Annotated in this window: 58 protein-coding genes, 2 tRNA genes and 2 pseudogenes (2 of these 62 only partly in view); 39 read left to right on the forward strand and 23 right to left on the reverse strand. The window is 67.5% G+C overall.

Annotated elements, in window-relative coordinates:
* Window positions 1-56: the end of a hypothetical protein gene (locus tag CHB84_RS00485; protein ID WP_141134536.1), read on the forward strand. The gene continues 373 nt to the left of window position 1, outside the view; 56 of the gene's 429 nt are visible here — the last part of the coding sequence; the start codon falls outside the window, past its left edge; its stop codon occupies window positions 54-56.
* 69 nt (window positions 57-125) lie between these two features.
* On the opposite strand, the gene CHB84_RS00490 is transcribed toward CHB84_RS00485, so the two are convergent.
* Window positions 126-1,571: a CCA tRNA nucleotidyltransferase gene (locus tag CHB84_RS00490; RefSeq protein WP_089299453.1), complete on the reverse strand. Its 1,446-nt coding sequence runs from the start codon at window positions 1,569-1,571 to the stop codon at window positions 126-128.
* A gap of 214 nt (window positions 1,572-1,785) precedes the next feature.
* Between CHB84_RS00490 and CHB84_RS00495 the strand changes: the two genes are divergently transcribed.
* From CHB84_RS00495 to CHB84_RS00535, 9 genes are all read left to right on the forward strand, one after another.
* Window positions 1,786-2,286, forward strand: a complete 501-nt coding sequence (locus tag CHB84_RS00495; protein WP_089299454.1) for an NUDIX hydrolase — start codon at window positions 1,786-1,788, stop codon at window positions 2,284-2,286.
* Window positions 2,287-2,410: 124 nt separating this feature from the next.
* A complete protein-coding gene (locus CHB84_RS00500) occupies window positions 2,411-4,648 on the forward strand; it encodes a DUF6049 family protein (protein WP_089299455.1) in 2,238 nt (745 codons plus the stop codon).
* A gap of 222 nt (window positions 4,649-4,870) precedes the next feature.
* A complete protein-coding gene (gene murJ, locus CHB84_RS00505; RefSeq protein ID WP_089299456.1) occupies window positions 4,871-6,604 on the forward strand; it encodes a murein biosynthesis integral membrane protein MurJ in 1,734 nt (577 codons plus the stop codon).
* A gap of 138 nt (window positions 6,605-6,742) precedes the next feature.
* Complete coding sequence (locus tag CHB84_RS00510; protein WP_245818468.1) at window positions 6,743-8,323, forward strand: protein kinase family protein; 1,581 nt, start codon at window positions 6,743-6,745, stop codon at window positions 8,321-8,323.
* Window positions 8,324-8,380: 57 nt separating this feature from the next.
* On the forward strand, window positions 8,381-9,040 hold the full coding sequence (gene sigM, locus CHB84_RS00515; protein ID WP_089299458.1) for an RNA polymerase sigma factor SigM: 660 nt from the start codon (window positions 8,381-8,383) through the stop codon (window positions 9,038-9,040).
* Window positions 9,037-9,789, forward strand: a complete 753-nt coding sequence (locus tag CHB84_RS00520; protein WP_089299459.1) for a hypothetical protein — start codon at window positions 9,037-9,039, stop codon at window positions 9,787-9,789. Before sigM ends, CHB84_RS00520 begins: the two co-directional genes overlap by 4 nt.
* 217 nt (window positions 9,790-10,006) lie before the next feature.
* A complete protein-coding gene (gene trxB, locus CHB84_RS00525; RefSeq protein ID WP_089299460.1) occupies window positions 10,007-11,038 on the forward strand; it encodes a thioredoxin-disulfide reductase in 1,032 nt (343 codons plus the stop codon).
* A 68-nt stretch (window positions 11,039-11,106) separates the two neighbouring features.
* Window positions 11,107-11,436: a thioredoxin gene (gene trxA / locus CHB84_RS00530; protein WP_089299461.1), complete on the forward strand. Its 330-nt coding sequence runs from the start codon at window positions 11,107-11,109 to the stop codon at window positions 11,434-11,436.
* A 289-nt stretch (window positions 11,437-11,725) separates the two neighbouring features.
* Window positions 11,726-12,892: an N-acetylmuramoyl-L-alanine amidase gene (locus CHB84_RS00535; RefSeq protein WP_089299645.1), complete on the forward strand. Its 1,167-nt coding sequence runs from the start codon at window positions 11,726-11,728 to the stop codon at window positions 12,890-12,892.
* 21 nt (window positions 12,893-12,913) lie between these two features.
* On the opposite strand, the gene CHB84_RS00540 is transcribed toward CHB84_RS00535, so the two are convergent.
* Entirely contained in the window at window positions 12,914-13,570 is a 657-nt protein-coding gene (locus CHB84_RS00540; RefSeq protein WP_089299462.1) for a GNAT family N-acetyltransferase, read from the reverse strand.
* A 243-nt stretch (window positions 13,571-13,813) separates the two neighbouring features.
* Here CHB84_RS00540 and CHB84_RS00545 point away from each other — a divergent pair, with 243 nt between their 5' ends.
* Both CHB84_RS00545 and CHB84_RS00550 read left to right on the forward strand, forming a co-directional pair.
* Window positions 13,814-15,145 (forward strand): aminotransferase-like domain-containing protein, encoded by a 1,332-nt coding sequence (locus CHB84_RS00545; RefSeq protein WP_089299463.1) that lies wholly within the window; start codon window positions 13,814-13,816, stop codon window positions 15,143-15,145.
* Window positions 15,146-15,286: 141 nt separating this feature from the next.
* Window positions 15,287-16,252 (forward strand): D-alanine--D-alanine ligase family protein, encoded by a 966-nt coding sequence (locus CHB84_RS00550; protein WP_089299464.1) that lies wholly within the window; start codon window positions 15,287-15,289, stop codon window positions 16,250-16,252.
* An 88-nt stretch (window positions 16,253-16,340) separates the two neighbouring features.
* On the opposite strand, the gene CHB84_RS00555 is transcribed toward CHB84_RS00550, so the two are convergent.
* From CHB84_RS00555 to rsmG, 3 genes are all read right to left on the reverse strand, one after another.
* Entirely contained in the window at window positions 16,341-17,381 is a 1,041-nt protein-coding gene (locus tag CHB84_RS00555) for a ParB/RepB/Spo0J family partition protein (protein WP_089299465.1), read from the reverse strand.
* A 109-nt stretch (window positions 17,382-17,490) separates the two neighbouring features.
* The gene (locus CHB84_RS00560; RefSeq protein ID WP_245818469.1) at window positions 17,491-18,402 is read right to left on the reverse strand and encodes a ParA family protein; all 912 of its coding nucleotides are present in this window, start codon (window positions 18,400-18,402) and stop codon (window positions 17,491-17,493) included.
* Window positions 18,403-18,788: 386 nt separating this feature from the next.
* Complete coding sequence (rsmG, locus tag CHB84_RS00565; protein WP_425432250.1) at window positions 18,789-19,484, reverse strand: 16S rRNA (guanine(527)-N(7))-methyltransferase RsmG; 696 nt, start codon at window positions 19,482-19,484, stop codon at window positions 18,789-18,791.
* A gap of 588 nt (window positions 19,485-20,072) precedes the next feature.
* On the opposite strand from rsmG, the gene CHB84_RS00570 reads away from it, so the two are divergent.
* Window positions 20,073-20,360 carry a hypothetical protein gene (locus tag CHB84_RS00570; protein WP_089299468.1) on the forward strand — a complete coding sequence of 96 codons (288 nt, stop codon included), beginning with the start codon at window positions 20,073-20,075 and terminating at the stop codon, window positions 20,358-20,360.
* Window positions 20,361-20,466: 106 nt separating this feature from the next.
* Here CHB84_RS00570 and CHB84_RS00575 read toward each other — a convergent pair whose 3' ends face one another.
* The 5 genes and pseudogenes from CHB84_RS00575 to rpmH form a co-directional block, all read right to left on the reverse strand.
* Entirely contained in the window at window positions 20,467-21,027 is a 561-nt protein-coding gene (locus CHB84_RS00575; protein WP_089299469.1) for a Jag family protein, read from the reverse strand.
* A gap of 387 nt (window positions 21,028-21,414) precedes the next feature.
* Window positions 21,415-22,464 (reverse strand): annotated as a pseudogene (gene yidC / locus CHB84_RS00580) (membrane protein insertase YidC); the annotation flags it as partial.
* A gap of 4 nt (window positions 22,465-22,468) precedes the next feature.
* Window positions 22,469-22,840 (reverse strand): membrane protein insertion efficiency factor YidD, encoded by a 372-nt coding sequence (gene yidD / locus CHB84_RS00585; protein WP_245818470.1) that lies wholly within the window; start codon window positions 22,838-22,840, stop codon window positions 22,469-22,471.
* Between the two features lie 5 nt (window positions 22,841-22,845).
* Window positions 22,846-23,223: a ribonuclease P protein component gene (gene rnpA, locus CHB84_RS00590; protein WP_089299471.1), complete on the reverse strand. Its 378-nt coding sequence runs from the start codon at window positions 23,221-23,223 to the stop codon at window positions 22,846-22,848.
* A gap of 116 nt (window positions 23,224-23,339) precedes the next feature.
* The gene (rpmH, locus tag CHB84_RS00595) at window positions 23,340-23,483 is read right to left on the reverse strand and encodes a 50S ribosomal protein L34 (protein ID WP_089299472.1); all 144 of its coding nucleotides are present in this window, start codon (window positions 23,481-23,483) and stop codon (window positions 23,340-23,342) included.
* A gap of 661 nt (window positions 23,484-24,144) precedes the next feature.
* On the opposite strand from rpmH, the gene dnaA reads away from it, so the two are divergent.
* The 4 genes from dnaA to recF all read left to right on the forward strand — a co-directional run bounded on the left by dnaA (window position 24,145) and on the right by recF (window position 29,896).
* On the forward strand, window positions 24,145-25,827 hold the full coding sequence (dnaA, locus tag CHB84_RS00600) for a chromosomal replication initiator protein DnaA (RefSeq protein WP_089299473.1): 1,683 nt from the start codon (window positions 24,145-24,147) through the stop codon (window positions 25,825-25,827).
* 829 nt (window positions 25,828-26,656) lie between these two features.
* Entirely contained in the window at window positions 26,657-27,796 is a 1,140-nt protein-coding gene (gene dnaN / locus CHB84_RS00605) for a DNA polymerase III subunit beta (RefSeq protein WP_089299474.1), read from the forward strand.
* Between the two features lie 23 nt (window positions 27,797-27,819).
* Window positions 27,820-28,749, forward strand: coding sequence for a phosphogluconate dehydrogenase (NAD(+)-dependent, decarboxylating) (gene gnd, locus CHB84_RS00610; protein ID WP_089299475.1), 930 nt, complete (start codon window positions 27,820-27,822; stop codon window positions 28,747-28,749).
* A complete protein-coding gene (gene recF / locus CHB84_RS00615) occupies window positions 28,721-29,896 on the forward strand; it encodes a DNA replication/repair protein RecF (protein WP_089299476.1) in 1,176 nt (391 codons plus the stop codon). Before gnd ends, recF begins: the two co-directional genes overlap by 29 nt.
* Before the next feature lie 154 nt (window positions 29,897-30,050).
* Here the strand turns inward: recF and CHB84_RS22645 are convergent, their stop codons facing one another.
* Window positions 30,051-30,194: a hypothetical protein gene (locus CHB84_RS22645; RefSeq protein WP_176439714.1), complete on the reverse strand. Its 144-nt coding sequence runs from the start codon at window positions 30,192-30,194 to the stop codon at window positions 30,051-30,053.
* Between the two features lie 159 nt (window positions 30,195-30,353).
* Between CHB84_RS22645 and CHB84_RS00620 the strand changes: the two genes are divergently transcribed.
* The 6 genes from CHB84_RS00620 to CHB84_RS00645 all read left to right on the forward strand — a co-directional run bounded on the left by CHB84_RS00620 (window position 30,354) and on the right by CHB84_RS00645 (window position 37,607).
* Window positions 30,354-30,683, forward strand: coding sequence for a DciA family protein (locus CHB84_RS00620; protein WP_425432251.1), 330 nt, complete (start codon window positions 30,354-30,356; stop codon window positions 30,681-30,683).
* Between the two features lie 161 nt (window positions 30,684-30,844).
* On the forward strand, window positions 30,845-32,812 hold the full coding sequence (gyrB, locus tag CHB84_RS00625) for a DNA topoisomerase (ATP-hydrolyzing) subunit B (RefSeq protein ID WP_089299477.1): 1,968 nt from the start codon (window positions 30,845-30,847) through the stop codon (window positions 32,810-32,812).
* Between the two features lie 115 nt (window positions 32,813-32,927).
* Window positions 32,928-33,917 carry an esterase/lipase family protein gene (locus CHB84_RS00630; RefSeq protein WP_141134537.1) on the forward strand — a complete coding sequence of 330 codons (990 nt, stop codon included), beginning with the start codon at window positions 32,928-32,930 and terminating at the stop codon, window positions 33,915-33,917.
* Between the two features lie 259 nt (window positions 33,918-34,176).
* Window positions 34,177-36,648, forward strand: coding sequence for a DNA gyrase subunit A (gyrA, locus tag CHB84_RS00635; RefSeq protein WP_089299479.1), 2,472 nt, complete (start codon window positions 34,177-34,179; stop codon window positions 36,646-36,648).
* Window positions 36,649-36,732: 84 nt separating this feature from the next.
* Complete coding sequence (locus CHB84_RS00640) at window positions 36,733-37,467, forward strand: DUF3566 domain-containing protein (protein ID WP_245818471.1); 735 nt, start codon at window positions 36,733-36,735, stop codon at window positions 37,465-37,467.
* Window positions 37,468-37,533: 66 nt separating this feature from the next.
* Window positions 37,534-37,607, forward strand: a tRNA-Ile gene (locus tag CHB84_RS00645).
* A gap of 190 nt (window positions 37,608-37,797) precedes the next feature.
* On the opposite strand, the gene CHB84_RS00650 is transcribed toward CHB84_RS00645, so the two are convergent.
* Window positions 37,798-39,132 carry a serine hydrolase domain-containing protein gene (locus CHB84_RS00650; RefSeq protein WP_176439725.1) on the reverse strand — a complete coding sequence of 445 codons (1,335 nt, stop codon included), beginning with the start codon at window positions 39,130-39,132 and terminating at the stop codon, window positions 37,798-37,800.
* A gap of 104 nt (window positions 39,133-39,236) precedes the next feature.
* Window positions 39,237-39,779, reverse strand: coding sequence for a GNAT family N-acetyltransferase (locus tag CHB84_RS00655; protein WP_089299481.1), 543 nt, complete (start codon window positions 39,777-39,779; stop codon window positions 39,237-39,239).
* A 143-nt stretch (window positions 39,780-39,922) separates the two neighbouring features.
* Here CHB84_RS00655 and CHB84_RS00660 point away from each other — a divergent pair, with 143 nt between their 5' ends.
* The 5 genes and pseudogenes from CHB84_RS00660 to ssb form a co-directional block, all read left to right on the forward strand.
* Window positions 39,923-40,396, forward strand: a complete 474-nt coding sequence (locus CHB84_RS00660) for an SRPBCC family protein (protein WP_089299482.1) — start codon at window positions 39,923-39,925, stop codon at window positions 40,394-40,396.
* Window positions 40,397-40,491: 95 nt separating this feature from the next.
* Entirely contained in the window at window positions 40,492-40,686 is a 195-nt protein-coding gene (locus CHB84_RS00665) for a DLW-39 family protein (RefSeq protein ID WP_089299483.1), read from the forward strand.
* 31 nt (window positions 40,687-40,717) lie between these two features.
* A tRNA-Ala gene (locus CHB84_RS00670) sits at window positions 40,718-40,790 on the forward strand.
* 86 nt (window positions 40,791-40,876) lie between these two features.
* Window positions 40,877-41,035, forward strand: a complete 159-nt coding sequence (locus CHB84_RS22650; RefSeq protein WP_176439726.1) for a hypothetical protein — start codon at window positions 40,877-40,879, stop codon at window positions 41,033-41,035.
* 83 nt (window positions 41,036-41,118) lie between these two features.
* Window positions 41,119-41,413 (forward strand): annotated as a pseudogene (gene ssb / locus CHB84_RS00675) (single-stranded DNA-binding protein); the annotation flags it as partial.
* Window positions 41,414-41,416: 3 nt separating this feature from the next.
* Here the strand turns inward: ssb and CHB84_RS00680 are convergent.
* The 8 genes from CHB84_RS00680 to CHB84_RS00715 form a co-directional block, all read right to left on the reverse strand.
* Window positions 41,417-41,671, reverse strand: a complete 255-nt coding sequence (locus CHB84_RS00680; RefSeq protein WP_089299484.1) for a hypothetical protein — start codon at window positions 41,669-41,671, stop codon at window positions 41,417-41,419.
* The gene (locus CHB84_RS00685; protein ID WP_089299485.1) at window positions 41,672-42,007 is read right to left on the reverse strand and encodes a DUF6247 family protein; all 336 of its coding nucleotides are present in this window, start codon (window positions 42,005-42,007) and stop codon (window positions 41,672-41,674) included. It lies immediately after the preceding gene.
* 543 nt (window positions 42,008-42,550) lie between these two features.
* A complete protein-coding gene (locus CHB84_RS00690) occupies window positions 42,551-43,342 on the reverse strand; it encodes an ABC transporter permease (protein ID WP_089299486.1) in 792 nt (263 codons plus the stop codon).
* Window positions 43,339-44,301 carry an ATP-binding cassette domain-containing protein gene (locus CHB84_RS00695; protein ID WP_089299487.1) on the reverse strand — a complete coding sequence of 321 codons (963 nt, stop codon included), beginning with the start codon at window positions 44,299-44,301 and terminating at the stop codon, window positions 43,339-43,341. The genes CHB84_RS00690 and CHB84_RS00695 overlap by 4 nt, the downstream gene beginning before the upstream one ends.
* A 30-nt stretch (window positions 44,302-44,331) precedes the next feature.
* Window positions 44,332-45,177 carry a DUF4097 family beta strand repeat-containing protein gene (locus CHB84_RS00700; protein WP_089299488.1) on the reverse strand — a complete coding sequence of 282 codons (846 nt, stop codon included), beginning with the start codon at window positions 45,175-45,177 and terminating at the stop codon, window positions 44,332-44,334.
* A gap of 77 nt (window positions 45,178-45,254) precedes the next feature.
* Window positions 45,255-45,773, reverse strand: a complete 519-nt coding sequence (locus CHB84_RS00705; protein ID WP_089299489.1) for a type II toxin-antitoxin system HicB family antitoxin — start codon at window positions 45,771-45,773, stop codon at window positions 45,255-45,257.
* A gap of 786 nt (window positions 45,774-46,559) precedes the next feature.
* On the reverse strand, window positions 46,560-47,021 hold the full coding sequence (locus CHB84_RS00710) for an alpha/beta fold hydrolase (protein WP_089299490.1): 462 nt from the start codon (window positions 47,019-47,021) through the stop codon (window positions 46,560-46,562).
* Between the two features lie 342 nt (window positions 47,022-47,363).
* The gene (locus CHB84_RS00715) at window positions 47,364-47,855 is read right to left on the reverse strand and encodes a DUF6789 family protein (protein WP_089299491.1); all 492 of its coding nucleotides are present in this window, start codon (window positions 47,853-47,855) and stop codon (window positions 47,364-47,366) included.
* Between the two features lie 89 nt (window positions 47,856-47,944).
* Between CHB84_RS00715 and CHB84_RS00720 the strand changes: the two genes are divergently transcribed.
* The 8 genes from CHB84_RS00720 (at window position 47,945) to CHB84_RS00760 (ending at window position 53,339) form a co-directional block, all read left to right on the forward strand.
* Complete coding sequence (locus CHB84_RS00720) at window positions 47,945-48,361, forward strand: ArsR/SmtB family transcription factor (protein WP_089299492.1); 417 nt, start codon at window positions 47,945-47,947, stop codon at window positions 48,359-48,361.
* A 58-nt stretch (window positions 48,362-48,419) separates the two neighbouring features.
* Complete coding sequence (locus tag CHB84_RS00725) at window positions 48,420-48,761, forward strand: hypothetical protein (RefSeq protein ID WP_089299493.1); 342 nt, start codon at window positions 48,420-48,422, stop codon at window positions 48,759-48,761.
* A gap of 109 nt (window positions 48,762-48,870) precedes the next feature.
* Entirely contained in the window at window positions 48,871-49,125 is a 255-nt protein-coding gene (locus CHB84_RS00730; protein ID WP_089299649.1) for a SelT/SelW/SelH family protein, read from the forward strand.
* Between the two features lie 59 nt (window positions 49,126-49,184).
* On the forward strand, window positions 49,185-49,739 hold the full coding sequence (locus CHB84_RS00735; RefSeq protein ID WP_089299494.1) for a hypothetical protein: 555 nt from the start codon (window positions 49,185-49,187) through the stop codon (window positions 49,737-49,739).
* A gap of 170 nt (window positions 49,740-49,909) precedes the next feature.
* Window positions 49,910-51,409, forward strand: a complete 1,500-nt coding sequence (locus CHB84_RS00740) for a flavin-containing monooxygenase (protein WP_089299495.1) — start codon at window positions 49,910-49,912, stop codon at window positions 51,407-51,409.
* A gap of 381 nt (window positions 51,410-51,790) precedes the next feature.
* Window positions 51,791-52,510, forward strand: a complete 720-nt coding sequence (locus tag CHB84_RS00750) for a TetR/AcrR family transcriptional regulator (protein WP_089299497.1) — start codon at window positions 51,791-51,793, stop codon at window positions 52,508-52,510.
* 182 nt (window positions 52,511-52,692) lie between these two features.
* On the forward strand, window positions 52,693-52,893 hold the full coding sequence (locus tag CHB84_RS00755) for a hypothetical protein (protein ID WP_089299498.1): 201 nt from the start codon (window positions 52,693-52,695) through the stop codon (window positions 52,891-52,893).
* 236 nt (window positions 52,894-53,129) lie between these two features.
* Window positions 53,130-53,339 (forward strand): hypothetical protein, encoded by a 210-nt coding sequence (locus tag CHB84_RS00760; protein ID WP_089299650.1) that lies wholly within the window; start codon window positions 53,130-53,132, stop codon window positions 53,337-53,339.
* 59 nt (window positions 53,340-53,398) lie between these two features.
* Here the strand turns inward: CHB84_RS00760 and CHB84_RS00765 are convergent, their stop codons facing one another.
* Window positions 53,399-54,223 (reverse strand): thioesterase family protein, encoded by an 825-nt coding sequence (locus CHB84_RS00765; RefSeq protein WP_089299651.1) that lies wholly within the window; start codon window positions 54,221-54,223, stop codon window positions 53,399-53,401.
* 119 nt (window positions 54,224-54,342) lie between these two features.
* Here CHB84_RS00765 and CHB84_RS00770 point away from each other — a divergent pair, with 119 nt between their 5' ends.
* The gene (locus tag CHB84_RS00770) at window positions 54,343-55,191 is read left to right on the forward strand and encodes a helix-turn-helix domain-containing protein (RefSeq protein WP_089299499.1); all 849 of its coding nucleotides are present in this window, start codon (window positions 54,343-54,345) and stop codon (window positions 55,189-55,191) included.
* A gap of 149 nt (window positions 55,192-55,340) precedes the next feature.
* Window positions 55,341-55,790 (forward strand): DUF6918 family protein, encoded by a 450-nt coding sequence (locus CHB84_RS00775; protein WP_089299500.1) that lies wholly within the window; start codon window positions 55,341-55,343, stop codon window positions 55,788-55,790.
* 80 nt (window positions 55,791-55,870) lie between these two features.
* Here the strand turns inward: CHB84_RS00775 and CHB84_RS00780 are convergent, their stop codons facing one another.
* Entirely contained in the window at window positions 55,871-56,749 is an 879-nt protein-coding gene (locus CHB84_RS00780; RefSeq protein WP_141134538.1) for a hypothetical protein, read from the reverse strand.
* Between the two features lie 170 nt (window positions 56,750-56,919).
* Between CHB84_RS00780 and CHB84_RS00785 the strand changes: the two genes are divergently transcribed.
* Window positions 56,920-57,142, forward strand: partial view of a peptidylprolyl isomerase gene (locus CHB84_RS00785; RefSeq protein ID WP_089299502.1) — the 5' end (the start) only. Its footprint extends 326 nt past the window's final position; the window shows 223 of its 549 coding nt (coding positions 1-223); it begins with the start codon at window positions 56,920-56,922; its stop codon lies off the right edge, out of view.

Raw genomic sequence — 57,142 nt, forward strand, 5'->3', positions numbered from 1 at the left:
GGCTACTGCACCGCATCGGCCACCACCTCGACACCGGCGCCCTGGCCGTGTGCTGAATGACGCTTTCACTCCATATGGAGGGTTGAATGACGCTTTCACTCCACAAGCGGGAGTGAAAGCGTCATTCAGCGTAACCCCTGGTCGGCGGCCCAGCGGTAGAGTTCGGCAATGGCCTCGTCCCGGTCGAGGGGACCGCGGTCGAGCCGCACGTCCTTGAGGTGCTTCCAGGCCTTACCCACCATCGGGCCCGGCTCGATCCCCAGGAGCTCGATGATCTCGTTGCCGTCGAGGTCGGGCCGGACCTTCGCGAGATCCTCCTCCGCGCGGATACGCGCGATCCGTTCCTCGAGGTCGTCGTAGCTGCGCTGCAGCGCTGCGGCCTTGCGCTTGTTCCGCGTCGTGCAGTCGGCACGGACGAGCTTGTGCAGCCGCGGCAGCAGCTCTCCGGCGTCGGTGACGTACCGGCGCACCGCCGAGTCGGTCCACTCACCCTTGCCGTAGCCGTGGAACCTCAGGTGCAGGAACACCAGCTGGGAGACATCGGAGATGATCTCCTTGGAGTAGCGCAGCTTGCGCAGTCGCTTACGCGCCATCCGCGCGCCGACAACCTCGTGGTGATGGAAACTCACCCCACCGCCCGGTTCGAACCTGCGGGTGGCCGGTTTGCCGATGTCGTGCAACAGCGCGGCCAGCCGCAGCACCAGGTCCGGCTCGCTCACGGGCTCGTGCTTGCGCTCCAGCTCGACAGCTTGGTCGAGCACGGTCAGCGAATGCTGGTAGACGTCCTTGTGCTGGTGGTGTTCGTCGATCGCCAGACGCATACCGGGGACCTCCGGCAGCACGTACTCGGCGATCCCGGTGTCCACCATCAGCTCGACACCCCGGCGGGGATGCTCGCCCGTCATCAGCTTGGACAGCTCCGCCTGCACGCGCTCGGCGCTGATCCGGTCGATCTGCCCGGCCATCTGGGTCATGGCATCCACGACGCGCTGCTGGGCGGCGAACCCCAGCTGCGCGGTGAAGCGCGCGGCACGCAGCATCCGCAGCGGGTCGTCCGCGAACGACTCGTCGGGCGCCGCCGGAGTGTCCAGCACCCCCTGAGACAGCGCTTGGAGCCCGCCGTGCGGATCCACGAACGACTTGCTCACCAGGTCGATCGCCATCGCGTTCACGGTGAAGTCCCTGCGCAGCAGGTCGTCGGAGATACTCTCGCCGAACACCACCTCCGGGTGCCGCCCGATCCTGTCGTAGCGGTCGGCACGGAACGTGGTGATCTCCATCTGGGTGCCGCGCCTGGTCAGCGCCACGGTGCCGAACTCGACGCCGGTCTCCCAGATGGCATCGGCCCACCCTCGAACCAGCCGCAGCACCTGCTCCGGGCGGGCATCCGTGGTGAAGTCCAGGTCGCCTACCTCGTCGGAGAGCCTGCCCAGCATCGCGTCCCGGACGCTGCCACCGACCAGGTACAAGCGGTGGCCCGCCTCGCTGAACATCCTGGCGAGCTCGTCGGCGACGGGGGAGATCCGCAGTAACTCGATCACCGCGTTGCGCTTGGCGGAAGATTCGGACACAACTCATCAGAGTACCGGCGCGCTGCGCGCGGGCGAGCGGTGGCCTGATCCGTGAGCCAGGCCATGCACCGCTGTTCGAGCGACCGGAATACCGCGTGACCTGCGATTTCCCGGCCGGCGACCGGACCGGAGCCCGGACGGGGGGTCCCCGCGGACGTCGCCGATCCCGGACTTCTTCACAAGACGAGCAGGGTACGTGCTCTAACATCGCATCATGCCTTCGTCTGCCGGTCACTCCGGCGCCGCCAGTCCAGGGCGCCGCCCCCGACGTCACCGGCGCCGTCGTATGACCACGGTGAACGAGACTTCGGCCGGTGGCCTCGTGGTGGACGGCGCACGCACGCACGCCGTGCTGATCGGCAGACTGGACCGTAACGGCTCGCTGCTGTGGTCACTACCGAAGGGCCACATCGAGGAAGGCGAGTCGCGGGAACAAACCGCCGTGCGCGAGGTGAAGGAGGAGACCGGTATTTCGGCACGTGTGCTGGATTCGCTCGGTACGATCGACTACTGGTTCGTCGCCGACGGCAGGCGCGTGCACAAGACGGTGCACCACTTCCTCCTCGAGGCCACCGGCGGGGAGTTGTCCACAGCCGATACCGAGGTGACCGAGGTCGCCTGGGTACCGTTTGCCGAACTCGCCGATGTGCTGGCCTACGCCGACGAGCGCAAGCTCGCGGCCAAAGCCCGGGAGGCATTGGTGGGCAGAGACTAGAGGTACCCGCCCGGAGGGCTACGCACGCCTCGGCGCGCGCGGCCGTCTGGGGGCGGCTCGCGACCGGCGAGAAACAGGTGACAGGCCACGTCCGGTGACCTGACTGAGGTGAACAGCCCGATTGATGAACAAGCCCGCAGGCAACGAGGTCTACCCCGTGCGTTCAACCGGCAGGCACCGTGCGGCAGCGCTACTGCTGGCGGCAGGTTTCCTGCTCGCCCAGGCCCTGCTCGGACAGGCAGCCTCCACGGCTCAGCCACTGCACGTCGAGCAGGAACGCCTTGCGCTGGACGTCGAGCACGTCGCTCCTCGTGTCGTCACAGCCGGCAGCGAGACGCTGACGGTCACCGCCACGTTGACCAATATCGGGGACCGGACGATCAACGACCTGCGGGTGCGCGTCCAGCTGGGAGTCCAGCAGCGCGGGGTCGAGGACGTGCGCACGGCGATCACGGGCGCGGCCCGTACCGACGCGCAGGCCAGCCCGTTCGAAGAGGTCGTCGGACTGCTCGAACCGGGGGAGAGCACACCGGTGACGGTGTCCGTGCCGATCGGCTCGCAGGGCACGGCCGAGCCGGACGCGCTCGAGCTGGTCGAGGAGGGTCTGTACCCGCTGCTGGTCAACGTCAACGGGCAACCGGAGTACGGCGGGCCTGCCCGGCTGGCGGCCTTCAGCATGGTGCTTCCGGTGCTGGACCCCCCTGGCGGCGAGACGACCGAACGCGCGGGCCGGGCACGGCCGGTGTCCATGCTGTGGCCGATCGCTGCCCCCTCCTCGGTCGTTGACGAGTCGCTCGACAACGAGCTGGTCCTGGCCGATGAGGAGCTCGCGGAATCCATGAGCCCCGGAGGGCGATTGCACGACCTGGTCAGTGCCGCTCCCGGCGCCGAGGACGATCCCGGGCTCGCCCGCTCGGTGTGCTTCGCCATCGACCCAGAACTCGTGGCCGTGGCCGACGCGATGACGGAGGGTTACCGGGTCGGTGACGACGGCGGCTCAGGCAGCACCGTCGCCGGGGACGGCGCCGAGGATGCCGATCAGTGGCTGCAGCGCCTGCGCGACATGGTCGAGGACCGCTGCGTGCTCCCCATGCCGTACGGCAACTCCGACCCGACCGTGCTCGCGGGCCCGCTTCCCGAGCTGGCGCAGGCGGCTGTCGACAACACCGACATGCTCGAGGAGCATCTCGGCACTCCCGTCCAGGCGGAGGCCTTCTGGCCGCACGGCGCGGTCACCGGGGACACCCTCCGTGCTCTCGACGAAGCAGGCGCCACGACCGTCTTCGCAGGCCAATCGGATGTGAACGCCTCAGGCGATTTCGACAGCCCCACCGAGCTGAGTGCCTCCGAGGGCGTGGACCCCCGGATGCGCGCCATCCCCACCGACGAGCTGACCGCGCTCGGCTTCACCGAGCAGGAGCCGGCGAACCAGGGCCCGTTCACGGTCAGGACCGCTCAGGGGCGGCCCGCGACGGCCGCGCAGAACGCCCTGGCCGCGCTGGTGTTCCGCACCCTCCCCGGAGAGCGCGGCGGCGCCGAGCCGCTCGTACTCGCGCCTCCGCGGACCTGGCAGCCGAGTGCCGCCGAGCTGGGCAGGTTGGGGGACGTGCTCGACCTCCTCGTCGAGCGGGGGATGGTCGCCCTCGAACCGATGTCGGACGTGCTCGATGCGGACACGAGCGGGCACGCCCGTCCCGCGGCCGCCACATCCGGCCTGGCCACCTACCTGCCGGTCGGGCTCGTGCAGGAGATCAACAACCTCGCCTCGGTGATCAACGACCTGGACGCAGCCATGTCCATGGACACCCCGACACAGGTGGCACCGAGCGAGCTGCTCCGCCCGCTACGCAGCGGCCTGCTCCGCGCCACCTCGGCTCGTGCGCAGGAGGACCCGGCCGAGGCCGAGCGTGCCGTCGCGAAGGTCTCCTCCGAGCTCGACCGGCTCCGCGACATGGTCCGGGTGGAGAACCCAGGGCGGACGATCTCCATGGCTTCGGAGACCTCGCCGCTGCCGGTGGTGGTACGCAACGAGCTACCGGTCGAGGTGACTGTGCGTATCGGCCTACACAACACCATCGGGGTACAGCCGGAGCCGGTGTCCGACCTCACCATGCCCGCGAACACGTCCTACACCCAGCAGATTCCCGCGACGGCGCTGCGGGCCGGACGGTTCAGCGTGGATGTCACCCTGAGCACACCCGGCGGCACGGACCTGGGTGAACCCGCGCGACTGGAGCTGGCATCCACTCAGTACGGCGCGATCACCGTTATCGTGACTGCATCCGCGGCCGGTGCACTGCTACTGCTGGCCGGGCATCGCATCTACCGCAGGGTGCGGTCCGGCGACACCAACAGCGACTGAGCCGAGACGCTCCGGCCCGCGCGACGACGTTGCACGGTATTGCAGGGGATTGGGCACGCGTTGAGCAACCAGACGCCGGGGCGAGGTAGAGGGCACCGTGGTGCGGGCCGGCCACGGTCCGAGCGAGGCGGCGGGCCGGCTCCGTACGGACGTCCCACCCAGGCTCCCCTGTGGCCGACGGCCGACCCGGACTCCCTGCGGCCCTACGACGAGCTCACCCGGATGTTGCCACGGGTCGCCCCACCCGGCCCACCGGGTCGGGACGATGCCGCCGCGGGACATCCGTCCCCGGGCGCAGACGACGTACCCGCAGGCGCGCCGGAACACGACGCGGACCGCTGGGCGGCCCCCGACCAGGCCGAGTCACCGTCCCTCGCGCGTTCCGCCGGAACGATCGCGATCGCATCGCTGATCAGCAGGATCACCGGGTTCGCATGGAAGGTCATGCTGGTCTGGGTACTCGGCATCGGCGTGGCCAACGACTCCTTCAACGTCGCGAACACGCTGCCCAACATCGTCTACGAGCTGCTGCTGGGTGGGGTGCTGGCCAGCATCGTGGTTCCGCTGCTCGTGCGCTCCCAGGACGACCCGGATGGCGGCCTTGCCTACACGCAGCGGCTGCTCACCGTGGCGCTGACCACGCTCGCCGCCGCCACGGTGATCGCGGTGGTCGCCGCACCGGCGTTCACCGCCATCTACGTCGACTCCTCCACCGACCGGGCCAACTCCGAGCTGACCACCGCGTTCGCCTACCTGCTGCTGCCACAGGTCTTCTTCTACGGTGTCTTCGCCCTGCTGATGGCGATCCTCAACGCGCGGAACATCTTCGGCCCACCCGCGTGGGCACCCGTGGTCAACAACCTCGTCATCATGACCACCATCGGCGTGTACGCCCTGGTCCCGGGCCAGATCTCGCTGGATCCCGTGAGCATGGGCGACGCCAAGATCCTCACCCTCGGTGTCGGAGTCACGATCGGCATCGTCGCCCAGGCCGCTATGCTGCTGCCCCCTCTGCTGCGCAGCGGCTTCCGGTTCCGCTGGCGGTGGGGCATCGACGAGCGGATGAAGGAGTTCGGCGCGCTCGCCGCCTGGATCGTCGGCTACGTGCTGGTCAGCCAGCTCGGATACATCGTGACCACCCGTGTGCTCACCGCGGGTGCGCCGGGCGGGATGACGGCGTACTACAACGCCTGGCTGCTGTTCCAGCTGCCGTACGGCGTTCTCGGCGTCTCGCTCCTGACCGCGATCATGCCGCGGATGAGCCGGGCCGCGGCCGACGGGGACGATCACGGCCTGATCGGGCACCTCTCGTACGCCTCCCGCATCTCAACCGTCACGCTGCTGCCCATCGCAGCGGTCATGACCGTGGTCGGCTCCTCGGCGGGGATCGCGCTGTACTCGATCGGCCAGGGCGCGGAGGGCGCCGGTGCCGAGCGGCTCGGCCAGGCGCTGGCGATCTCGGCGTTCGGGCTACTGCCCTACGCGCTGGTGATGCTGCAGCTTCGGGTGTTCTACGCGCTCAAGGACGCACGCACGCCCACGCTGATCATGCTGGTGATGACGGCCGTGAAGGTCCCGCTGCTGTACCTGTGCCCCATCCTGCTGGCACCGCACCAGATCGTGCTCGGGGCGATGCTGGTCAACTCGCTGACCTTCGTCGTCGGGGCGTTCCTCGGCCAGGTGTGGCTGTGGGCCAGGCTGGGCAACCTGCGCAGCAAACGGGTACTCGGAGTGATCATCTTTACGGTGGCGGCCTGCGCTCTCGGGGTCGCCACAGCGGTGGGGGCAGGCATGCTCGTGCCGGGCACGTTGCCGGAGATCGTCGAGGCATGGATCACGCTGCTCGTCCAGGCGACAGTCGGGCTCGGGGTGTCCTTCGGCGCGCTGGCCGCTCTCGGCCTCGAGGAGCTCAAGCCGGTCACGTCCCGAGTCAGCAGGCTCGTCCGGCGCAGTTGACCGCCACACGGAACGTGACCTCGAACTCGGGTATCGCGTTTGAGCCGGAACTCACGGTATGACTGACGTACGCTCGGAAGGGGACACGTTGGAGGTCGCGAGATTGCGGTGAACGACTGGCGAAGCGAGCACGGTGGCGTGCCGAGATCAAGTATCAGGGCGAGCCGGGGCGCCCTCGCCCCGGGCGGTGTCGTCGGTGACGGTCGTTATCGCCTGCTTGCCCAACTGGGTGTGGACGAGCGCGCGGGTGCGCACCTGTGGAGGGCTCGGGACGGCCAGCTCCGCAGGGACGTCGCACTCACCGTTCTCGTCGGTGACCCGGCCGATGTAACGGCCGCGCGCGGGGCACAACGCACCCTCGAACGCGCCGCGCACGCCTCGCAGTTCGGTCACAGGAACGTGGCACGAGTCCTCGACGTGCTCAGCATCGGCGACGGGATCGCCTCCACCGAAGGGCTGCTCGGGATCGTGGTCGCCGAGTGGACCAAGGGAACCGATCTTGTCGATATGATCGGCGACGGTCCGGTCGCGCCCGCCACGGCCTGCCGCATGCTCGAACCGCTCGCCGAGGCCGTGGACCGCGCACACAACCAGGGACTCGTTCTGGGGATAGACCACCCGCAGCGAGTCAGGCGGTCGCCGGACGGCACCGTCCGGCTGGTGTTCCCCGGGCCGCTGCCGAACGGGACGCTGCGCGACGACGTCAAGGCACTCGGCGCCTACCTCTACCTGCTGCTGACCGGGTACTGGCCGCTCGAGCAGGGTCCCGCAGCCATACCGGCCGCGCCGACCGGCAAGGATGGCGCGCTACGGCACCCGCAGAACCTCCGGCCGGAGGTTCCGAAGGAGCTGTCCGCGCTCGCGGCCCGCACCATCGAGGACAGCGGGGGTGGGGGCGTGCGCACCAGCGCGGCCTTCCTGCGTGTGCTCAGCCAGATCGCGCAGGACGAGGAGCACAAGGCATACCTGCGACGGACAGGTGCCGAGACGGAGCAGCCCGGCTACACCGAAGCCGACGGCACCGTCTGGACCACCCGCCGCCCCGTGACCGACGCGGGCCAGCGTAAGAAGCTGGCATTCGGCGCGACCGTGCTCGTGGTAGCCGCGGTCGGGATCATCGCGTGGATCGGGCTGTCGTTGATCAGCTTCTTCAGCGACGAGGACGCCGCCATCGGCCCCGACTTCAACGTGGCCGAGACAACGCAGCAGGACGACGAGGACTCCGACGAGCAGGGAGAGGGCAACGCGGGCAGTGGTCAGGAAGGGCCCGAGCCCTCGCTCGCGGAGGTCGAGCCCGGTCACGTCCAGGGATACAACCCGAAGGGGACGGGGGACCACCCGGACCGCGCACCGAACGCCATCGACGGCAACCCGGACACGTCCTGGGTGACGTCGCAGTACAAGCAGCAGCTGCCCGCGTTGAAACCGGGAACGGGTCTGTCACTGACCTTCGAGGAACCGATCGAGCTGCACAAGGTCGACGTGCTCAGCGAGAGCACCGGCACGGAGATCGAGATCCGCACCGCACAGCACCCGAACTCGTACCTGGACAGCACGGAGATTCTCGGGTCGGGACAGGTCACCGAACGCGAGACGGGTATCGAGCTCGACGAGCCCACCACCGTGACCTACGTGATGATCTGGATCACCGAACTCGGCGGTCCCGACGGCGCGTTCGAGTCCGAGATCAACGAGCTCACCTTCTACACCTCCGAGTAGGCGGCGAACCGCTGACGCGGCCATGCCGGCTGGCATGACGCTAGTAGGCTCCGTCGGGTGACCGCCGCAGCAACTGACGCAGATCTGATCGCTGCCCACGCACGGGGAGACCCGAACGCATTCAGCGAGATCGTCCTCAGGCACCGGGACCGGATGTGGGCGGTCGCGCTGCGCACGATGCGCAACCACGAGGACGCCGCGGACGCGCTGCAGGAGGCCTTCGTCTCCGCGTACAGGGCAGCGGCGAACTTCCGCGCGGAGTCGCAGGTCAGCACCTGGCTGCACCGGATCGTGGTGAACGCGTGCCTGGATCGCATCCGCAAGCAGCAGGCGCGCCCGACCGTGCCGCTTCCCGAGACCGACGAGTACCGCGAGCCCGCCGCTCCCGGCGACTCCATGGCGCAGCGCGAGACAAACCTGATCATCGCCGACGCGCTCCGCGAGCTCCCCGAGGATCAACGCGTGCCGATCGTGCTCGTGGATGTCGAGGGCTACTCGGTCGCCGAGACAGCCGAGATGCTCGGCATCGCCGGTGGCACGGTGAAGAGCCGCTGTGCGCGGGGACGGGCGAAGCTGGCACAGCTTCTCGGGCATCTACGGAACCCGGATGCGAATGCAAACGTCCCAGCTTCAGGCGGCACGGCGGATGCCGCACGACCTTCGCACCCGAGCGAGCAGGTGCACCCGACGCCGCCACGCCGAACGGAGGGACGATGACTGACACGCGGAGGGGGGCGGACAGTGCGTCGGGAAGGCCGTGGTCTGTCGACCTGCTCGCCGACCTGCATGCCGGCGTACTCGGCGAGGGCGACGCCGCCAGGCTGTGGGAGCGGGTACGTCACGACAGCGAGGCGATGGACATCCTCCGGTCGCTGGATGCCACCACGGAGGACCTCGCGCATTTCGGAGCGCAGCGGCCGGAGCCGGTACCACCCGAGGTCGCCGCACGCATCGACGCGGCGCTCGCGCACGAGAGAACGGTGACGCCCCCGGCTCACGTCGCGGACCTGTCCGCTGCCCGCGCCAAGCGAAACAAGCTGCTCGGCTGGGCAGGCGGACTGGCCACGACAGCGGCTGCGGCGATCGCCGCGCTGGCCATCCTCATGCCAGAGGAGACCACGCCCGGCACCCCCGTCGCCTCCGAGGTCGGGCAGGGCACGGACCTTCCCCCGGTCACGCTGCACGCGCAGCGGCCGGAGCTCACACTGGACAACACCTTCGGCATGTGGGACTACGGGCCGCTGGAGGATCGTGGCACGCTCGACGCGTGCCTCAAGGAGAGCGGCATCGACCCCGATGTCCGACCGGCAGGCGTACGGCAAGGCACCGTCGACGGCGAGCAGGCCGTTCTCGTGGTCCTGACCACAGGCAACGTCGCGGAGTACCGGCTGCTGGCGCTCGCGCCGACGTGCGGCCAGGACGGCGGAGGGCTGCTCTACGACGAGGTGATCGGCGGCACCGGCTGAGCCGGTACGGTCGCGGCAGCCGGGCATGACGCACGCCACGGAACAACTCGCGTGCGTGTTCGTGTTGACGACAGTAGCGGCGATGGCAGAGTGATTCTCGGGCCACACCCGGTCGGGCCGCGGTCCGACGCGGTGCTCTGTGACACTGGAGTGCCTGGCCGTCGAGAACGAGACAGTCATTGCCCATACGCGAGGGGAACGTTAGCGGAGGTACCGGGTGTCAGCGGAAGGCATACGTAACCTGATCATCGTGGGCTCCGGGCCCGCAGGCTATACCGCGGCCGTGTACGCGGCCCGTGCGGACCTGCAGCCACTGGTGTTCGAGGGTGCGCAGTTCGGCGGCGCGCTCATGACCACGACCGAGGTGGAGAACTACCCCGGTTTCCGGGACGGTATCCAGGGCCCCGAGCTGATGGACGAGATGCGCAAGCAGGCCGAACGTTTCGGCGCCGAGCTGCGCGCGGAGGACGTGGAGGAAGCCGACCTCACCGGCGATATCAAGTACGTCACGGCCAACGGCACGCGCTACGCGGCACACGCGGTGGTACTGGCCATGGGCGCCGCCCCGCGCTACCTCAACGTTCCCGGCGAGCAGGAGTTGCTGGGCAGGGGAGTTTCCTCCTGCGCGACCTGCGACGGCTTCTTCTTCCGCGACCACGACATCGCCATCGTCGGCGGCGGTGACTCCGCGATGGAGGAAGCCACCTTCCTGACCAAGTTCGCGCGCAGTGTCACGATCATCCACCGCCGCGAGGAGTTCCGCGCCTCCAAGATCATGCTCGACCGCGCCAAGGCGAACGAGAAGATCCACTGGAAGCTCAACTCGCAGGTCACCGAGGTGAAGGGCGAGGGGACCGTAAGTGGGCTCACGCTCACCGACACCGTGACCGGCGAGCGGTCCGAGCTCGCCGTGACCGGGTTCTTCGTCGCCATCGGCCACGACCCGCACAGCGCGCTGGTCCGTGGCCAGGTGGACACCGACGAGGACGGCTACGTACTCGTCAAGGGGCGCAGCTCCTACACCAATCTCGATGGGGTGTTCGCGTGCGGGGACCTCGTCGACAGCACCTACCGGCAGGCCGTCACCGCTGCCGGTACCGGTTGCACGGCCGCCATCGACGCGGAACGGTGGCTCGCCACCCGCGGCGAGTCCGAGGCCGCGCACCAGGCCGCTGATCTGGTCGGCGGCGGTTACGGCGCACCAGTCACGGCTGGCGCCGGTAGCACCAACCAGGGGTCGGGCGCGTGAAGTACGACCAGTCCACCGTACCTACCTGGTGACAGACCCGACCTTCGAACACGATGCAGGGAGACAAGATGGCCGATACGCCAGTCAACGTGACCGATGCCAGCTTCGGCGACGACGTACTCAAGCACGACAAGCCCGTGCTCGTCGACTTCTGGGCAACCTGGTGCGGACCGTGCAAGATGGTGGCGCCGGTGCTGGAAGAGATCGCGGCCGAGCACGGTGACAAGATCACCATCGCCAAGCTCGACATCGACCAGAACCCGGGGACGGCGCGGGACTACCAGGTCATGTCGATCCCTACCCTGATCCTGTTCTCCGGTGGCGAGCCGGTGAAGCAGATCGTCGGTGCCAAGCCCAAGGCTTCGCTGCTGTCCGAGCTCTCCGACGTCATCGGCTGACGCACCCGAGGGCAGCGCTCGCTCGTGCCCGCTCGTGCCCGCTCGTGCTCACCCGTTCCCGGAACCGAGCCGGGCCCCGTACCCTGGCCATGGCGGGCGAGCGCTGCCGTACCTTCCTACACCCACCGGTGAGCCGGATAGCGTACCCTGAACGCGCATCTCGGCGCACCCGGACTCCCTGCGCAACCACCGTCCGCTCACAAGGCACAATAGGACTCCCCGGACCCCTCCCCGGGGTCGCCCGTCGAGACCGGGTGAAATGTGGTCGGCGAGGAAGAGCGAGGAGTGCATGCGGGTACTCCGCCGCGGTGACGTCGGCGCTGATGTCGCCGAGATCAGATCACTACTCACCGCTGTGAACATGCTGCCCCCAGCGAGCGACACTACAGCGAACGACACGACACACACGCCAGGGGACCAGCAGTTCGATGCCGTCGTCGAGGAAGCCGTGCGCACCTTCCAGCAGCACCGTGGCCTGATGACGGACGGCGTGGTGGGCCCTGCTACCTATCGTGCGCTGCGTGGCGCCAGCTTCCACCTGGGTAGCAGGCCGCTGGCATACATGATGTCCGCGCAGGTGCACGGCGACGACGTGTTCGCCCTCCAGGAGCGGTTGACGGAGCTCGGTTACGACGCGGGACGGCCCGACGGGGTCTTCGGCCCCCGTACCGAGGCGGCGTTGCGGAACTTTCAGCGGGACTACGGCCTGGTGATCGACGGGATCTGCGGCCCGGGCACGGTCCGCGCGCTCCGCCAGCTCTCCCCGCGCGCGAGCGGCGGTCGCCCCGTGCTGCTCAGGGAGCAGGAAGAGGTCCGCAAGGCAGGACCCCGGTTGCGCGGCAAGCGGATCGTCATCGACCCGGGGCACGGCGGCGAGGATCCCGGCATCGAAGTCCACGGTGTCCGCGAGGCCGATATCGCATGGGACCTCGCGCGCAGGCTCGAGGGTCGCATGGCGGCCACCGGGATGGATGCGCTGATCTCCCGCGGTCCCGACCAGACCCCGTCCGAGGCGGACCGGGCCGCGTTCGCCAACGAGGCGAGCGCCGACATGCTGCTGTCCCTGCACTGCGACTACAACACCTCGCCACGCGCGCAGGGCGTCGCCAGTTTCCACTTCGGTACCGGCAACGGGACCACGTCCACCGTCGGGGAGCTGCTCGCCGGTTTCATCCAGCGCGAGCTCGTCGCACGGACCGACCTGATCGACTGCCGCACGCACCCGCGCACCTGGGAGCTCCTGCGCCTGACCCGGTGCCCGGCCGTGCGGGTGGAGATCGGATACCTCACCAATCAGGAGGACCGCAGCCGCATGGCGGATCCGCACTTCCGGGATGTGGTAGCGGAGGGTCTACTGGTCGCGGTCAAGCGCCTGTACCTGCTCGGCGAGAACGACCAGCCGACCGGTACCTTCACCTTCGCGGACGTGCTGCGCCACGAGCTGACCAAGCAGTAGGCCCGCGCAGGCCTGCACTGCTCACACCCTGCCCAGGCTGCGCTCCCGGCTTCCCACGGTGGACACCGAGACCTGCCCGAGCAGCTGCTCGAGCGCGGCCTCCACATCCTCCTTCCACGACATGCCGGCACGCAGCTCCAGGCGCATTCGTGGCCACCGCACATCCGCGGCCACGGTCTTGAACCCCACGCTGCGCAGGAAGTCCGCGGGGACGACGCAGTTGTGGTCGATCGCGTTCTGCGCGGCCTCGGCGGCCTCCTCGTCACCGAACGCCTCGATGGCCTTCACGCCTCGCCGTGTCAGATCCTGCACCGCGGCCTGCACCAGCATCCTGCCCAGCCCGCAGGAACGGAACTCGGGCAGCACGAAGAAGCTGGTCAGCATGATCGCGTCGGCGCTGACCGGGGCCGTGGGAAACGCCGAAGCACGCGGCACGGCATTCGGCGGCGCGTAGAGCACGAACCCGACAGGGAGATCCTCGCTGTAGGCGATGCGACCGCAGGACCCCCACTCCAGCAGCACAGCCGAGATCCAGGCCTCCTTCTCCACCTCGGTCTCGCCGTACTCCTCCACCTGCTCGCGCATGTGCGGGGCGAGCTCCCAGTAGACGCACCGGCGGCAGCGCAGCGGCAGGCGTTCGAGGTTGTCCAGCGTGACACCGACGACGTGTCGTGACACGGGACCTCCCAAGGGTCGGCGCATCGGACTGGTCAGGCGCGCTGTCGCGGCGCCGCGATCAAGCAGCTCACCACCGAGGATATGTCCTCGGCACAGGCGACGTAAGCGGGTGCCCCGTTGGGGACGGGTGAGGTGTGACCCACGCCCGCGCGCTGGCCGTGGCCGTACCCCACCTGGTTACACTCAGATGATGTGCCGCACACGGCGGTAGCCCATGAAGCCATCTCTTGCGAAAAGTGCCACATGAACCCCTCCGGACCCACGCAGCCCAGTGACGAGCACGACCCGAGCCGTCACAACCTCGATCCTCACCTGGACCGCTACGCCGCGCGGACAGCGGGGATGACCGCATCGGAGATCCGTGCCCTCTTCGCGGTCGCGAGCAGGCCCGAGGTCGTCTCGCTGGCCGGAGGGATGCCGAACCTCACGGCACTGCCGCTGGAGTCGCTTGCCGCACAGATGTCCGACCTCATCCGCGAGGAGGGGCTCACCGGACTGCAGTACGGCTCGGCGCAGGGCGTCCCGGCTCTGCGTGAGCAGATCTGCGAGATCATGGCGCTCGAGGGGATCTCCGCGCACCCCGACGACGTCGTGGTCACCGTCGGCTCCCAGATGGGCCTGGACATGGTCACCCGGCTGTTCTGTGACCCGGGAGACGTCGTGCTCGCCGAAGGGCCCTCCTACGTCGGCGCCATCGGCTCGTTCACCGCCTACCAGGCCGAGATCGAGCATGTCGCGATGGATGACGACGGGCTCGTCCCGGAACACCTCCGCGAGGCCCTCGCCCGCACCGAGCGCGAGGGCAAACGGGTCAAGTTCCTCTACACGATCCCGAACTTCCACAACCCTGCAGGCGTGACACTTGCCGTGAACCGGCGCAGCGAGATCCTGGAGATCTGCCGCCAGCACGGCGTTCTGGTGATCGAGGACAACCCGTACGGGTTGCTCGACTTCAACGGAAACATCTACCCGGCGCTACGGGCATCCGACCCGGACAACGTGGTCTACCTGGGGTCGTTCTCCAAGACCTTCGCCTCCGGCCTGCGGGTCGGCTGGGTGCTGGCCCCGCACGCCGTGCGGGAGAAGCTCGTGCTGGCCTCCGAGTCCGCGACACTGTGCCCGCCGACTCTCAACCAGCTCGTGGTATCACGCTACCTCTCCAGCCACGACTGGATGGGCCAGATCAAGACGTTCCGGGAGAACTACCGGGAACGCAGGGACGCGATCCTCGGCGCGCTCGAGCAGCACATGCCTCCAGGCTGCAGCTGGACACACCCCTCCGGCGGTTTCTACGTGTGGCTCACCGTCCCGGAAGGCGTGGACGCCAAGGCAATGCTCCCCCGTGCGGTGACGGCACGGGTCGCCTACGCTTCCGGAACGGGCTTCTACGCCAACGCCGGGGGCAGCAGCCAGATGCGGCTATCGTACTGCTACCCGACACCCGAGCGCCTCCGGGAAGGGGTCCGCAGGCTGGCGGGCGTACTCGAGTCCGAAATAGAACTCGTGCACACCTTCGGTACGGTGCATGCACGCACGAGCTCCGGACCCGATACGCCGTCGCCGGACACCGCGTGACAGGTGTCGGCCCTGCTACCGGTCGCCCGGCACGGCGAAGCTCCGACGCACTGTCCACTACCGATACCGAGGAGGGACTGTTGCAGAATCACGCGGCAGCTCACCCGGTGACAGCAGAGCAACCGATACAGGAGTAGTCCCGTGGGAGACAGCACCAAGGCCGAACGAACCGTAGCCGTGCTCGCCGGCGGGCTCTCACACGAGCGCGACGTCTCGTTGCGTTCCGGACGCAGGCTCTCCGCCGCGCTGCGCCCGGAAGGGTTGCACGTCGAGGAATGGGACACCGACGCCTCGTTGATCACCAGGCTGCGCGACCAGCGCCCGCACGCGGCGATCGTGGCGCTGCACGGGGGAGAGGGGGAGAACGGGTCCATCCAGGCCGTGCTCGAGATGCTCGACGTGCCGTATGTCGGTACGAGCGCGCACGCGTGCCGGCGTGCGTGGGACAAGCCGACGGCCAAGGCGGAGATCGCCGAGGCCGGGTATCCCACGCCCGGGTGGGTCGTGCTCCCGCACAGCACGTTCCGGGAGCTGGGCGCACAGGCCATGCTCGAAGCCATGGTGGACTGCCTGGGGCTGCCGCTGATCCTCAAGCCCGACCAGGGAGGGTCCGCACTCGGCACGCAGGTCGTGCGCGACAAGGCCGAGCTGTCCACCGCGATGGTCGGCTGCTTCGCCTACGCCGACGCCGTGCTCGCCGAGCGGTTCATCGAAGGGGTCGAGGTAGCGGTGACCGTCGTGGAGCGGGACGGCGAACTGGAGGCGCTGCCACCGGTGGAGATCGTTCCGGAAAGCGGTGTCTACGACTACACCAGCAGGTACACGGCAGGGCTGACCGACTTCTTCGCCCCTGCCCGGCTGACCGACGATGTCGCAGCCGGAGTCGCCGAGCTCGGGATCTCGGCGCACAGGCTGCTCGGCCTGCGCGACATCTCGCGCACCGACGCCATGATCGACGCAGCGGGAACGGTGCACTTCCTCGAGGTCAACATCTCGCCGGGCCTCACCGAGACCTCCACGGTCCCGATGGCCATCGAGGCATCCGGACGCACGCTCGGCACGATCTACTCCGACCTTGTCGACCAAGCGACAAAGCGCTCCGCGTAACGATGGTGGCGAGCCGGGGGACTCCTTCGATACCAGATATGTACCGACGGGGCCCTTCGGCTCGCCACCATCACCGTGACGAAACGAATTAGTCCGATGGGCCGTGGATGTTACGCGCCTGGCGGGCGCTCTCCGGGTCCATGATCCCCACGATCCGCTCCAGGTCGTCCACCGAGCCGAACTCCACGACGATGCGACCCTTGCGACGGCCCAGATCCACCTTCACCTTCGTGTCGAAGGTGTCCGACAGGCGATCGGTCAGGTCCTTCAGGCCGGGAGCCTGCATCGGCTTGCGCCCCGGGGCCTGCTCCTTCGACTCTTGTTCCGGCTCGGACCGGGTGAGCGTGACAGCCTCCTCGGTAGCCCGCACCGACAGGCCCTCGGCCACGATCCGGGCAGCGAGCTCCTCCTGACGTTCCGGATCCTCGAGCGCCATCAACGCCCGGGCATGGCCCGCGGACAGGACACCGGCCGCGACCCGGCGCTGCACGGGGAGGGGCAGCCGCAGCAACCTGATGGTATTGGTGATCACGGGCCGGCTACGGCCGATTCGGCTCGCGAGCTCCTCGTGCGTCACCTCGAACTCTTCGAGGAGCTGTTCGTAGGCTGCGGCCTCCTCGAGCGGGTTGAGCTGCACGCGGTGAATGTTCTCCAGCAGCGCGTCACGCAGCATCGCGTCGTCGGTAGTCTGCCGGACGATGGCGGGCAAGGTAGTCAGCTCGGCGCGTTGTGCCGCGCGGAGCCTCCGCTCACCCATGACGAGCTCGAACTCGTCATCGGGTAGTTGCCGCACCACGATGGGTTGCATGAGCCCGAACTCGCGGATCGAGTGCTCGAGCTCACCCAACGCCTCCTCGTCGAAGACCTGGCGCGGCTGGCGCGGGTTGGACCTGATGGACGCGACCGGGATCTCCCGGTAGACGGCCCCGGCGACTTCCTTTCCCGGTGCGCCTCCCGCCGCAGCGTCCTCGGCCGGCCCATCGATGGACCCGTTCGCTGCGAACCAGTCAGTGCCGATCGAACCGGTACCGGGTACTGGATCCTGACCGTTCTGCGCTTCCTCCTCGACAGGTCCGGTGGGGATCAACGCGGCAAGCCCTCGTCCGAGTCCGCCTTTGCGATCTGTCATGCCGTCTCCTTCAGTATCCCAAACTGCCCTTCAGCGCCCCGTGGTTCACGTGTCTCATCGCCGGCACTCGCTGTGCCCCGAATACGGCCGCCCGGTTCGGCCACGCTCATCAAGCCGCCACACCCGCACCTCGTTCAGCCAGCTCCCGCGCGGCATCCACGTAGCTCATCGAGCCACGCGAGCCGGGGTCGTAGGCGAGGACGGTCTGGCCGTATCCCGGCGCCTCGGAGACCTTCACGCTTCTCGGGATGACCGTACGAAGCACGATCTCGCCGAAGTGCTGCCGGACCTCGTCGGCGACCTGATCCGCCAGCTTGGTTCGCCCGTCGTACATCGTGAGCACGATGGTGGAGATCTCCAGCTGCGGGTTGAGATGCGACTGCACCAGCTCGATATTGCTGAGCAGCTGGCCCAGCCCTTCGAGCGCGTAGTACTCGCACTGGATCGGGATCAGGACCTCGTGCGCGGCGACCAGCGCGTTCACGGTCAGCAACCCGAGCGATGGCGGGCAGTCGATAAAGACGTAGTCGACATCGACCTCGTCCAGCGCCTCATTCGTCAGCGCCTCCTTCAATCGCGCCTCCCGGGAGGCCATCGACACGAGCTCGATCTCGGAGCCGGCCAGGTCGATCGTTGCGGGAACGCAGAGCAGGTTGGGGGACTGGTGGCTGGCGACCACGGCGTCCGCCAGAGCGACCTCACCGATCAGCAGCTCGTAGACCGACGGTGTACCGGAACGGTGGTCGACCGTCAGCGCGGTACTGGCATTTCCCTGCGGATCCAGATCGATCACGAGAACCCGGAGACCGTGCAGGGCCAGCCCGGCGGCGAGGTTGACGGCGCTCGTCGTCTTGCCGACGCCGCCTTTCTGATTCGCCACCGTGACCACACGACGTCGCCGGGGCCTCGGGAAGCTGTACTCCTCGGGATGCAGCACCCGCGCCGCGCGCTCGGCCTCTTCGCCGATCGGCGTCCAGTCCGGCCTGTTCTCGGAGTCGTCCGAAAGCGTTGACGGATTCACTTCGGTATCGCACCTTCCCGACGTCTCAAGACGTCGCTCTCTCACGAGTTCGCGCTGTTTCACGTGGAACATGCCAGTGCCCCGCCGGCACCGCGCGCTCCATACCTTGGTCGGATCATCTGCGTCGGCCCACCGTCGCTCCCGGTACCGGCGCAGTGCGCCCGTACCGGGTTGGTCGCCCAATCGTCGTTGCCGCCCCAGCGGTCCCCCGTCCGCTGGATTGCCAACAACCTGCCACCCTGCACGTACCTACCGCCCGCTCACGCCCGGTACGTCCCTCTCGCTGGCTCGCGACCACGGACGGCCCCGGCTCGAACGTACGTGTCTTATCATTCCATGCCTGCCCGCGTCCGCGTCGACACCTGTGCCCTTCCTCCCACGGCGTGTCATGAGGCTCGGCCGCGTCGTGCCGATCGCGCCCGAGCGGAGGTGCGCTTCTTCGTCCTGCCCGGAGTGCTGACCTTCTGCACCACGACCACCGTCGCCGGGTCGTCAAGGAGACCGGAACCGCACGCGACGATCGCGGGCTCGCCGCCTCCCAGCCGGTACAGCTCTGCCCGGTCCCGCTCGACCTCCTCCGCCGCGCCTGCTCCCTTCATCGCGAGCAGCCGCCCCTCTGGCCGTAGTAGCGGCAGGCACCAACCGCCCAGCTTCGCCATCGGGGCCACGGCTCGCGCGATCACCACGTCGGCGCCGCCGACGCCGCACGACTCCGCGCGGGCACGCACGATCTCGACGTTGCCGAGCTCCAACGCGGCCGCGACCTCCTCCAGCCACCGCACCCGGCGCGCCATGGACTCCATCAGAACGACACGCAGGTCCGGGCGCGTCAGCGCCAGGGGGATGCCGGGTAGGCCCGCCCCGGAGCCCACGTCCACCACCGTCGACCCTGACGCGACGAGCTCGGCGACCACTGCCGAGTTGAGCACGTGGCGATCCCACAACCGCTCGACCTCGCGCGGCCCGATCAAGCCGCGGGTAACCCCCTGCTCGGCGAGTAGATCGACGAAGCGGCGCGCTCCATCCAACCCAGGTCCCAGTATGGTGGTCGCGACTTCCGGCGCCTCTCGCACGGTCCGCACTCTCCTGACTCCATCGATGCCCGCGTGCCCATGGTGGCGTGACGGGGCAGGGAACCGGTTCAGTATCTCGCGGGGAAGGCGCCCCGGAGACGGCGCATCCGTTTCACGTGAAACCGGGCACCCGAAGCCCCGCTCGACCGACGGCCGCCGCGTTTCACGTGAAACGCGACAAGCAGCCCGGTGCGCTGTCTCCTGACCGCCGCTCCGCCGCAACGTCGATCCCATTCGCGGCCCAGCGGCGTGCCGCTCGACCGGCCACCGCGCCCGCACCGCCCCGCACGCCGCACGGGCCGCACATCACCGTCACTCGACCCGGCGCGCACATCGCATCGCATTCGGTAACCAATCGCCCGGTGGTGTCCGCCGGCACCCCGCCGGACACCATCCCCGTGATACCGAACAACGAGCCCCGCCAACGACCCACAGCGCCCGACGCGGCCTGGGCGCACCCGCTCCCGCGCACGGTGGCGGTGGCGTCGACGCGGGGAGAGCCCCCCGGGGGGGGCGTGAAGTATCGCGTGTCGATGGCCGCACCACCAAGCGGCCGCTGTCGGCCGGCCCGTCCTGCGAGCCCGCGCGACGAGAACGGTGCCGCCCAACGCGGCGTTCCCGGCCAGCGTGATCGGTCACCTCACAAGCCACGGCATCACGCGGATCGGGCGGCTGACGGCCGACAGCGCGTCGGCCTACCGGATGGTCCTCACCCGCGGCGCCTCACGAACGGCTGCCCGCGCGCCCCGGTTGGAGCACGACAACACCCACCAACCGCCGGCGACCAACCTTCTGGCCAAGTACATCCCGGGCCGCACCTGGGACAGCGGGACCGGCGCGATCCGGCTACGGGTGCCGGCGGCTGACGTCCCCGGTTTCACATGAAACACGGCGCCGAGCACTACCCGTCGCGCCGCGAGCCTCCCGCGGTCAAACAAAAGGCGGCCCGCCCCCGACAGGGGTGGACCGCCTCAGGCTCCTACGGGCTCGGTCAACCATCTCCGGCCGGGACCACGACCACCCGGCGCTTGGGTTCCTCACCTTCGCTCTCACTCGTCACGCCGTCCATCTCCGCCACCGCGTCATGCACGACCTTGCGCTCGAAGGGGCTCATCGGCTGGAGTCGCTCCCGATCGCCGCTCTCCAGTGCCTTACGGCCCGCGGACCTACCCAGCTCCATCAGCTCGGCACGCCGGTCCGCGCGCCAGCCCGCGATGTCGAGCATCAGCCTGCTCCGCACACCGGTCTGCTGCTGCACCGCCAGCCGCGTCAGCTCTTGCAGCGCCTCGAGTACCGATCCCCGCGAACCGACGAGCTTCTCCAGATCATCGCCGCCATCGATGCTGACCATCGCTCGCCCGCGCTCGACGTCCAAGTCGATGTCGCCGTCGAAGTCGAGCAGGTCAAGCAACCGCTCCAGGTAGTCTCCCGCGATGTCGCCTTCTCGAACAAGCGCGTCCTCGTTCGTCGCCGGGGGACCCACGTCGCTCTCCTCCGCGGACGCGTCGGGTTCCTCGGCCTCGGCATCAACCGGCTGGATGGTCTCGGACATCATCTCTCCTTCCACAGCGTGCGGAACGCATCGCCGTTCGATGCTTCAGCCGCGCTTGCGGCCCGACTTCTTCTTGGCCGCACCCGTCCCGGCTCGGCCGGTCCCGCTCGCATTCGCTCCGTTCTTCTTGGCTTGCCCACCCGTCGACTTCGCGCCGCTCGCGGACTGGCCAGTTCCGGAGGAGCCCGTCTTGGACCCGGATGACTTCGCCTTGCCGTTCGTCGACGGGGCTCCGCCCTTGCTCGCCTTGGCACCGCCTGCCGAGGAACCCCCAGAGGTCTTACCCGAGCCGGACGCACCCTGCTTCCCGGTCGACGACTTGGCCTGCTTTCCGGGTTGCTTCCCGGACTGGTTCCGCTGCTTGTTTCCTTGACCGGATCCCGATCGGTTCTGCTTCGCTCCCGATGTGCCCGCCTTCTTCGGGGCCTGCTTCTGGGGCGCCTGCTTCTGGGGCGCCTGCTGCTCGGTCGTTTCCTGTGTGCCGTCGGCCTCGCCCTGGCTCTCGTGCACGCCGTCATCCGACTCGGAGTCGCCGTCCTCGCTTGCCTCGCCCGCGGTGCCCTTCTTCTTGTCGGGCCGTTGACCCGGCTTCGGCGCCAGGTCCGTGCGCTTCTGCGAGGCCTGTTCCTTCTTCTGCTCCTCTTCCCGGTCGATCCAGCGGTAGACCAGACGCTGCTGCATCAGCGTCCACGTGTTGTTCGCCAGGAAGTAGATCAGTAGCCCGAGCGGCATGAACGCACCGAACACCAGCAGACCGATCGGGAACATGTACTGGGTCAGCTTGTTCATGATCGCGGTCTGCTGCGTGGCCGTAGCGGGATTCTGCCGCTGTACGGAGTGCCGCGCCGTCAGGTGCGTCAGGATGGAAGCCAGGATCATCATGGGCACGCCGACCGGCAGCGCCGCACTGTGGAAACCGGCGTTCACCGCCTCGGCACCGGTACCGACGGTGGCCATCTGGGTGTTGTAGATCGCCTGGCCGAGGTTCGACCCGAAGATGTCCGCCTCGATGTACTGGCTGACGCCTTCCGGGCTGAAGAAGTAGTTGCCCGATCCCTCTTCATTGCTGCTCGCGAAGAGGCGGAGCACGTGTACCAGACCGATGAAGACCGGGATCTGCAGCAGGATCGGCAGGCACCCGCCGACCGGGTTGACGCCGTGCTCACGTTGGAGCTTCTGCATCTCCTGTGCCTGGCGCTGGCGGTCGTTCGCGTACCGCTTCTGGATCTTCTTGATCTCCGGCGCGAAGTCCTGCATCTTGCGCATCGAGCGCACTTGGCTCACGAACGGCTTGAACAGGATCGCCCTGACCGTGAAGGTGAGGAAGACGATACCCAGTACCCACGACACCGCCTGTGTCTCGCCCAGCACGAACCCGAAAGCCTTGTGCCAGAACCACAAGATGAACGAGACGGGGTAATAGATGAAGTCGAGCACTGAGCTACTCCTCGATTGAGCTACCTGATCTCTGGGCGCGCACCGAGAACCGGTCCGGAACCGGGTCCAGACCTCCAGGGTGCCAGGGTCCGCACCGTCCGAGCCTGCACAGGGTCATAACCGACCCCTTCACAGCGCCGTGCCGGGCCAGCGCATCCAACGCGTAAGCGCTACAGCTCGGGTAGAAGCGACAACTCGGGGGAAGCAGCGGTCCGATAAGCAGCCGGTACAGGCGTACCGGCAACTGGACGAGCCAGGCGAGTGGGCCCGGGCGCGCCCACGACGCCGAGGATCTACTGCGCTGCGCGTCGCAGGCATCGTCCTCGGACTCGTGGCGCTGCTCCGCCATGCCCGTCGGCTTCTGGCTCTCGTTCACACGGGTCATCCGTCGTCGTCATCGCTGCGCCGGCTCGGAATCATTCCCAGCCGGCGCAGCGCGCTGTCAACATCGTTCGCGAGTTCTCGGCTCGTGGCGGAAGCAGCCGAGGGTAAGGCTCGTATCACCAACGAACTCCCCGGCCGCAATGTTCCAAGTCGCGCTCGCGTCACGTGACGTAATTTTCGCGTCACCCGATGCCGCACAACCGAGTTGCCTACCGCCTTGCTGACGACGAACCCCGCCTTGGACGGAGTCGACTCAGCCATGTCCTGCCCGGGTACGGCGTGGACCACGAGGCGCCGTCGACCCGCTTTGACGCCCCGCCGCATGACGTGCCGGAACTCCTCGCTCCGCCGTACCCGCGCTTCCTTCGGTAACACGGCGTCCTACCCAACGTTTCCGGTCAGAACACCGACGTAGCCGAACGGAACGGGGAGCACCCTCCCCGTTGCCATGCGATCCACAACGAACACGGCGTGGTCGGCCGTGGCACGACTCAGGCGGACAGCCTCGCGCGACCCTTGTGGCGGCGAGCGGCGACCACGGCGCGCCCCGCACGAGTGTGCATACGCTGGCGGAACCCGTGCTTACGCGCCCGCCGACGCTTGTTCGGCTGAAATGTGTGCTTACCCTTGCTCACGGCTGCCCGCTCCTCAACTCACAGTTGTTGAACTGCCTACTCGGTGTCCTGCTCACGGATCGGGTCGTTCACCCGTCCGCCCTGACGCTGTCCTCCGCTGCACTTCGCTGTCGTCCGCAGTCGCGCGCCACCGCTCGAGACGGCCGCCTCTCAACCCTGACCCGGCGAACACGTTGTGCAGGGCCGGACTCGGGCACACCAAAGGCGCCCGTTGTCGACGGGGGACCTTACGAGCGTACGCACTCCTTACCCGGTCGTGTGCACCGCCCCCCGGATGTCGCCCGGGTGGGCGCACGTCGCGTCATCCACCTGGCCGAGTGAATACTCGGCCGTTCCAACTGGCGACACGCCGTATTGCGTGAAATCCTTGCCGCCATGCAACTCTTGTGGCACGTCCCGGGCCTTGTTACTGTGCTCCTTCTCGGGCGGACCAATCAAGCAGCGCCACACTGAGCGCGCTGGAGAAGTGTGCGAAGCTTTTCGGCACAGTCTTGAGCCGATGGCGATCCGAACTGCGCGTGACCGTACATTAGTGCACAGTTGTGGATAACTATGTGGACACCTCCCGTGTGAGTCACCGCATGCCGCGCTTGATCAGTCGTCGGCTGCGCGAGTCGACCGTGACGTAGAGGGTCTCTTGGAGGGGAGGGGAGCGGTACACGTGTCCGAGAACCAGATCAACCTTGCTGAGGTGTGGGAACAGGTCGTCCGGGAGCTGTCGACCGGAACGCTGTCCCCACAGCAGCGTGCGTGGATGCGTGTGACGCGCCCGATCGGACTGCTGGACGGTACGGCCTTGCTGGCCGCGCCGAGCGACTTCGCGAAGGACGCCATCGAGCGCGCCCTGCGTGACCCGATCACCGACGCGCTTTCCCGGCATGTCGGCCAGAACGTCTCACTCGCCGTCAAGGTCGACACTGTGGAAGAAGCCGACGGGGTCGGCTCCGACCCGGTTCCGCCGACCTACGGCGCTTCCGTACCCGCTTCAGGGAACACCGCGAGTCCCAGCAGCGGAACCAGCAGCGCGCCCAGCGGGGGATCCGGTGGGAGCGCGGGTGCGAGCGTCGGCGGGGGCAACGCCGCCGCGGGAACCGCCGGCCGGACAGAAGCGGCAGGCACGCTCACGGCGCCACCGTCGAATACCGTCAATGGCACCGGGGACAGCCCCGGTGGAGACAACGACAACGGTGAGGACGAGATCGACGAAGAGGGCGAGGCGCTCGCGGCCGTCCACGAGATCTGGCCGACGTTCTCCGGCCGGCCGGTCGCCGGGCAGCCCTATACCGCGCCCGCCCAACCACAGACCTCCAAGACGCGGCTCAACGAGAAGTACACCTTCGACACCTTCGTGATCGGCGCCTCCAACCGCTTCGCGCACGCCGCAGCGGTCGCCGTCGCCGAAGCCCCGTCACGTGCGTACAACCCGCTGTTCGTGTGGGGAGAATCCGGGCTGGGAAAGACCCACCTCCTCCACGCCGTAGGCCACTACGCGCAACGGCTGTTCCCCGGTATGCGGGTGCGCTACGTGTCGACCGAGGAGTTCACCAACGACTTCATCAACTCGCTGCGCGACGACCGCAAGGTCGCCTTCCAGCGGCGTTACCGGGACATCGACATCCTGCTCGTCGACGACATCCAGTTCCTCGAAGGCAAGGAAGGGACACAGGAGGAGTTCTTCCACACCTTCAACACGCTGCACAACGCCAACAAGCAGATCGTGGTGTCCTCCGACCGGCCGCCGAAGCACCTGGAGACTCTGGAGGACCGCCTGCGAACCCGGTTCGAGTGGGGACTGATCACCGATATCCAGCCACCCGAGCTCGAGACCCGCATCGCGATCCTGCGCAAGAAGGCGGCGCAGGACAGGCTGGCCGTACCCGGTGACGTGCTCGAGTTCATCGCCGCCCGCATCGAGGCGAACATCCGTGAGCTGGAGGGCGCGCTGATCCGCGTCACCGCGTTCGCCTCGTTGAACCAGCAGGCGGTCGACCTGGGTCTGGCCGAGATCGTGTTACGCGACCTAATCCCCGACTCGCAGCCACCCGAGATCAGCTCCTCCACGATCATGGGCGTCACCGCCGAGTTCTTCGGCGTATCCATCGAAGACATCTGCGGGCCGGGCAAGACGAAGGCACTGGCCACCGCCCGGCAGATCTCGATGTACCTGTGCCGCGAGCTCACCGACATGTCGCTGCCGCGCATCGGGCAGACCTTCGGCGGCCGTGATCACACCACGGTGATGCACGCCGACAAGAAGATCCGCAAGGAGATGGCCGAGCGTCGCCGCATCTACGACCAGGTGCAGGAGCTCACCTCGCGCATCAAACAGCGCGCCAAGCAGTAGCGCGGGCACCGCTGACCCCTGGCCGCAACGCGCCGGGTTCCCGCCTCTCTGTCGTCCACACGTATCGCTCGATCCCCACCCCGCACACCACCGGCGTGTGCGGGGTTCGCCGCGCCGTGTGGCGCCGTATGGCGCCGGCCGGCCACCCGGAGCCCCGCCCGCGAATCGCACACTCCTGAGACGGCCTCATGCGGCGACTGCCGGTGCACCGCCTCGCCGGCCCGCCGCAGGGTCACTGCGGGCGGGCCCGACACCGTCACGCGCTGCCCCTGGTTCGTCCGAACGAGTGATCTGCGTTACCCGTTCAGCCCGCAGCCAACTTGGGTACGAATCGGCACACAACTGGGGAGGGAACTGTGGATAACTGTGGACTGCCGGTGGACCGTCTTGTGCGGTTTCGAGTTCTCCACCGATCGCTCCGTTCGTCCACCGGAACCACCCCCAAGGAGTCCACACCGTCGCGCCTCTGGCGAACTGCGACGAAGCCGCTTGTCCACACAACCCACAACCCTTACTACTGTTACGGGTTCATCTCTTTTCCTCAAGAACTCTTGAACACCAACACCCGTCCTTGTTGGGGACAACCCGCTCCGGCACGGCTCGCACCGCTCGCCGTGTCTGGCGAACCCGGATGACGCGACCGCACGCAACGTTCTAACGTGGGTGCTCACACGGATGGTTCGCACCGAGCTGCGTCTCGCACCTCGCTGGCATGCGCCTGGTACGGATACCACCGGTGCATCATGAGCACGTTGTCGCAGCGCAGCGCGCTCTCCTAGAGCTGCATGGCTTCCGAGAACCGAAGTCTCGGCTGTCGAAAGGATGGGGCATGAAGATCCGCGTCGAGCGTGACGCTCTCGCCGATGCCGTCGCCTGGGTCGCGCGCAGCCTGCCGTCACGACCGCCCGTTCCCGTACTCGGCGGAGTGTTGCTCGACGCCGGTGGGGACTCCGGTGGTGATGCGGACGCGCTGACCATCTCGGGATTCGACTACGAGGTCTCGGCCACCGCCGGTATCGCGGCCACCATCGCCGATGGCGGACGTGCGCTGGTGTCCGGCAGGCTGCTGGCCGACATCACGAAGGCGCTGCCCGCCCAGCCGGTCGACCTGTCCGTCGAGGGCTCCCGTGCGACCATCAGCTGCGGGTCCGCCAAGTTCAGCCTGCCGACGATGCCTGTGGAGGACTATCCCCAGCTGCCGAGCCAGCCGACGTTCGCGGGCGAGCTCGCGGGCGACGCGTTCAGCAGCGCCGTGGCGCAGGTCGCTGTCGCGGCGGGCAAGGACGACACGCTCCCGATGCTCACCGGCCTGCGCATCGAGATCTCCGGTGACACGCTGACCATGGTCGCGACCGACCGCTTCCGGCTGGCGATGCGGGAATTCACCTGGCAGCCTGCCGAGGAGGTCACCGACGCGGCCGTGCTCGTCCCGGCACGGACCCTCGCCGAGGCGGCCAAGTCGCTCGGCTCGAGCGGGGCGACGCTGCGCCTCGCGCTCGCCAGCGGTGACGGCATGCTGGGGTTGTCCGGTTCGGGGCGCTACACTACGACCCGGTTGCTCGACGCCGAGTTCCCGCCGTACCGCCAGCTGCTTCCTGACCAGCACACGTCCCGGGCCGTTCTCGACGTCTCCACGCTCGCCGATGCGATCAAGCGTGTCTCGCTCGTCGCCGAGCGCGGTGCGCAGGTGCGGATGGAGTTCGGCGAGGAGACGCTGCGGCTGTCGGCAGGAGGTGACGACGAGGGAAGCGCAGAGGAAGAGCTCGCCGTGGAGTACGAGGGCGAGCCGGTCACGATCGCGTTCAACCCCGGGTACCTCACCGACGGCCTGGCGGCGCTGAGCTCCGACCGGGTCGAGCTGACATTCACCACACCCAACCGGCCCGCCCTGATCAAGCCTGCCGACTCGGATGGCACGGTGATCCCCGGATATCTGTACCTGTTGATGCCGGTACGGCTGCCCGGTTAGTGGCAGTCGAGCAGGGAGGCGGCATGACGCAGCTCGGGATGATCGGCCTCGGCAAGATGGGCTCCGCGATGCGGGATCGGTTGCGTGCGGCCGGTCACGAGGTGATCGGATACGACAGGGACGCAAGCGTGTCCGATACCGAATCGCCAGCGGACTTGGTGTCCCGTTTGGACCGTCCGCGGACGGTATGGGTGATGGTGCCGCACGGCGAACCGACCAAGCAGACCGTGACAGAGCTCGCCGAGCTACTCGATGAGGGCGATCTCGTCATCGAGGGGGGCAACTCCCACTTCGACGACGACAAGGTGAATGCGGACCTGCTGGGTGCGCGCGGCATCGGTTACCTCGACGTCGGGGTGTCCGGTGGCGTGTGGGGCCGCGAGTACGGGTACGCGCTGATGGTCGGTGGCCAGGAGGACGACGTACGGCGGGCGATGCCGCTGTTCGACGCGTTGCGTCCCGAAGGGCCGCGGGAGGAGAGCGTCGTGCACGCGGGTTCCGCCGGCGCGGGCCACTTCGCGAAGATGGTGCACAACGGCGTCGAGTACGGGCTCATGCAGGCCTACGCCGAGGGGTTCGAGCTGCTTTCCGCGTCCGAGGAAATATCCGATGTGGCCGGTGTGCTCACCGCTTGGTCGCGTGGCACGGTGGTGCGTTCCTGGCTGCTCGACCTGCTCGTGCGTGCTGTCTCCGACGACCCCGGTATGGGAGATATCCAGGGCTACGTCGAGGACTCCGGGGAGGGGCGCTGGTCGGTGGAGCAAGCCGTCCGGCATGCCGTGCCGGCCCCTGTCATCACGGCAGCCCTGTACGCACGGTTCGGCTCACGTCAGGATGACTCGCCCGCGATGAAGGCCGTGGCCGCGCTGCGCAACCAGTTCGGTGGGCATGCGGTCACGCGCAGCTCGCACGAAGCAACGTCCGATGCATCTACGCCACCTTCAGCTGACTGACTTCCGCTCGTGGGAGCACGCGGACCTGGAGCTCGGCCAAGGGCCGATCGTGCTGATCGGGCGCAACGGCAAGGGAAAGACGAACGTCCTCGAGGCCGTCGGCTACCTGGCCACGCTCGGCTCGCACCGGGTATCCAGCGACACCCCGCTCGTGCGTCACGAGCGGGAGCGGGCACTCATCAGGGCAGCCGTGGTCAACGGCGATCGCGAGCTGGTCGTGGAGCTGGAGATCAGCCCGGGCAAGAGCAACAGGGCGCGGATCAACCGGGGAGCGGTGGGACGGCCGCGCGACGTGCTCGGAATCGTCCATACTGTACTGTTCGCTCCCGAGGATCTGTCTCTGGTGAAGGGAGATCCCGCTGAACGGCGCCGATTCCTCGATGACTTGCTCGTGCAGCGTTCGCCCCGGTACGCGGGGATCCGGTCGGAGTACGACCGGGTGCTCCGCCAGCGCAACGCGCTGCTGAAGTCGACGGGCAAGCGGGGTGCGCGTGCCGCGGCGGACGATCCGTACGCGTTGAGCACCCTGGCCGTCTGGGACTCCCAGCTCGCCGAACTGGGAGCGCAGCTGCTGGCCGCGCGGTTGGATCTGGTCGCCGACCTCGCGCCGCACACCGCGGCGGCATACGATGGCATCGCGGGGAGCCCGGGCGGGGAGCCCGACAAGAGCGCCGGGATCACCTACCGGTCGAGTCTGGGTTCGGCGTTGCCCGCCGACTACGGCACCCCGGAGGGGCAACGCGCCGATGTCGACATATTGATCAAGGCCTTGGGAGACGCGGTGGTCGAGTCCCGGGAGAGTGAGCTCGAACGCGGGGTGAGCTTGATCGGCCCACATCGCGACGACCTCGAGATCACCCTCGGGGGTTCCCCTGCGAAGGGCTACGCCAGCCACGGGGAGTCCTGGTCGCTCGCGTTGGCGCTGCGGTTGGCCTCGTACGAGCTGTTGCGCGACGAGGCAGGCGAGCCGATCCTGTTGCTCGACGACGTGTTCGCCGAGCTCGACCGGCACCGCAGAGCTCGCTTGGCCGAGGTCGCCTCCCGCGCGGAGCAGGTGTTCGTCACCGCGGCTGTGGATGAGGACGTGCCCGGTGAGCTGACCGGTGTTCGCTATACCGTCGACGAGGGGAGGCTGGTTCGTGAGTGACGGGCAAGAGGGCCGGCGCGGACCACGGGGAGAGGGACACCGAGACGCACAGCACCCCCGGGGTGACGCGGTAGGAAGCGATCATCACCCACCTGGGGATAAACCTGTGGATAGTGTGGATAACATTGCGTCCACGTCATCACTGAGAGCAACGTCACACAGTGAGACCGTTGCCCGTTCTGCTGATGAGCGTCGCCGATCCGGCGAAGAACGCGGCGTCGAGCAACCTGTCGCCTACGAGGGTGGCGAACCGTCCGGAGACGAGGAACAGCAGGTCAGCGGGCGGGATCTGGCACACGCGGCACTGCGCTCGGCGCAGGAGAAGGCACGTGCGCGAGGTACACGCCCCGGGCAGCGCCGCGGTGACCGGTCGGGTGGCGCGGGGCGCTCGCGTTCCAACCGGCGCCGGTGGTCGTCCTCGGGGGTGGACGACCGCGATCCACAACCCTTGGGACGGGTGGTCTCGCAGCTGGCCAAGCAACGCGGCTGGCAGGAGCAGCTCGCTACCGGTCAGGTCTTCGGCCAGTGGGCAGCGCTGGTCGGGTCCGACGTCGCCGAGCACGCTCACCCGGTGTCGCTGTCCGAGGGTGAGCTCACCGTGCAGGCCAGCTCCACGGCGTGGGCGACCCAGCTGCGCCTGCTGCAGGCCCAGCTGCTCGGTAAGATCGCTGCCGGCGTGGGAAACGGCGTGGTCAAGCGCCTGCGGATCCAGGGGCCGACCAGGCCGAGCTGGCGCTACGGACCACGGCACGTGCCGGGCAGGGGACCGCGTGACACGTACGGTTAAAGTTCCGGTACAGCGGGTTGCTGACCAGCGACGACACGGGTGTCCTTGCGCCGGTGCCGTGAGGCCCCAAGCGTAGACTGGACATTCGAGGTGGGTGTGGGTCTTGGGGAGGATCCGCCCGTGCAAGCGTTCGCTGATGCAAGACAGGAGACGCCAAAACGGTGGCAGCCAAGAAGAACGAGTACAGCGCGTCGTCGATCACCGTCCTGGAAGGGCTCGAGGCGGTTCGCAAGCGCCCCGGGATGTACATCGGATCCACCGGTGAGCGCGGTCTGCACCACCTGATCTGGGAAGTTGTGGACAACGCCGTCGACGAGGCGATGGCAGGACACGCCAGCAAGGTCGAGGTGAGCTTGCTTCCGGACGGCGGGGTCCGTGTCATCGACGACGGTCGCGGCATCCCGGTCGAGGAGCACCCGGTCGAGAAGCGCCCCACGGTGGAAGTCGTGCTGACCATGCTGCACGCGGGTGGCAAGTTCGACGGCAAGTCGTACGCGGTCTCCGGTGGGTTGCACGGTGTGGGTGTCTCGGTGGTCAACGCGCTGTCCTCGGCGCTCGAGGTGGAGATCCACAGGGACGGGAGCGTCTGGACGCAGCAGTACAAGACGTCCGCACCGGTCGGGGCGCCACAGAAACAGGGTTCCACGAAACGCACCGGCACCACGGTGACGTTCTGGGCGGACGACTCGATCTTCGAGACCACCAACTACAACGTGGAGACGGTCGCCCGCAGGTTGCAGGAGATGGCGTTCCTGAACAAGGGGCTGACCATCACGCTGCGCGACGAGCGGGAGCCGGACGAGAACGGTGAGGACGCCTCGGGGGAGAAGGCCCGGCTGACCGAGCAGACCTACCAATACCCGGGTGGGCTGTCGGACTTCGTCAAGCACATCAACAGCACGCGCGATCCGATCCACCGCAACGTGGTTTCCTTCGAGGCCGACGGGGACGGGGTCCAGGTCGAGGTCGCCATGCAGTGGAACAGTGGCTTCACCCCGTCCGTGTACACCTTCGCCAACACCATCAACACGCACGAGGGCGGCACGCACGAGGAAGGCTTCCGGGCGGCGCTGACGCGGGTGGTGAACAACTACGCGCGGGACAAGAAGCTGCTCAAGGAGAAGGACGCGAACCTGACCGGTGACGATGTCCGGGAAGGCCTCGCGGCGATCGTCTCGATCAAGCTGGCCGAACCGCAGTTCGAGGGTCAGACGAAGACCAAGCTGGGCAACAGCGACGCCAAGACCTTCGTGCAGGCCACCACGCACGAGTGGCTGTCGGACTGGTTCGAGCGCAACCCCAGCGACGCGAAGGCGATCATCTCCAAGGCGGTGTCGTCGGCGCAGGCCCGGCTGGCCGCGCGCAAGGCGCGTGAGCTGGTGCGCCGCAAGGGCGCGCTCGACGTGGGCGGGCTGCCCGGCAAGCTCAAGGACTGCCGGTCGACGAAGCCCGACGAGTGTGAGCTCTACGTCGTCGAGGGCGATTCGGCGGGCGGCTCCGCCAAGGAAGGCCGCGACTCGATGTACCAGGCGATCCTGCCGATCCGCGGCAAGATCATCAACGTCGAGAAGGCGCGCATCGACAAGGTGCTGAAGAACAACGAGGTGCAGAGCCTGATCACTGCCCTCGGCACCGGCATCCACGACGAGTTCGACCTCAGCAAGCTGCGCTATCACAAGGTCGTGTTGATGTCCGACGCGGACGTGGACGGCCAGCACATCCAGACGTTGCTGCTGACGCTGTTGTTCCGGTTCATGCGGCCGCTCGTCGAGCACGGGTACGTCTACCTCGCCAAGCCCCCGCTCTACAAGATCAAGTGGCCGCGCGGCGAGCCGGATTACGTCTACAACGAGCGGGAGAAGGACGGGATACTGCAAGCCGGCGCCGAGGCGGGCAAGAAGCTGCCCAAGGACGACGCCATCCAGCGCTACAAGGGGCTCGGCGAGATGAACGCCGACGAGCTGTGGGAAACCACCATGGATCCGGCGAACCGGCTGCTGCGCCAGGTGACGCTGGATGATGCGGCCACGGCCGACGAGCTGTTCTCGGTGCTGATGGGCGAGGACGTCGAGGCACGCCGGTCGTTCATCACCCGTAACGCCAAGGACGTGCGGTTCCTGGACGTGTAACGGAGATCGGGGGATCGCAATAAAGTGGTCAGAACTCTGACCACTTTATTGCGATCCGGTCTCGATATCGCCCGGCCGCCTGTTGCGCGGCTGGGCTGCGGGCTACTTTCCCGCCATGACGAGGACATACAGACTAGGCACCGTGCTTGCCGCTGCCACGGTGTTGCTCGGCCTCGGCGGCGGCGTGCCTGCCTCAGCCGAACAGGATCCCGGTCCGCCGCTCGAGCAGTCGCCCGAGGAGCTGGACGCGACGCTGCACTGCGACAGCGCCATCGACGACCCTGATAACCAGCCCGTGCTGTTCGTTCCCGGTACCACGGCAGACGGCTACGAGAACTTCTCGTTCAATTACGTCCACGCGCTGCGCGCCGAGGGGTACTCGGTGTGCTGGATGGATTACCCACACCGTGGCTGGCGGGACATGCAGACGTCCACAGAGAACGCGGTGCACGCGATCCGCACCATGTACGAGCGCAGCGGTGGTCAACCGGTGTCCACGCTCGGGCACAGCCAGGGTGGCCTGCACCCGGCGTGGGCGGCACGGTTCTGGCCGGACATGGCCGACAAGCTGGACGACGCCATCAGCCTCGGTTCGCCGTTTCAGGGGTCGGTGACGGCCAACGCCTACTGCGAGGGACTCGGCCTCTTCGCCGGCGGGTGCCAGGAGTCCTTCTGGCAGTTCACCCAGGGGTCGAGCTGGACGGAAGCGCTCAACGCCCAGCCGCTGCCCGATGGTCCCTCGTTCACGTCGATCTACACCGAGTTCGACGAGGCCGCCACGCCGGGTGCCGAGGCGAGTGCCCTGACCGGTTCGTCGCACGTGGCTGTGCAGGACGTCTGCACGGCACGTGCCGTCGAGCACTTCGGCCTGGTCGTGGATGCCGCAGTTTATGCGCTGGTGCTCGACGCCCTGGAGAACCCGGGCGGGGCGGCCCCGGAACGGGTGGACGGCTCGGTCTGCACCGAGGTGTTCATGCCGCTGGACTACGGCGAGCTCGCGACGCAGCTGCCCGAGCTGCTGGCGATGCCTGCCCGAGCGTGGCTGGAGAGCCCGCCGTGGACCTGGGAGCGGGAGGAACCGCCACTGCGGGACTATGCCCGGTGAGACTCCCTGTCAGCGGCCTTCGCGCGTGCCGGGTCCGTCCCAGCTGACCAGCACCGATAAACTGTATGGGATACCCGCGCCCGCCGCAGCGCGAGCACAGGTTCCCGAGGGTTATGCACGAACCGGCCGGTGTGGCCGCCTGCGGGTGGTCGCACCGGCCGGCGCGACGAGCACGTGGGATGCTTGTCGCACCAGCCACCGTGAATAACCCGGCTCTCACAGGAGACTCGGACTCTGGGTCGGAAGGATACCGCGCACCGTGACTGAAACCCTGCCTCCGGAGGAAGACCGGATCGAGCCGGTCGACATCCAGCAGGAGATGCAGCGCTCGTACATCGACTACGCGATGAGCGTGATCGTCTCCCGCGCTCTACCCGATGTGCGTGACGGCCTCAAGCCCGTCCACCGCCGGGTGCTGTACTCCATGTACGACAACGGCCTGCGTCCGGACCGCTCGTACGTGAAGTGCTCCCGCGTCGTCGGCGACGTGATGGGTAACTACCACCCGCACGGTGACTCGGCGATCTACGACGCGCTCGTGCGCCTGGCCCAGCCCTGGTCGATGCGGTACCCGCTGGTCGACGGCCAGGGCAACTTCGGTTCCCCTGGTAACGACCCCGCGGCCGCGATGCGGTACACCGAGGCCCGGCTGGCGCAGCCCGCGATGGAGATGCTGCGCGACATCGACGAGGACACCGTCGACTTCTCGGACAACTACGACGGCAAGACCCAGGAACCGGATGTCGTCCCGTCCCGGATACCGAACCTGCTCGTCAACGGCAGTGGCGGGATCGCCGTGGGGATGGCGACCAACATCCCCCCGCACAACCTGCGTGAGGTCGCCGACGGCGTCATGTGGGCGCTGGACAACTGGGAGGCCTCCGAGGACGAGACCCTCGCCGCGATGATGCAGCGGATCAAGGGTCCCGACTTCCCGACCAGTGGGCTGATCCTGGGGAACCAGGGCATCGAGGACGCCTACCGCACAGGCCGGGGCTCGGTGAAGATGCGGGCGGTCGTCGAGATCGAGGAGGACGCCAAGGGGCGGCCGATCCTGGTGATCTCGGAGCTGCCGTACCAGGTCAACCCGGACAACCTGATCGAGACCATGGCGACGCTGGTCCGGGACGGCAAGGTCAGTGGCATCTCGGAGATCGCCGACGAGACCAACAGCCGCCGCGGGATGCGGATCGTGGTCACGCTCAAGCGTGACGCGGTGCCCAAGGTCGTGCTGAACAACCTCTACAAGCACACCCAGCTGCAGCAGAACTTCGGTGTGAACATGCTGGCCATCGTCGACGGCGTCCCCCGGACGTTGCGGCTGGACCAGCTGGTGCGGCACTACGTCAAGCACCAGGTCGAGGTCATCGTGCGCCGCACCCGGTACCGGCTGCGCAAGAAGGAGGAGCGCGCCCACATCCTGCGTGGTCTGGTCAAGGCACTGGACATGCTGGATGAGGTCATCGCGCTGATCCGGCGCTCCCCGACGGCCGACGAGGCGCGGACCGGGCTGATGGAGCTGCTCGAGGTGGACGAGGTCCAGGCCACCGCGATCCTGGACATGCAGCTGCGCAAGCTCGCGGCGCTGGAGCGCCAGAAGATCACCGACGAGCTCGCCGAGATCGAGCGGGCGATCGCCGACCTCCAGGACATCCTGGACCGGCCCGAGCGCCAGCGCCAGATCATCACCGACGAGCTCGCCGAGGTCGTCGAGAAGTTCGGCGACGAGCGCAAGACCAAGATCATCCCCTATGACGGGGAGGTCTCAGTCGAGGACCTCATCGCGGTCGAGGACGTGGTGGTCACGATCACCCGCACCGGATACGCGAAGCGGACGAAGACCGACCTCTACCGCACGCAGAAGCGTGGTGGGAAGGGCGTCCAGGGGACCACGCTCAAGCAGGACGACATCGTTCAGCACTTCTTCGTGTGCTCCACGCATGACTGGATGCTGTTCTTCACCAACAAGGGCAGGGTGTACCGGGCGAAGGCCTACGAGCTGCCCGAAGCCAACCGCAACGCGCGCGGCCAGCACGTGGCGAACCTGCTCGCCTTTCAGCCGGACGAGGAGATCGCGCAGGTCATCCAGATCTCCAACTACGAGGAGGCGCCGTACCTGGTACTGGCGACCAAGAAGGGGTTGGTCAAGAAGAGCAAGCTGACCGACTTCGACTCGAACCGTTCCGGTGGGCTGATCGGCATCAACCTGCGGGAGGGCGATGAGCTGGTCGGCGCGGTGCTCGCCTCCGCAGAGGACGATCTCCTGCTGGTCTCCTCCGACGGCCAGTCGATCCGGTTCCATGCCACGGACGAGGCGCTGCGGCCGATGGGCAGGGCCACGTCCGGGGTGCTCGGCATGCGCTTCAACGAGGGCGACGAACTGCTCAGCATGGGTGTGGTGCAGGAAGGCACCTACCTGCTCGTGGCTACCGACGGCGGGTACGCCAAACGCACCTCGATCGAGGACTACCCCGTCCAGGGCCGCGGCGGCAAGGGTGTGCTCACGCTGCAGTACGACCGCAAGCGCGGGAAGCTGATCGGCGCGCTCATCGTCAACGACGAGGACGAGCTCTACGCGATCACGTCGACCGGTGGGGTCATCAGGACTCCGGCCAAGCAGGTACGCAAGGCAGGCCGGCAGACCAAGGGTGTCCGCCTGATCAACCTGGAGTCCGGTACGTCCTTGCGCGCGATCGCGCGTAATGCGGACGAGCCAACGGAATCGGCATAGTGAGGAGTACGTAGGCAGGGGAGTCGTCCGGCAGGGCGGGGCGCACACGCTGATCGCGCTCGCGACGGAGGTGAACGATACGCGGTGACATCACACGACGACGCCGATCCGGAAGGTGAGGGGTCCGATGCTCGGCACGATCCCTCCGAACCGGCGCCGGGTCAGGACCGAAGCGATGTGCGCGACGATGCCGACGAGGCATCGCACTTCTCTCGTGCGGCGGGGAATTCCTCGTCCGGTGAGGCGTTCCCCTCGACCGAGCGCACGGCCGACGCGCCGGGGGCGTGGCCGGACGAGCCGATGGGGATGTTCGGCCACCGGTTCGATGACTCGTCGGCGCGAGCGGCAGGCGGCGCCGAGAGACCAGTGAAGGAGACAGCGAGGGTGAACGTTCCTGGCACGGAGTCGCTGGGTAGGGCTGAGCCGTCCGCGCTGCGCAGGCCGGGGCGCGGCCCGAGGCGTGCGAGCCTGCAGGTCAAGCGGTTCGACCCGTGGTCGGTTCTCAAGCTTTCGATGGTGCTCGGCGCGGCGATGTTCTTCGTCTGGCTGGTCGCTGTCGGGCTGTTGTACACCGTGCTGGACGGTATGGGCGTGTGGGACAGGCTGAACGGCACGTACGCCTCCCTGGTCGCAGGGGAGCCTGCCGACGCGCCGGTGGAACCCCTGATCACCGCTGGGCGGGTGTTCGGCTTCTCCGCCGTCATCGGGATGATCAACGTTGTCCTGATGTCCGCGCTGGCGACGGTGGGCGCGTTCATCTACAACGTCTCCGCGGACATGGCTGGTGGCCTGGAGCTCACGCTCTCCGAGCGGGAGTAGGCCCTTGCCGGTCCGGCCCCGGTGTCACGGTCGCACCGACCGTGGGGTAACCTTTACAGGTGCTGAGGGCCTATAGCTCAGACGGTCAGAGCGCTTCGCTGATAACGAAGAGGTCCCTGGTTCAAGTCCAGGTAGGCCCACTCCACGAAACACCAGGGAACAGGACCGGAACGGTATCTGTTCCCTGGTGTTTCTTCATGCTCGCGGCGAGTGGGACGGCGAGCTGTGCCGGCGGATCGCTCGTCATGGCCGCCTCGTGGTGCGCTACGACAATCGCGACACAGGCCGCTTGACGAGCTGTCTACTGGGATCGCCCGCGAGCCGGCGCCGTCAGCCGCCACTCGCTCGGCCCCGGCACCCGTCGAGCTCGTCGGCGACCGCGCGGTACACCGCACCCCACTCGCCGTTACCACTGGTGACGTCGAATCCGTCGCCACCGGGATCGCCGTCGTCCGAGCGGGCACGCACGCCGAGGTTGTGTGCGAAGCGAACCCCGGTGAGGCAGTCGGCCGGTGATACCTCGATGCGCTGACCCTGGAATCCGGAAGCGGCATACCCGTCGGGGGTGACGCCGCGCCACCACTGGTAGCCGTACTGACCGTCGGACGTATCGGTCATCGTCGTGGCTTCCCGCACCCACTTCCTGGACACCACGCGGGGTCCAGCGGCGACCCTGCCGTCGTTGCGGAACAGCTCACCGAGGCGGGCGAGGTCGGGGGTCGTCGCGTACAGGCTCTGCGATGCGATCGCGTCGCCAACGCGATCGGTGAGTATCTCCGCGTCCGCGGCCATCCCGACCGGTTTCCACAGCTTGTCGGTGAGCAACTCGCTGAACGGTTGGCCGTACACGGTCTCCACCAGCCACGCGAGGACCTGCGAGTTGCCGCTGTTGTAGGAGAACTCGGTACCCGGCTCGGCCGTGCGCGGCAACGACATCAGGAACTCGTTGCGGGTCTTGCCGAGCGCGCCATCGGTGTAGAGGTCGAGGGCCAGCTGGATCCACTGTTGTACCTGGGTGTTCTCGGCAAGGACGGGGGTGCTCTCGTCCCAGTGCACCCCGCTTTCCATCTCGAGCAGGTTCTCGATGGTGACGCCTTCCCATGCGGTGCCGTGCAACTCGTCGATGTAGGCCTCGATGGGGTCGTCGACTGAACGCACGAGCCTGTCGTCGACAGCCTCGCCCACCAGCGTGGATGTGAACGACTTGGTGACCGACCAAGCCTGGTGGCGTTGGTCCGCTGACCACCCGTTGGTGTAGTAGTCGGCGACGAGGTGCCCGTCGTGCACGAACGCGACGGCGTCCGTCTCGGTGTCCCGCAAGAAGTCCTCGACGGTCTTCGTCCTGCCGCGCCACTCGTAGTCGACACCGAGCAGGTCCTGGTCGCGGCGCGGCAGCTCCCAGACGTCATCGCCACTGGCGACGGGGTCAGTCGGCAGGTACACCTCGGGTTTGACCACGTCGATCGGTACCGGTAGGACCAGCGTGCCGCCGGCGAGAAGCTCGTGCACGTAGTTGAACCAGTACCCGGGGTCGAGCACGATCTCCGCACGGTCCCGGACGAGGTCCTCCGGCGACTCCTGCGCGATCGCCTGTCCGGGTAGCTGCCCGGCGGCGAGGAGCGTGACGAGTGCGAACAGCGTGGTGAACCGTCGTGCCGACGACATCCTGCTCCTTAGCGAACAACGAGCCGAAAAATGAACAATATTCTGATCCGCTCGCGGGCTCAAGGTGTTGTGCCGCGAAGGCGGGGGACGGGCGTCCCGTTCCCTCAGGTACCGGGCGTCGAGCCGTCCGCGGCGAGGCTGCGCTGCATGAGCACGGTGTCCAGCCACTGCCCGTGCTTGTATCCGACCCCGGTGAGCGTGCCGGCCTCGGCGAAGCCGCATCGCCGGTGCAGGCGGAGGGAGGCATCCATGGTGCTGGTGATCACCGCGATCAGTTCGCGAACATCGGCCCGACCCGCCTCCGTGACCAACGCTTCGAGCAGTGTCCGGCCTAGTCCCTTACCGGTGGCGGACGGTGCCAGGTACACGGAGTTCTCCGCCGTTCGCCGGTAGGCCGGTCGCGCCTTCCACGGAGCGCAGTAGGCATATCCGACGATGCCTGATATGTCCGACCCCGCCTGCGGGAGCTCGGCGACGAGGTACGGAAGCCCGTGCTCGCGGATGGTCTCGTACCGCCGACGCCACTCGGCGGGTTCCGGGACCTCCTCCTCGAACGTCGCCACGCTGCCGCGTACGTACTCGGCATAGATATCGCGCGTCGATCCGAGGTCGGCCGGGATCGCTGAACGCACCACGATATCGATCATGCGGTGATTGTCGCCGGTTGCCGGGTTCCGGCCGTCGTTACCCCATCCGAAGGTCAGTTCCCGGTGTCCAGCCTGTCACCTGGCACGAGGTGGAGCCGGGGAGCAGAATCAGGGGCGCAGGGACGCTCAGTGAGGTGGTAGCGATGAAGCCGCCTGAGGTTTCAGCGGCCATCGATGCGCCGCAACGAACGGTCTGGTCCGCACTGACGCGGCTATCCGACAGGGCGCGAGTGCTCGATGACGTCCGCAGCGTCGAGTTCCACACCGACGACTCGTTCCAGGTGGGGGCGCAGTGGCGTGAATGGCGACGGGCCACCGGCAGGGGAAGGACCGAGACACTCACGGTGATCGCGGTGCACGAGCCCGTCGCCTACAGCGTGCGCGCGCAGCGGCACGGTCTGGAGGTCACCAGAACGACCGAGCTCGTCGCTCTTTCGCCATGGCGAACCCAGGTGACCACCAGGCTGATGCTGCGGCCCTCCCGGTCGCATGGCCGCTTCAGGCGCATGCTGGTACGCCTGTTCGGTCTCGTCGAGGCGAGACGGCTGGTGAAACGCGCCAGGATCGACCTGGATGACCTTGCCCGGCACGTCGGTGGTGACCAGCGTGAGAGGTGACGGCCTCGTGTGATCTCGCTCCCTCTGCGAAGCGGCAGGTGGCGTGCAGTACGATAGTCTGGGTCGTTGGCGCGGGTTGCGAGGAGGCTTGCCAGATGAAGAAGGTCGTGCTCTTGGCCGCCGTGGTCGCCGGGGTACTGTTCGCTGTCAAGCGCAGCAAGAGCGCCAGGGACGAGGCCGAGCTGTGGCGTCAGGCGACCGCTCCGTCGAGCGGCCCGGCCGCGGGACCCAGTGCGAACGGTACGGCACCCACCGCGGGGAGCAAGCCGGATATCGCACGGAACAACTGACGGTGCGGGCCCGCAAGGGCCCGGCACACGCGGGGCTGTAGCTCAATCGGTAGAGCGCTGCTTTTGCAAGGCAGAGGTCAGGGGTTCGATTCCCCTCAGCTCCACTTTTGTGACCAGCGGTTATGCTATTTCTTGAGCGATCTTGCTGTTGGTGTCTGTCAGGCATTGTTACTGCGAGTCCGCTGAGGACATGGAATCGGTGCGCACGGCGATGGGGCTACTGGCCGACGGGCGCCAGCTGACCAGCGTGTTGTATCGCCGCATCGCCAGCACCTACAGCCTCGACTCGCGCAGCGATACCTATGCCGACCGGCTACCGCATGTCGACGACCCCGACTGGCAGATCTAGCTCCACCAGCTGGCCACCGCCGACACCCGACGGCGCGAACTCGCCGACTCGCCGCCCCTGAGCAGCCATAGTTGCCTGCGGAAATGATTAGTACCGTCGTCGGCAACCTCACCGCCGATCCCCGAGATGCGGTTCAGCCGGTCCGGCGCTGCCGTCGCCAATGTCACCATCGCCTCCACCCCGCGCACGTTCGACCGGGAGACCGGCGAGCGGAAGGACGGCGAGGCGCTGCTCCTGCGCTGCGACATCTGGCGGCAGGCCGGGGAGTCCCTGACGCACGAGATGCGGGTGATCGTGCAGGGCAGGTTGAAGCAGCGGTCCTTCGGGACCAAGGAAGACGAGAAGCGCATTGTCGTCGCGCTCGAGATCTCCTCGTTGGCGTTACGTTAACCACTGGACGAGGAGCATGTGGACCTCCTGCTGGTCTTCCAGGATCAGGTAGATGACCTGCCCGGCCTGACCTGGTCCGAAGGTCCAACGACGGACGGCGCCTTCGGGATTCTCCGCGTGCTGGGGCGCTCCGTTCCACGGTGTGAGCTGGAGGATCTCGAGCACCTCCATGAAAGCATCCAACGCTTCATCCGGCAGCGCGGCGACCTGCTCACCGATGTCAGCGTCCGGAACGAGTCGGTACAACTACGTGGACCGCCGCTGTTGGATCGCGTCTCGTAAGTCCTCGAACTGCACGGCGCGCGGGTTGTGTCCGGTGCGAATGACCTCCTCAGCCTTCGCGAGCACGCGATGGTAGGCACCCGGCTCACGTAGCTCCAGGAACGCTGTGTGCTGCCACTTGTTCAGCAACGCGTGCAGGTCGGTGAGGTCTTGAGACTCCTTGACCCGGTCAAGCACGATTTGCCATTCATGGTCGAACTCGGCCGCAAGCGTCGGTGTGAGGCACTCGCGGATCGATGCCGGGTCGGCCGCTGGCGGAGATGGATGCTGGTTTGGTGGCGACGCGTCCGGAGAAGCCATGGACTTACGATAACCTGCCGAGCAGACTCGCGGTGTAGCTTTCTCAGTTCCGGTGCCGCCGGTGCTCGTGTGGGAACCATGATGGGTGCGAAACCCCTCCAGAGAGACGCAATGGAGCCAGCAGGGACAGCGCTAGGGTCAGCATGACCAGGTATATCCCTGCGGCTAGCTATGACGGTCCGTATTTGCAAGGCAGAGGTCAGGGGGTCGATTCCCCTCAGCTCCACGCGGCGTGGACTCGCTGACCAGCAGCGCAACGCACAGACTCGCGCCGACTTTCGTGGGGCGATCGAGGAGTGGCTCAAGGTCCACGAGCTCGACGATTCCACACGCGAGACTTACCGGATCTACACCCGGAAGTACATCTACCCGGCGCCTGGCAGAGCCGGTCAGTCAGATCTCCGCGAGGGCGCTCGAGCAGTTCTACGCCGAACTACGCCGGTGTCGCGCTCGCTGTGATGGTCGCCCCATATCGAGAACCGCACGGACGGGCCGGCCGCACGGGTGCCGGACGTGTGCGGCATAAGCGGCCATATCGCTGAGTCACGCCTTGCGGTTGTACAGCCTTTTCGCCCATACATAGCCGAGCAGCGCGATGCCCGCACACCAGGTCAGCGCGATCCACAGGTCGTCGCCGACCGGGTTGTCCATCAGTAGTGCCCGGATGGACTCCATGATCGGGGTGAACGGCTGGTACTCGGCGAACCAGCGCAACCCCCCGGGTATCGAGTCGGTCGGCACGAACCCGCTGCCGAGGAACGGCAGGAACATCAGCGGCATCGGCAGGCTGCTGGCCGCCTCGACGCTCTGCGAAGTCTGGCCGATCGCCACGGTGAGCCAGACCAGGGCGAACGCCACGGCGGCGAGCACACCGACGAGGGCGAGCCAGCCACCGAGGCTTGCACTCGGCTCGAAACCGATCAGCAGCGCCACCCCGATCACCACCGCCATGCTCAGGAAAGCCTGGATGAGACTGCCGATCACGTGCCCGGTCAGCACCGACACCCTGGCGATGTTCATGGTGCGGAACCGGGCGATGATCCCATCGGTCATGTCCATGGCCACGGATACCGCGGTTCCCTGGACCGTGGTCGCGATGGTTATCAGCAGGATCGCGGGCACCATGTAGTTGATGTACTCGGCTCGACCACCGGAGGGCCCGCCGAGCCCAGCTCCGAGCGTGCCGCCGAACACGTACACGAACAGCAGTAGCAAGAGGATCGGCATTGCGATCAGTTGCACGGTCATCGACGGGTATCGCACCATCCGTTTCAGGTTGCGACGCACCATCGTCGTCGAATCGCGTAACGGGTGGGTCGTGGCCGCGGCGGTCATCGGTTGATCACCTTCTCGTTGTCGGAATCGCCGGTGAGGGCGAGGAAGACGTCGTCGAGGTCGGGGGTGTGCACGGAAAGGGTGTCCACGTCGACCGACTCATGGTCGAGCCGGTCCAGCAGTGCCTTCAGTGAGTGCAGGCTGCCGTCGTTCGGTACCCGAAGGGCCAGCGCGTCGCCGTCTGAGTGTGCGTCCTGGCCGAGAACCCGTTGCGCGGTCTGGAAACCGCTGGGTTCGGAAAACTGGAGTAGGACGTGGCCGCCGGGAATTCGGCGTTTCAATTGCTCGGCGGTGCCCTCGGCGACCAGCCTGCCGTCCTCCAGCACGGCGATCCGGTCGGCCAGTTCGTCGGCCTCCTCCAGGTACTGGGTGGTCAGGAAGATGGTTACGCCCTCGGCCACCAGTTCCCGTACGGTCTGCCACATACCGCGCCTGCTACGCGGATCCAGCCCGGTGGTCGGCTCGTCCAGGAAGATGACGCGGGGATTCCCGACCAACGTCATCGCCAGGTCCAGCCGCCGCCGCATACCACCGGAATACGTGGACGCCGGTTTCCGCGCCGCCTCGGTCAGGTCGAACCGCTCGAGTAGATCGGCCGTCCTACGCTGACGATCCTTCTTGGATAGATGGTTCAGGTCCGCCATCATCCGCAGGTTCTCCTCACCGGTGAGCAGGTTGTCCACGGCGGAGAACTGGCCCGTGACCCCGATCGCAGCCCGCACCGAATCCGGATCGGACGCCACATCATGCCCCACGACCTCGGCCCGGCCGCCACTGGCGACTATCAGTGTGGACAGGATCTTGACCGTCGTCGTCTTGCCTGCGCCGTTCGCACCGAGCAGGGAGAAGATCGTGCCCTGCGGCACGTTCAGGTCGATTCCGTCCAGCACTGTCTTGTCGCCGAACGACTTCCGCAACCCGCTCACGGATATCGCCGGTTGTGCGGCATTCTTCATCATCGTCAGTTCCCTTCACCGTAAGAGCCGGGTTCAGGCCCGGTGGATCGTGATGTCGCCGAATCCGGTGTGTGCGCGCACTTCGACCGTCTCGCCGGTCTTCTCTGGCGGCTCCGTCGTCTCGTCGAGCGCGTTGCGCACCTGCCCGAAGTTGGTCTTCGCGTCTAGCCAGGCCGACGTGCCGGCACCGATGCCGATGCCCAGGTCGCCGGTCGAGGTTTCCAGCACAACGGAACCGCGAGCGACCTCACCGATCCGGATCGCCCCGTTGGCAGTCTTCGCGTCCACACCACCGCCCGCCCGGTCCAGCGCGATGTCCCCGTTCGCCGAACGCACGCGCGCTTCGCCGCCGATCGTGCCGAGCTCGGTGTTGCCGTTGGAGTTCTTGATCGTGGCGCCGCCGGTCACCTCACCGATCCGAACCCGGCCGGTCCCTGTGGTCACCTCTGCGTCGCCCGCGACGCCCTCGACCGAGACGTGGCCGGCGGAGGTGTTCAGCCGCAGCGGCCCGGTCCGGTCCAGCCGCGCGTGCCCCGCGGAGGACTTGAACCGGCACTCGCCGAGCCGGCCGGTCGACTGGAAATCGCCGACCGTGTCCGCCTGCACCTGCGAACCCTCGGGCAGTTCGACGGTCAGGTCGATGGAGCAACTCTTGGCGGAGAAGTCGAATGGCCGCGGCTTCTTGCCCTTGATCAGTAGTGTGCCGCTGGAGTACTCGACGCGGACCTGCTCGGCAGCCTTCACGTCCGAAGGCTCATTCTCGTCGGACGGGCGCACCTCGACCACGGTGTCGGTGCGCTGGCTCGCGACGAACCGCACGTTGGCCACGCTGACATCGAGGGTCACGATGATCGGCTCCGGCGTATCGAATGTAGGCATGGTTGTCCCCTTCTGATCGGTGAAATCGGCGTTCTCGCTGATGAGAACGGCGACGTATCCTGGCGCTGCCAGCGCGGCTAGCCGATCCAGCCGGTGTAGCGCTGCTTACCCCGGCCGCCGCGCTGATCCGGGGCCTGCTCCTTGCCGGATTGCCGCAACGTGGCCGAGGCGACCCGGCCAAGCCACGCGTTGACCGAGCGGCCCTCCTTCGCGGCCGCCTCCTCGATCGAGGCCTTGAGGTGTTCCGGGAGCCGGAAGTTGATCCGCGCGGTGGCGGCGTCGTCGGTGCCTGCGGGATCGACGTCAGGTACCGGCTCGGGTTCCGGTGCAGCCGTGGCGTATGCGACCTCGGATGGTGGCGGCGTCACCACGAAGTTCGGGTCGCGGCCCCGCAGCCGGACCTCGACCGAACCAGGCGCGAGGTCACGGGTGATTTCGTCGGCGGCAGCCGACAGCGCCTCCAGCAGGGTGAGGCGTACCGCCGACTCGACCGGCCCGGTCAGCCGCTCAGCCAGCGCACGAGCCTCCTCGCCCCCGGCCTCGGCGGCGGTCGCCAGCTCCCGGCTGAGGAAGTCCACATACGGTGTCAAGTCCATGGCGCCAGAATGGCACATATATGGCGCCATTACAAGCCATCATGGCGCCGTTTGTCGCCGTAGTGGCGTTCTCTATGGTCAGAGCGGATCAGTGCTCGTCGTGGTCGCGGTGTGCCCGGTGGGCTCATGATCGAACCTGTGTACGAACGCAGCAGGTCGCAGAGCGAGTTCGGGCGGATCGCGCCGTTGTACCCGCTCCCGACGCGGCATCGATGCCCGCGCGGTCACCGACTCGACGTGGGGTGTCGGTGCTGGTTGTCGGTGGTGACGAACTGGTCGATCAAGGCCTGTAGCTCGGTCAAGATGGTTGTTGTGCGTGCTTGTCGTAGGTGTGCGGGGATCGTGTACGGCTCAGAGATGATCGTTTTGACCTCGGAGCGGTAACGGGGCGAGGAGTTCATAGACCCACGAGCGGGAGAGTCCGTAGTCGGCCACAACGTCGGCGACCGGTTATCCACAACAACGGCAGTGATGACCAGGCGTGCCTCCGACATGCCTGAGCATCCAGCACCATTCCGGCATGTCATGAGGCACGCGTCCGGGATGTCCTGAGGCTGGATACCCTCAGCTCCACTTCTGTGGCCAGCGGTTATGTGGGTTCTTAGCGATCTTGCTGTTGGTGTCTGCCAGTCATTGTGACCGCGAGTGCGCTGAGAGGTAGCGCGCGAGGTTGACACCGAGTCCCGACAGACGAGTCTCATCGGCCGGCGAGTGAATTCGCCGTCGCTTCGTCGACTCTCCCGGGGCGACTGCCCGTGCCCCGGTCCCGGGTTCGCCTGCCGTTGCTCATGTCGCAGTGAGCTGCCGGTGAAACCACCCTGTCAGGATGCCGTCGACCGCCTTGGCGGTTGGCAGTTGCGGGGCCGGTTCGAGGCCGGGTTCGTCGGCGGCCCGGTGGGCTTCGGCGGTCCACGGGTATGCCTGCCCGGAGCCGGCCTCGATGACCGCGAGGGTGGACCGTATCCGCACGGCCGGGTTGACCAGTGTGACCGTCTTGATCGGAATCTGCTGCGTGGTCAGCACCTGCAGCGCCACGGCTCCGCCGAGCGAACCGCCGAGGAGACTGATCGGTTCGTCGTCGACCGGCAGCTGCTCGCGCAGTGCGGCTAGCGCGGCTGCGAAGGCCGCGTCCGTGCGGGGCGCGTCCAGCATGTGCCAGGTAACGATCAACGGCGCGGGCCTGTCGGCACCCGTCGGTGCCAGTGCCGTGAACGGCACACCCGCCGCAGTACCAGTGATCGTTTCCATGTGCCCTGACCTTCGTCTGACAGTTCCTGGCTGCCAGGCCCACTGTAGACAGTTCGACGGGCCGAGGAGCTCCGTTCCCCTCCGCCGGTCTAGGCACGTCCACTGTGGAACCCAACCCGTCCCAGGTGGGGTACCGACCACGGGAGCACGGCCATGACCTGTGATGTCCCGGGCATACTGGACGCAGTCGGACCCTCGGCATGGGGTTCGGCTGATTCGTGTTCGGGGTGACTCCCGGCTGCCGTGGCCGAGTGCGGACTCGCGGGGCCGGACAACCGGCTACCCGGCGGCATACTCTTCGAGATGTCGCCGGTCCCCGTCCGGGTAGCCGTGGTTCCGTACCTACCGGGTTGCCGGCGCCCGCTCGGTAGCGCGGTTGCGATCGAGGAGCAGGCCCAGGACGGCGCCGTAGATCAGGTGCAGCAGCAGTGTCGCCGCCGCGATCTTGACCGTGACGGCGGTGCCGAACGCCCCCCAGCCCACGTAGGGCAGCCACGCGAGGCCCATCAGCGCCCACAGCCCGGCACCGTAGCCGAGAGCCTTGCCCAGGGTGACTCGCCGCAGCGTCCCGGCAAGGACGGCGCCCGCGATCGCGCCGTAGGCGAGGTGCGTCAGGGCCGCCAGCACCATCAATGCCGGTTCGGGCAGTGGCCCCAGCGTGTGCGCGACCAGCGCCGCTGGAACCGGCTTGGGCATCGGTGACGTCCCGGTGAGCACGGTGGTGAGCAGCACAGCGCTCATCGCCAGCGTGGCCACCGCGCCCGCTCCGGCGCCCGCGGCCAGCCGCTGGGGTCCCGGAAGAGCCGGTGCCGAGCTGTCCTGCCCGTCCGTCATCACAACCTCCAGTAATATTCGGAGTAACGAATGAGTGTGTGATATTATTCGCCCAAGCGAATGGATGCAATCCGAGGAGGCGTGCCGCGATGAGCGTGGATACCGTCGGCGAGGCGGGTGACTCCGCGACACAGCTCGATGACCTGGACGAGGACCTGCGGGTGCAGGTGGTGACCAAGGCCGCGGCGGCGCTCGCCGATCCGGTCCGGCTGCGGATCCTGTGGCTGCTCCGCGAGAAGGGCGAGCTGACCGTGGGCTCGCTGACCGAGGCGGTGCCGGTGAGCCAGCCCCGCGTCTCGGTGCACCTGCGTTGCCTGACCGACTGCGGCTACACCGAGGTCCGCCGCGAGGGCCGCCGCTCGTTCTACCGGCTGGCGACGCCGGAGATCGGTGGCCTGCTCGACCGGCTGACCGCGCATGCGGCGGGTTCGGTCGACGGGCTTCTGGCATGCCTGGCCTGTACGCCCGACGGAGAGCCAACTACCGACGGGGCAGGTTGCTGCTGACCACCCCGTCACCCACGACCGCCACGCACCAATCCACCGTGTCAGGGAAGTGACTACCGTGCCCGATCCCGAACCGCCGACCAGCTCCGCTGACACGGGTCACGTGCAACCCGGCTCCGCGGGGTCGAGCGGTGGCTGGTGGGCCGGGGCGATCGCCTTCCTGGCGGTAGCCTGCTGCGCAGTTCCGGTGCTGCTGTCCGGCGGTGTGCTCGGCGGGATCGCCGGGTTCGGCATGGGTGGCGTCGCGGGGACCGTGGCGCTCGTCGTGGCCGTGGCGATCCTCTCCGTCGCCGGGGTCGTGCTCGCCCGTCGTCGACGGGCCGGCGCGGGTTGCCGGCTGCCCGATGCCGGCATGCGCGGTGACGGGCAGGCGGGTCCCATCGACGATCACCGCACCTGAGGAGTCCGGTACCGAATGCGGACCGCGATGCGCGTCGGCTCCGAAACCGGGCTCCCGTCGACTGCCGCCCGCGACGATGCCCGAAAGGCACCGGGAAGGGATGGTGAGCATGAACGAGATAGAGATCGAGTACTGCGAGCCGTGCGGCCTGCTGCCCGCGGCGGAGAAGACCGGGCATGCGCTGCTGACGACGCACGCCGACCGCATCCACGGCCTGCGGTTCACCCCAGGACACGGCGGGGTGTTCCGCGTCGACGTTGACGGTGAAACGGTCTTCGACAAGGCCTCCGACGAGGACTTCGACGTGGACGTCATCGTGGCGCGCGTCGGTGCACGGCTGTCACCGCCGACCATCCAACTCTGACGCGTGTCGTTGCGACGCTTCACCGTGTCATTAGGTCGCGTGCCGTACGCTACCGCACAATGACTACAGATAGCGCGACGAACGCGACCTCTCCCGGGAACGACTCCGAGGGCGAGCCGGAAGACGCTCCGGCCACGGACCAGGTCCAGGAGTCGTCCTCCGAGGCGAGTACGGGTGAATCGGCAGCCACAGGAACGGGATCCGCGGGCGGCTTCGCTGCCGGGGCCGGCGCCGTCATCAGCGCAGGGCTCGGCCTGGCCTCGCTTACGGGAACCTCGCTCGGCGAGATGCTGAAAACGCGCAAGGAGATCATCGGCCAGATCGAGTCCGGCACCGGCGGTGGCGGTGACCAGATCGAGGCGTTCTACGGTGCGCCGTGGGACGTCGCGGCGCTCATCAACGGCATCACCGGTCTGATCGCCGTCGTACTCGGCGGCGTGCTGCTGGCAGCGCTGGCCCGCCGTGCCGACGCGCACACGTGGGTGAAGGCGGTGGCGCTTGGCGGTGCGGTCCTCGGTGTGATCGGGCTGCTCGTCGCAGGCGGCATGTACTTCGATCTCTTCGCCAGCGCGCCGGAGCTTCCCCAGCAACCCGCTCCCGGAATGGGCGGCTGACGCACGTGCGGTAAGCGTGCTGCCCCTTCGGGACCGAAGGGGCAGCACGCCACGGGCAGGTCCGGGGAGTACAACCCGGTGGCGGCACGGCCCGCCTCCGGCAAGTCCGGCTGTCCGCGGCTCCACACCGGATGCTCGACCTGTGTTATACAGGCGTCTAGTGTGGTGCCATGAGTGAGCTGGAGCACGTCGACGTCCTGGTTGTCGGTGCCGGACTCTCGGGGATCGGCGCCGCCTGTCACCTGCGTACCACTTTCGGCGACAAGACTGTCGCGATCCTCGAGGCCCGCGACGACATCGGCGGTACATGGGACCTCTTCCGTTACCCCGGTATCCGGTCCGACTCCGACATGTTCACCCTCGGCTACCGCTTCAGGCCGTGGCGCGAGCGGGAAGCGATCGCTGACGGGCCCGCGATCCTGAACTACGTACGGGAGACCGCGCACGAGTACGGTGTGTACGACGCGATCCGCTTCAACCACCGCGTCGTGCGCGCCGAGTGGTCGAGCGCGGACGCGCGCTGGACCGTCACTGCCGAGCGCACCGACACGGCCGAAACAGTCCGGCTCACCTGCGACTTCCTGTTCTCGTGCAGCGGCTACTACCGCTACGACGAGGGGTACACGCCCGACTTTCCCGGCACCGAACGCTTCTCGGGGCGCATTGTGCACCCGCAGCACTGGCCCGAGGACCTCGACTACGCGGGCAAGCGCGTGGTGGTGATCGGGAGCGGAGCGACCGCGGTGACGCTGGTACCGGCGATGGCTCCGGACGCGGCGCACGTCACGATGCTGCAGCGGTCACCGAGCTACATCATCACGATTCCCGGGCAGGACGCCATCGCGACCGGCCTGCGCAAGGCGCTTCCGGACCGGGCAGCCTACATGCTCACGCGATGGAAGAACGTGCTCCTCCAGATCGCGATATTCCAGCTCAGCCGCAGGCGCCCGGCCATGGTCAGGGCATTGCTGAAGAAGTTGGTGCGGAAGCAGCTCCCGAGGGACTACGACGTCGAGACCCATTTCAACCCCGACTACAACCCGTGGGACCAGCGCCTGTGCCTGGTACCGGACGGGGATCTGTTCAAGACGATCAGCGAGGGTGCGGCCTACGTGGTTACCGACCACATCGACACCTTCGACGAGTCGGGTATCCGTCTCACCTCGGGCCGGCACGTGGCTGCCGACGTCATCGTCACCGCCACCGGCCTGAACCTGCTCGCCTTCGGTGGCATGGAACTGGTCGTGGACGGGCGTGAGATCAACTTGCCGGAGACCATGGCGTACAAGGGCGTCATGCTCACGGGCGTACCGAATTTCGCCTACGTGATCGGCTACACGAACGCGTCGTGGACGCTCAAGGCCGATCTGGCGTGCGAGTACCTGTGCCGGCTCCTGGCGCATATGGACACTCACGGCTACGACAGCTGTGTCGTGGAACGGGACCCGACCGTGGCTGAGGAGCCGTTCCTCGACCTGTCCTCCGGGTACGTGCGGCGTGCCCTCGACAGGTTGCCTGCGCAGGGGGACCGCCTGCCGTGGAAGCTGCGCCAGAATTATCTCCGCGATGTCGTGGACCTGCGGCACGGGAAGCTGTACGACGACGCGATGACGTTCTCCACCACGCGCACGAGCTCCGCGGCCACCGGTGCCGCGGGCCGTGATCGGTGATGCGACCGCCGCCCGGATCGGGGGATCCGGATCACGTTTCACGTTGAACACGTGTCCCGTGGACGAGCGGTTATGCCTTCGGGTGATCCGGTCGTGGCACCTTCTCGCTCCACCGGGGTTGACCGGACTCACCTCGACAGAGAGCTGGGTCCCGCGCTCATGCCTGCCGCGGACCCGCTGTGCCGGCCCGGCTGCACGGTGGCCGCGGTCGCGAGGCGAGCCGGTTACGGTACCGCCTCGGCCCTCACGGCGGCCGTCGAGTGCGAGCGCGGTATCAGCCGCCCCGCGAGCATCGTGCGCCGGCCGGGCGCCCTCATGGGGCCGGGCTCGCCGTCGGTCGCGCGGCTGACGGGACATTCGCGGGATGCGTAGTCTGGAACGGTGCCTGAACAGCCGAGAAGCAGCGCGACGACGGATGGCCGGGTGGCCCGCTGGGCCGGCCAGCGCTGCAGGCGGCGCGCCGAGATCGTGGACGCGGCCATCGCCGCGATCGGCGCGCACGGACCCGGCGTATCCATCGACCAGATCGCGGGTCAGGCCGGCATCGCACGCCCTCGCCTGTACCGGCACTTCGACGATGTCGAGGACCTCCGTCGCGCGGTCGCGCGGCGCGCGGGCAGGGAGCTTTTCGACGCCGTGACACCCGTGTTGAGTAACCCGGTTGGTACACCGTGGAGTCTCATCGAGTGCTCGGTCGAGATGTTTGTCACATGGCTGGATGGGAACGCCGATCTGTATCGCTATGTGAAACGGCGCACAGGCTCGAGTAAGAGCGAAGCCGAGGACGTGGTCACCGACATCCGCGGGAAGCTCGCCCGGTGGATCGGGAGAATCCTCGCGGACTTCTTCGTGGTGTTCGAATTGGACACGCGAACGGCCGACTCGGTAGCGTTCGGCCTGGTCGGCTTGGTCGAGTCGGCGACAAACCGGTGGGTGAGCGAGCCGGCCGAGTTGACGCGGGACGAATTCGTCGCGGCTGTCGCACGATGTGTCTGGGGGGTCATCGAGCACACCCTGCAGGGCGGCGGAGTCCGGTTGGCCCCGCACGAGTCCCTTCCGCCGTTACCTCTGAATGAACCAAATGGGGTGAATGGTATGTGATCCAGGACACACTGCTGCAACGATGTGTGGTACACTGATGTACCCGTTACTCTGAAGTAGCGACAGTGACGAGGGGTTGCGCAGGGGAGTCGGATCGGTCGTTGGAGTGGATGCCCCATCGCCCGATCGTCATGCGACCCTGGAGGTGCTTGTCGCGTGAGGAAGAAGGGCACGGGTAACCATTGCCTGAGACAACCGAGTACCGCGAGTGGCTGGACGAGACCGAGCAGGAGGCCTACGAGCTGATCGCTCGCCGTTACGACGAGGGGCGTGCGGCCTTGGACACGCGGACTACAGAGGGCCTGGCCGAGCAGATCGAGGCCGAGTCCGAGAACGGCTCCGCGGAAGAAGCGGAGCAGGAGACCGACGGCGGTACAGCCTAGCGTGCCGCCGAACCGGTGAGCAGGGACGAGGACGCCGCTGAGCGGTCGGGCGGTACCGGGCGCCTGCTGCGGTCGTCGCCGGGCTCCTCGTGGGTGCGCTCACGTTCGTGGCGATTCCGGACGAGGAGATCGCGGGGCAGGCCGCACCCGCGACCGCGGCCGGCGTGCGATGGCCGCGCTGCACCCTCTCGGCGAGGATGACTGACCGCCCTGCGTGAGGGCTACGCTGGACGGTGATGAACGCACCCATCATCTGCTCCGCGAAGGGCTGCACCAGTAGCGGCGCCTACGCCGTGATCTGGAACAACCCCAAGATCCACGATCCCGAACGGGAGAAGACGTGGATAGCCTGCGAGGAGCACCGCGAGTGGCTCGCGCACTTCCTGGACAGGCGCGGGTTCCTACGCCGCGTCGACAACCTGGCCGACACAGCAGGCAGCGAGTGAGCCGAAGGACTCCTCCGGTGTCTCACACGTACCGAGGGATCCCTTCGGCTCGCCCCTCGCTAGACGAGCGCGAGCTGTCGTGACTGCGCTACGAGCACGCCTCGCGAGTCCCAGATCTCGAAGTCCTCCTCGTGGAAGCCGTTCAGCAGGTTGCGGGTACTGGCTCGGCACGCGAGCCAACCGGGTTCCGGGCGCTGGCGCACGTGCAGGGTCAGCTCGACCGTGGAGGACTGCAGCTCGCCCAGCTCCCAGACAGCCGGCGGCGCGGCATCGACCAGCAGGGGTAGGGCGAGTACGTCGGCAGGGGCCCCGTCTGCGAAGCGCATCCAGAACTCCGCTGTGGGGGTGCCGTCCGTGCGGCCGTGCCGCCATCCGGGTTGCTCCGCGAACCGCACGTCGACCCGTTCGGCGATCGTCGCCCCGTTGAGGTCCATCCCGCTCGTCGGAGACACGCAGCGTTCCGGCGCGGGTAGCGCGGGCGGTTGGGAGAGCACCTCCGTGCGGCCGGTTGCCAGTGCCAGGTCGGTGAAGGTGGCGACGGCATGCACGATATCCCGTCCCTGCTGACGTAGCCTGCTCTCGCCGGTGCTCATACGCGTGCCTTCCCTCAGCATCTCGGTGTCCACTTCGGCGTCGGCCACCTGGCCGGGGCGCAGGAAGAATCCGGACACGGCGAGCGGATCCGGGTGCGGCGCCGCATCCGCGAGCGCCCGCACGCAGATCGCGAGCAGGTAACCGCCGTTCGGCGTTCCAGGGCGGATGCACCACCGGCCCGACAGCCACGCGCTGCGTCGCGTACCCCCCACCGGTTCGCTGCGCGTGTCGATGTCGAACACGCCCTCCTCCCGGGCGGCTGTGGTGTCCGGGTAGCCGAGGTCGGTCATGATGCTGTCCTCCACAGGTGTTCGGTTGGCTCTGCTGCGAGCATCGTCCCCGGACGGTCGCTTGTCCATTACCTCCGAGGTAATGGACCTCAGGAGGTCCCGTTGCGTAGCGTCTCGTCATGGCCGTTGGTGAAGCTCGCGGGGAACGACCGGTGCCTTCGGGTGTAGGGGAGGCGCTCCGTGGGTGGCGGGCGCGAAGGAGAGCCAGTCAGCTCGATCTGGCACTGCGGACCGGAGTGTCCACAAAGCATATTAGCTTCATCGAGACCGGCCGCTCGATTCCCACCGCCGAGATGATCACGCGGCTGGCCGAACAGCTCGACATCCCGCTGAGGGAACGCAACAAGCTGTTGCTCCTCAACGGCCACGCACCGGCGTATCCGGAGAGCGAGCTCGACGGCCCCGAGTTGGAGTCCGTTCGCGACGCGATACACCGGGTACTGCGAGGCCACGAACCATACCCGGCCGTACTTGTCGATCGAACGTGGAATCTCGTGGATGCCAACGAGAGCATCTCGCTGTTCACAGTGGATGTATCGGATGAGTTGCTGGAATGGCCGGTGAACGTGTTACGGCTGAGTTTGCATCCGGACGGTATGGCTCCGCGGATCGACAATCTCCCCGAGTGGCGTGCGCATGTTCTCGATCGGCTGCGCCGCCAGATCGATGCCACGGATGACGCGGCGCTACGCGAGTTGCTCGACGAGTTGCGGACGTACCCGTGTGTGGCGCGCGCTCCGGATACGTCCGCAATGGACGGCGGAGCGGTCGCGGTTCCGTTGCGTTACCGATCCGAGCGGGGCCGGTTGACGTTCGTCAGTACGACGACGGTGTTCGGCACGCCGCTGGACGTCACGGTCGCGGAACTGGCTGTGGAAGCGTTCTTCCCCGCCGACGCGGCGACCACGCGCGCGCTCGCCGGAGGCGCCATCGGCACGGGCGAGCCGGCGTTCGGCGATCCCGTGTAGGTCGCGCGCTGCGAGGGTATAAGGTTCCGGCGTACTTCGTTCGCCGCGGTAATCCCCGCTGCGGCCACGGTCGTGACGGCAGGGGTCCGCACGGACGGGAACGCGACTTTCGAATCACGAAGACACGTAGCGGAAAGGACTCGGTACACGTGGCAGCAACACTGAAGGAGATCCTGCTCGACGACAGCAAGCGTCCCGCAGTCGTCGCGGACATGCGACAGGTTGTCGACGACGAGGTCGCCTCGAAGAGCGGGATGTCCGGAACAGCGATCAAGAGTGGCTACGGGCTCGTGAACAAGATCAAGCCGGACATCATCGGCGAGGCCGTGGACAGCTTGCTCGATGACTTCACGGCGCGGCTGGAGCCCTTCTACGCCGAGTACCGCGAGAAGGGGGGCGGCTCGCTGGCCGAGTACTTCGACGGGCGTTCGGACGAGGTCGCCGATGCGCTGCTGGGCGTCACCGACGCTCGCGCCGAGGGCTCGCAGCGGGAGTCCATCAAGAAGGTCTACGACAAGCTGCGGCCGCAAGGGAAGAAGAACGTGGAGGAGGCCCTCCCGCGCGTCGCCGAAGTGCTGACGAAGCACGGCGCTCAATAGAGGCGCCCGGCTGAACGTGAACGGGGCCGGGGACCCGCGTGCGGATCCCCGGCCCCGTTGTCACCGTCCGGTGGTGCGGATCAGCTCTTCTTGTTCGTGCTGGACTGCTGATCCTGGTTGGCGCTGCGCGGCTGCGGCGTCTGGCCGGCCGAGCCACCTCCCGAGGAGGATGCGCTCGAGGTCGAGGATCCTGTGGATCCGCCAGAGCCGGTCGACTTGGCGTCGGTGCGCGCCTCGGTGGCCCGTGCCGATCCGTCGCTGGAGGCCGCCGATGTGGGCTGCGAAGAACCAGCCGCGGAAGCGGTACCGGCGTCCTCGGCCGACGACGTGGTTCCCTGCCCGTCGGCGCGCGGCGGGACCGGAGCGAGTGGCGGTTCCGGCTTGGGGCGCATCGCGTATGCGGTTCCTGCGGCGACAACGCCGAGGCCGACCACCCATGGCCAGCGGCGCTTCGAACCGCCCTTGGCCTGCGCCGCGACGGCCTTGGCTTCCTTCTTGGCGAGCTTGGCCTGCTTCTTGCTGTCCTTGAAGTCCTTCTTGGCTTGCTTCTTCGAGGTACCTGCCTTCTTGGCGGACTTGATCGCGGACTTCTTATCCTTGCGCGTTGGCTTTGCCGCGTCGGCCTTCATGGCCTCGGCTTCCTGCATTGCGGCTTCCTTTCGTGCCTTCTCCGCACTGCGTGCGAGGTCCTTGCGCATCCGCTCGGACTTGCGTTCGAGCTTCTTACGGGCACGCCGACTGGACTTCTTGACCTCGCCACGCGCCGATTCCGCTCCTTCAGCGACTGACTCAGCCACCTGTGCAGGGCTCATACCGTGCTCGGCAAGCTTCCGCTCAGCGACGACGGCCGCGTTGGACGTCACTTCTGCGCCGGCCTTGCTGGCTTCGGAGGCCCGCTTGCGGACCGTGTCGAATCCGCTCTTGACCGACTCACCCATCGAATCTGGGCCCCGAGTCATGGTCTTCACCTCGTCAATCGAATTACAGTGGTGTCATTCGTCACCATACTGCCCCGTTCGTACGTACATCGCCCGCCAGGGGTTGCACGTCGGGTCGGCGGCGAAACGTGCCGGGCGTGCCGTCGGTAGCCCGACTATGAGGCCACAATACAAGGTGGCACGATGTTCGGGTGACTGAAAGCAATGAATCCCCCGTCGGATCGTCCCTTCAGGCGACACTGCACACCAGCCAAGGCGACATTCGGCTGTGGTTGTTCAGTGATCACGCCCCGAAGACGGTCGCGAACTTCGTGGAACTGGCCGAGGGCACCAAGGAGTACACACAGCCCAATGCCAGGGGCGAGATGACCGGGCCGTTCTATGACGGCAGCGTCTTCCACCGGGTCATCGACG

It is taken from the genome of Haloechinothrix alba, assembly GCF_900188115.1.
Classification (GTDB): domain Bacteria; phylum Actinomycetota; class Actinomycetes; order Mycobacteriales; family Pseudonocardiaceae; genus Haloechinothrix; species Haloechinothrix alba.

Coding starts and splice junctions, on each gene's coding strand:
- CHB84_RS00555 (WP_089299465.1), bottom strand. CDS start 17,381: ATGACAGATCGCAAAGGCGGACTCGGACGAGGGCTTGCCGCGTTGATC.
- CHB84_RS00735 (WP_089299494.1), top strand. CDS start 49,185: ATGACTACAGATAGCGCGACGAACGCGACCTCTCCCGGGAACGACTCC.
- CHB84_RS00695 (WP_089299487.1), bottom strand. CDS start 44,301: ATGATGAAGAATGCCGCACAACCGGCGATATCCGTGAGCGGGTTGCGG.
- CHB84_RS00535 (WP_089299645.1), top strand. CDS start 11,726: ATGCGGGTACTCCGCCGCGGTGACGTCGGCGCTGATGTCGCCGAGATC.
- CHB84_RS00665 (WP_089299483.1), top strand. CDS start 40,492: ATGAAGAAGGTCGTGCTCTTGGCCGCCGTGGTCGCCGGGGTACTGTTC.
- CHB84_RS00760 (WP_089299650.1), top strand. CDS start 53,130: ATGAACGCACCCATCATCTGCTCCGCGAAGGGCTGCACCAGTAGCGGC.
- CHB84_RS22650 (WP_176439726.1), top strand. CDS start 40,877: ATGGAATCGGTGCGCACGGCGATGGGGCTACTGGCCGACGGGCGCCAG.
- CHB84_RS00730 (WP_089299649.1), top strand. CDS start 48,871: ATGAACGAGATAGAGATCGAGTACTGCGAGCCGTGCGGCCTGCTGCCC.
- gnd (WP_089299475.1), top strand. CDS start 27,820: ATGACGCAGCTCGGGATGATCGGCCTCGGCAAGATGGGCTCCGCGATG.
- CHB84_RS00765 (WP_089299651.1), bottom strand. CDS start 54,223: ATGACCGACCTCGGCTACCCGGACACCACAGCCGCCCGGGAGGAGGGC.
- CHB84_RS00660 (WP_089299482.1), top strand. CDS start 39,923: ATGAAGCCGCCTGAGGTTTCAGCGGCCATCGATGCGCCGCAACGAACG.
- CHB84_RS00650 (WP_176439725.1), bottom strand. CDS start 39,132: ATGTCGTCGGCACGACGGTTCACCACGCTGTTCGCACTCGTCACGCTC.
- CHB84_RS00520 (WP_089299459.1), top strand. CDS start 9,037: ATGACTGACACGCGGAGGGGGGCGGACAGTGCGTCGGGAAGGCCGTGG.
- CHB84_RS00495 (WP_089299454.1), top strand. CDS start 1,786: ATGCCTTCGTCTGCCGGTCACTCCGGCGCCGCCAGTCCAGGGCGCCGC.
- CHB84_RS00690 (WP_089299486.1), bottom strand. CDS start 43,342: ATGACCGCCGCGGCCACGACCCACCCGTTACGCGATTCGACGACGATG.
- CHB84_RS00715 (WP_089299491.1), bottom strand. CDS start 47,855: ATGACGGACGGGCAGGACAGCTCGGCACCGGCTCTTCCGGGACCCCAG.
- murJ (WP_089299456.1), top strand. CDS start 4,871: ATGTTGCCACGGGTCGCCCCACCCGGCCCACCGGGTCGGGACGATGCC.
- CHB84_RS00720 (WP_089299492.1), top strand. CDS start 47,945: ATGAGCGTGGATACCGTCGGCGAGGCGGGTGACTCCGCGACACAGCTC.
- trxA (WP_089299461.1), top strand. CDS start 11,107: ATGGCCGATACGCCAGTCAACGTGACCGATGCCAGCTTCGGCGACGAC.
- CHB84_RS00500 (WP_089299455.1), top strand. CDS start 2,411: ATGAACAAGCCCGCAGGCAACGAGGTCTACCCCGTGCGTTCAACCGGC.
- CHB84_RS00705 (WP_089299489.1), bottom strand. CDS start 45,773: ATGGACTTGACACCGTATGTGGACTTCCTCAGCCGGGAGCTGGCGACC.
- CHB84_RS00780 (WP_141134538.1), bottom strand. CDS start 56,749: ATGACTCGGGGCCCAGATTCGATGGGTGAGTCGGTCAAGAGCGGATTC.
- CHB84_RS00655 (WP_089299481.1), bottom strand. CDS start 39,779: ATGATCGATATCGTGGTGCGTTCAGCGATCCCGGCCGACCTCGGATCG.
- CHB84_RS00770 (WP_089299499.1), top strand. CDS start 54,343: ATGGCCGTTGGTGAAGCTCGCGGGGAACGACCGGTGCCTTCGGGTGTA.
- CHB84_RS00575 (WP_089299469.1), bottom strand. CDS start 21,027: ATGTCCGAGACCATCCAGCCGGTTGATGCCGAGGCCGAGGAACCCGAC.
- CHB84_RS00545 (WP_089299463.1), top strand. CDS start 13,814: ATGAACCCCTCCGGACCCACGCAGCCCAGTGACGAGCACGACCCGAGC.
- dnaN (WP_089299474.1), top strand. CDS start 26,657: ATGAAGATCCGCGTCGAGCGTGACGCTCTCGCCGATGCCGTCGCCTGG.
- CHB84_RS00710 (WP_089299490.1), bottom strand. CDS start 47,021: ATGGAAACGATCACTGGTACTGCGGCGGGTGTGCCGTTCACGGCACTG.
- CHB84_RS00700 (WP_089299488.1), bottom strand. CDS start 45,177: ATGCCTACATTCGATACGCCGGAGCCGATCATCGTGACCCTCGATGTC.
- CHB84_RS00630 (WP_141134537.1), top strand. CDS start 32,928: ATGACGAGGACATACAGACTAGGCACCGTGCTTGCCGCTGCCACGGTG.
- CHB84_RS00685 (WP_089299485.1), bottom strand. CDS start 42,007: ATGGCTTCTCCGGACGCGTCGCCACCAAACCAGCATCCATCTCCGCCA.
- recF (WP_089299476.1), top strand. CDS start 28,721: ATGCATCTACGCCACCTTCAGCTGACTGACTTCCGCTCGTGGGAGCAC.
- CHB84_RS00740 (WP_089299495.1), top strand. CDS start 49,910: ATGAGTGAGCTGGAGCACGTCGACGTCCTGGTTGTCGGTGCCGGACTC.